This is a genomic window from Nostoc sp. (assembly GCF_036917275.1).
Lineage (GTDB): Bacteria > Cyanobacteriota > Cyanobacteriia > Cyanobacteriales > Nostocaceae > Nostoc.
The window spans coordinates 115,343-173,013 of record NZ_JBALDF010000059.1; the positions used below are offsets into that span (position 1 = coordinate 115,343).

The 57,671-nt window shown below is 42.0% G+C and carries 46 protein-coding genes; 18 read left to right on the top strand and 28 right to left on the bottom strand.

All coding sequences use genetic code 11. The annotated features are described in order from the left end of the window. Positions 1 to 84: 84 nt before the first annotated feature. From V7K35_RS22795 to V7K35_RS22815, 5 genes are all read right to left on the bottom strand, one after another. Positions 85 to 873, bottom strand: a complete 789-nt coding sequence (locus V7K35_RS22795) for an ABC transporter permease (protein ID WP_335081875.1) — start codon at positions 871 to 873, stop codon at positions 85 to 87. Positions 874 to 919: 46 nt separating this feature from the next. Then, entirely contained in the window at positions 920 to 1,900 is a 981-nt protein-coding gene (locus V7K35_RS22800) for an ABC transporter ATP-binding protein (protein WP_335081878.1), read from the bottom strand. Positions 1,901 to 2,489: 589 nt separating this feature from the next. Next, a complete protein-coding gene (locus V7K35_RS22805; RefSeq protein WP_335081880.1) occupies positions 2,490 to 4,136 on the bottom strand; it encodes an ABC1 kinase family protein in 1,647 nt (548 codons plus the stop codon). A gap of 31 nt (positions 4,137 to 4,167) precedes the next feature. Then, on the bottom strand, positions 4,168 to 4,464 hold the full coding sequence (yidD, locus tag V7K35_RS22810) for a membrane protein insertion efficiency factor YidD (RefSeq protein WP_335081882.1): 297 nt from the start codon (positions 4,462 to 4,464) through the stop codon (positions 4,168 to 4,170). A 78-nt stretch (positions 4,465 to 4,542) separates the two neighbouring features. Further along, positions 4,543 to 5,607: a mannose-1-phosphate guanylyltransferase gene (locus tag V7K35_RS22815; RefSeq protein ID WP_335081884.1), complete on the bottom strand. Its 1,065-nt coding sequence runs from the start codon at positions 5,605 to 5,607 to the stop codon at positions 4,543 to 4,545. A 115-nt stretch (positions 5,608 to 5,722) separates the two neighbouring features. On the opposite strand from V7K35_RS22815, the gene V7K35_RS22820 reads away from it, so the two are divergent. Together V7K35_RS22820 and V7K35_RS22825 are read left to right on the top strand one after the other, a co-directional pair. Next, positions 5,723 to 7,237 carry an LCP family protein gene (locus V7K35_RS22820; RefSeq protein WP_335081886.1) on the top strand — a complete coding sequence of 505 codons (1,515 nt, stop codon included), beginning with the start codon at positions 5,723 to 5,725 and terminating at the stop codon, positions 7,235 to 7,237. A gap of 49 nt (positions 7,238 to 7,286) precedes the next feature. After that, complete coding sequence (locus tag V7K35_RS22825; RefSeq protein ID WP_334973513.1) at positions 7,287 to 7,793, top strand: pentapeptide repeat-containing protein; 507 nt, start codon at positions 7,287 to 7,289, stop codon at positions 7,791 to 7,793. A gap of 106 nt (positions 7,794 to 7,899) precedes the next feature. Here V7K35_RS22825 and V7K35_RS22830 read toward each other — a convergent pair whose 3' ends face one another. Next, positions 7,900 to 8,145, bottom strand: a complete 246-nt coding sequence (locus V7K35_RS22830; RefSeq protein ID WP_335082036.1) for a sensor histidine kinase — start codon at positions 8,143 to 8,145, stop codon at positions 7,900 to 7,902. A 183-nt stretch (positions 8,146 to 8,328) separates the two neighbouring features. Here V7K35_RS22830 and murJ point away from each other — a divergent pair, with 183 nt between their 5' ends. The 3 genes from murJ (at position 8,329) to V7K35_RS22845 (ending at position 11,102) form a co-directional block, all read left to right on the top strand. After that, positions 8,329 to 9,933, top strand: coding sequence for a murein biosynthesis integral membrane protein MurJ (gene murJ / locus V7K35_RS22835; RefSeq protein WP_335081888.1), 1,605 nt, complete (start codon positions 8,329 to 8,331; stop codon positions 9,931 to 9,933). A 153-nt stretch (positions 9,934 to 10,086) separates the two neighbouring features. Next, positions 10,087 to 10,599 carry an outer membrane beta-barrel protein gene (locus V7K35_RS22840; protein ID WP_335081891.1) on the top strand — a complete coding sequence of 171 codons (513 nt, stop codon included), beginning with the start codon at positions 10,087 to 10,089 and terminating at the stop codon, positions 10,597 to 10,599. A 218-nt stretch (positions 10,600 to 10,817) separates the two neighbouring features. Next, complete coding sequence (locus V7K35_RS22845; protein WP_335081894.1) at positions 10,818 to 11,102, top strand: hypothetical protein; 285 nt, start codon at positions 10,818 to 10,820, stop codon at positions 11,100 to 11,102. Positions 11,103 to 11,677: 575 nt separating this feature from the next. Here the strand turns inward: V7K35_RS22845 and V7K35_RS22850 are convergent. From V7K35_RS22850 to V7K35_RS22865, 4 genes are all read right to left on the bottom strand, one after another. After that, positions 11,678 to 14,614, bottom strand: a complete 2,937-nt coding sequence (locus tag V7K35_RS22850) for a DUF3769 domain-containing protein (RefSeq protein ID WP_335081897.1) — start codon at positions 14,612 to 14,614, stop codon at positions 11,678 to 11,680. A 197-nt stretch (positions 14,615 to 14,811) separates the two neighbouring features. Next, positions 14,812 to 14,928: a photosystem II reaction center protein I gene (locus tag V7K35_RS22855; protein WP_273769737.1), complete on the bottom strand. Its 117-nt coding sequence runs from the start codon at positions 14,926 to 14,928 to the stop codon at positions 14,812 to 14,814. A gap of 539 nt (positions 14,929 to 15,467) precedes the next feature. Continuing rightward, complete coding sequence (locus V7K35_RS22860; RefSeq protein ID WP_335081900.1) at positions 15,468 to 16,169, bottom strand: acyltransferase; 702 nt, start codon at positions 16,167 to 16,169, stop codon at positions 15,468 to 15,470. 973 nt (positions 16,170 to 17,142) lie between these two features. Next, positions 17,143 to 17,307 carry a hypothetical protein gene (locus tag V7K35_RS22865; protein ID WP_179063512.1) on the bottom strand — a complete coding sequence of 55 codons (165 nt, stop codon included), beginning with the start codon at positions 17,305 to 17,307 and terminating at the stop codon, positions 17,143 to 17,145. A 559-nt stretch (positions 17,308 to 17,866) separates the two neighbouring features. Between V7K35_RS22865 and V7K35_RS22870 the strand changes: the two genes are divergently transcribed. Continuing rightward, on the top strand, positions 17,867 to 18,190 hold the full coding sequence (locus V7K35_RS22870; RefSeq protein WP_335081902.1) for a hypothetical protein: 324 nt from the start codon (positions 17,867 to 17,869) through the stop codon (positions 18,188 to 18,190). Between the two features lie 563 nt (positions 18,191 to 18,753). After that, positions 18,754 to 21,318, top strand: coding sequence for an alpha-glucan family phosphorylase (glgP, locus tag V7K35_RS22875; protein WP_335081905.1), 2,565 nt, complete (start codon positions 18,754 to 18,756; stop codon positions 21,316 to 21,318). A gap of 263 nt (positions 21,319 to 21,581) precedes the next feature. Here glgP and V7K35_RS22880 read toward each other — a convergent pair whose 3' ends face one another. Beyond that, positions 21,582 to 22,307 carry a DUF429 domain-containing protein gene (locus V7K35_RS22880; RefSeq protein WP_335082038.1) on the bottom strand — a complete coding sequence of 242 codons (726 nt, stop codon included), beginning with the start codon at positions 22,305 to 22,307 and terminating at the stop codon, positions 21,582 to 21,584. Positions 22,308 to 22,643: 336 nt separating this feature from the next. On the opposite strand from V7K35_RS22880, the gene V7K35_RS22885 reads away from it, so the two are divergent. Beyond that, the gene (locus V7K35_RS22885) at positions 22,644 to 23,903 is read left to right on the top strand and encodes a glycosyltransferase family 4 protein (protein WP_335081907.1); all 1,260 of its coding nucleotides are present in this window, start codon (positions 22,644 to 22,646) and stop codon (positions 23,901 to 23,903) included. Positions 23,904 to 24,015: 112 nt separating this feature from the next. After that, a complete protein-coding gene (locus V7K35_RS22890) occupies positions 24,016 to 24,882 on the top strand; it encodes a calcium-binding protein (RefSeq protein ID WP_335081909.1) in 867 nt (288 codons plus the stop codon). Between the two features lie 113 nt (positions 24,883 to 24,995). Here the strand turns inward: V7K35_RS22890 and V7K35_RS22895 are convergent, their stop codons facing one another. Both V7K35_RS22895 and V7K35_RS22900 read right to left on the bottom strand, forming a co-directional pair. Further along, positions 24,996 to 26,576: a B12-binding domain-containing radical SAM protein gene (locus V7K35_RS22895; RefSeq protein WP_335081911.1), complete on the bottom strand. Its 1,581-nt coding sequence runs from the start codon at positions 26,574 to 26,576 to the stop codon at positions 24,996 to 24,998. Positions 26,577 to 26,946: 370 nt separating this feature from the next. Then, positions 26,947 to 27,144 carry a hypothetical protein gene (locus tag V7K35_RS22900; RefSeq protein WP_335081914.1) on the bottom strand — a complete coding sequence of 66 codons (198 nt, stop codon included), beginning with the start codon at positions 27,142 to 27,144 and terminating at the stop codon, positions 26,947 to 26,949. Between the two features lie 233 nt (positions 27,145 to 27,377). Between V7K35_RS22900 and trpS the strand changes: the two genes are divergently transcribed. The 3 genes from trpS to V7K35_RS22915 all read left to right on the top strand — a co-directional run bounded on the left by trpS (position 27,378) and on the right by V7K35_RS22915 (position 30,615). Beyond that, complete coding sequence (gene trpS, locus V7K35_RS22905) at positions 27,378 to 28,388, top strand: tryptophan--tRNA ligase (protein WP_335081917.1); 1,011 nt, start codon at positions 27,378 to 27,380, stop codon at positions 28,386 to 28,388. Positions 28,389 to 28,445: 57 nt separating this feature from the next. Beyond that, on the top strand, positions 28,446 to 29,366 hold the full coding sequence (locus V7K35_RS22910; protein ID WP_335082040.1) for a methylenetetrahydrofolate reductase: 921 nt from the start codon (positions 28,446 to 28,448) through the stop codon (positions 29,364 to 29,366). Positions 29,367 to 29,706: 340 nt separating this feature from the next. Further along, positions 29,707 to 30,615, top strand: coding sequence for an Rpn family recombination-promoting nuclease/putative transposase (locus V7K35_RS22915; RefSeq protein WP_335081919.1), 909 nt, complete (start codon positions 29,707 to 29,709; stop codon positions 30,613 to 30,615). Positions 30,616 to 30,801: 186 nt separating this feature from the next. Here V7K35_RS22915 and V7K35_RS22920 read toward each other — a convergent pair whose 3' ends face one another. The 3 genes from V7K35_RS22920 to V7K35_RS22930 all read right to left on the bottom strand — a co-directional run bounded on the left by V7K35_RS22920 (position 30,802) and on the right by V7K35_RS22930 (position 32,815). Then, positions 30,802 to 31,047, bottom strand: a complete 246-nt coding sequence (locus V7K35_RS22920) for a hypothetical protein (RefSeq protein ID WP_298915376.1) — start codon at positions 31,045 to 31,047, stop codon at positions 30,802 to 30,804. Positions 31,048 to 31,256: 209 nt separating this feature from the next. Further along, positions 31,257 to 31,805: a phosphate-starvation-inducible PsiE family protein gene (locus tag V7K35_RS22925; RefSeq protein ID WP_335081921.1), complete on the bottom strand. Its 549-nt coding sequence runs from the start codon at positions 31,803 to 31,805 to the stop codon at positions 31,257 to 31,259. Between the two features lie 89 nt (positions 31,806 to 31,894). Then, positions 31,895 to 32,815 (bottom strand): tetratricopeptide repeat protein, encoded by a 921-nt coding sequence (locus V7K35_RS22930; protein WP_335081924.1) that lies wholly within the window; start codon positions 32,813 to 32,815, stop codon positions 31,895 to 31,897. A gap of 267 nt (positions 32,816 to 33,082) precedes the next feature. Here V7K35_RS22930 and V7K35_RS22935 point away from each other — a divergent pair, with 267 nt between their 5' ends. Next, positions 33,083 to 35,131: an elongation factor G gene (locus V7K35_RS22935; RefSeq protein ID WP_335081927.1), complete on the top strand. Its 2,049-nt coding sequence runs from the start codon at positions 33,083 to 33,085 to the stop codon at positions 35,129 to 35,131. Positions 35,132 to 35,394: 263 nt separating this feature from the next. Here the strand turns inward: V7K35_RS22935 and V7K35_RS22940 are convergent, their stop codons facing one another. The 3 genes from V7K35_RS22940 to V7K35_RS22950 form a co-directional block, all read right to left on the bottom strand. Then, a complete protein-coding gene (locus tag V7K35_RS22940; RefSeq protein ID WP_335081929.1) occupies positions 35,395 to 35,706 on the bottom strand; it encodes a hypothetical protein in 312 nt (103 codons plus the stop codon). Continuing rightward, positions 35,687 to 36,379 carry a Vgb family protein gene (locus tag V7K35_RS22945; RefSeq protein WP_335081931.1) on the bottom strand — a complete coding sequence of 231 codons (693 nt, stop codon included), beginning with the start codon at positions 36,377 to 36,379 and terminating at the stop codon, positions 35,687 to 35,689. The genes V7K35_RS22940 and V7K35_RS22945 overlap by 20 nt, the downstream gene beginning before the upstream one ends. A gap of 382 nt (positions 36,380 to 36,761) precedes the next feature. Further along, positions 36,762 to 37,451 (bottom strand): Crp/Fnr family transcriptional regulator, encoded by a 690-nt coding sequence (locus V7K35_RS22950; protein WP_335081934.1) that lies wholly within the window; start codon positions 37,449 to 37,451, stop codon positions 36,762 to 36,764. Positions 37,452 to 37,724: 273 nt separating this feature from the next. Between V7K35_RS22950 and V7K35_RS22955 the strand changes: the two genes are divergently transcribed. Then, a complete protein-coding gene (locus tag V7K35_RS22955) occupies positions 37,725 to 38,318 on the top strand; it encodes a chemotaxis protein CheB (protein WP_335081937.1) in 594 nt (197 codons plus the stop codon). A 71-nt stretch (positions 38,319 to 38,389) separates the two neighbouring features. On the opposite strand, the gene V7K35_RS22960 is transcribed toward V7K35_RS22955, so the two are convergent. Further along, positions 38,390 to 39,670, bottom strand: a complete 1,281-nt coding sequence (locus V7K35_RS22960; RefSeq protein WP_335081940.1) for a vWA domain-containing protein — start codon at positions 39,668 to 39,670, stop codon at positions 38,390 to 38,392. Next, a complete protein-coding gene (locus V7K35_RS22965) occupies positions 39,667 to 40,923 on the bottom strand; it encodes a vWA domain-containing protein (protein WP_335081942.1) in 1,257 nt (418 codons plus the stop codon). The genes V7K35_RS22960 and V7K35_RS22965 overlap by 4 nt, the downstream gene beginning before the upstream one ends. Positions 40,924 to 41,088: 165 nt before the next feature. Between V7K35_RS22965 and V7K35_RS22970 the strand changes: the two genes are divergently transcribed. Next, entirely contained in the window at positions 41,089 to 41,232 is a 144-nt protein-coding gene (locus V7K35_RS22970; protein WP_334969621.1) for a hypothetical protein, read from the top strand. 32 nt (positions 41,233 to 41,264) lie between these two features. Beyond that, complete coding sequence (rnhA, locus tag V7K35_RS22975; protein ID WP_335081944.1) at positions 41,265 to 42,173, top strand: ribonuclease HI; 909 nt, start codon at positions 41,265 to 41,267, stop codon at positions 42,171 to 42,173. 33 nt (positions 42,174 to 42,206) lie between these two features. Here the strand turns inward: rnhA and cruG are convergent, their stop codons facing one another. Both cruG and cruF read right to left on the bottom strand, forming a co-directional pair. After that, on the bottom strand, positions 42,207 to 43,442 hold the full coding sequence (gene cruG / locus V7K35_RS22980) for a 2'-O-glycosyltransferase CruG (RefSeq protein ID WP_335081946.1): 1,236 nt from the start codon (positions 43,440 to 43,442) through the stop codon (positions 42,207 to 42,209). A 376-nt stretch (positions 43,443 to 43,818) separates the two neighbouring features. After that, positions 43,819 to 44,727: a gamma-carotene 1'-hydroxylase CruF gene (gene cruF, locus V7K35_RS22985; protein ID WP_334796412.1), complete on the bottom strand. Its 909-nt coding sequence runs from the start codon at positions 44,725 to 44,727 to the stop codon at positions 43,819 to 43,821. A gap of 532 nt (positions 44,728 to 45,259) precedes the next feature. Between cruF and V7K35_RS22990 the strand changes: the two genes are divergently transcribed. Together V7K35_RS22990 and V7K35_RS22995 are read left to right on the top strand one after the other, a co-directional pair. Next, positions 45,260 to 46,345 carry a polyamine ABC transporter substrate-binding protein gene (locus V7K35_RS22990; RefSeq protein WP_335081948.1) on the top strand — a complete coding sequence of 362 codons (1,086 nt, stop codon included), beginning with the start codon at positions 45,260 to 45,262 and terminating at the stop codon, positions 46,343 to 46,345. Between the two features lie 28 nt (positions 46,346 to 46,373). Beyond that, positions 46,374 to 47,267 (top strand): ABC transporter permease, encoded by an 894-nt coding sequence (locus V7K35_RS22995; RefSeq protein ID WP_335081950.1) that lies wholly within the window; start codon positions 46,374 to 46,376, stop codon positions 47,265 to 47,267. 62 nt (positions 47,268 to 47,329) lie between these two features. Here V7K35_RS22995 and V7K35_RS23000 read toward each other — a convergent pair whose 3' ends face one another. From V7K35_RS23000 to V7K35_RS23020, 5 genes are all read right to left on the bottom strand, one after another. Further along, a complete protein-coding gene (locus tag V7K35_RS23000; RefSeq protein WP_335081952.1) occupies positions 47,330 to 50,956 on the bottom strand; it encodes a hybrid sensor histidine kinase/response regulator in 3,627 nt (1,208 codons plus the stop codon). Positions 50,957 to 51,238: 282 nt separating this feature from the next. Further along, on the bottom strand, positions 51,239 to 54,547 hold the full coding sequence (locus V7K35_RS23005; RefSeq protein WP_335081954.1) for a GAF domain-containing protein: 3,309 nt from the start codon (positions 54,545 to 54,547) through the stop codon (positions 51,239 to 51,241). Positions 54,548 to 54,673: 126 nt separating this feature from the next. Beyond that, positions 54,674 to 55,147, bottom strand: a complete 474-nt coding sequence (locus tag V7K35_RS23010; protein WP_335081956.1) for a chemotaxis protein CheW — start codon at positions 55,145 to 55,147, stop codon at positions 54,674 to 54,676. A gap of 129 nt (positions 55,148 to 55,276) precedes the next feature. Next, on the bottom strand, positions 55,277 to 55,639 hold the full coding sequence (locus V7K35_RS23015; protein ID WP_335081958.1) for a response regulator transcription factor: 363 nt from the start codon (positions 55,637 to 55,639) through the stop codon (positions 55,277 to 55,279). Positions 55,640 to 56,212: 573 nt separating this feature from the next. Then, positions 56,213 to 57,415: a response regulator gene (locus V7K35_RS23020; RefSeq protein ID WP_335081960.1), complete on the bottom strand. Its 1,203-nt coding sequence runs from the start codon at positions 57,413 to 57,415 to the stop codon at positions 56,213 to 56,215. Positions 57,416 to 57,671: the final 256 nt, after the last annotated feature.

The window sequence follows — 57,671 nt, forward strand, 5'->3', positions numbered from 1 at the left end:
AGGAAGGCGGAGCCTAAGAGTAGGCATTCCCAGTTTGAGACTGACAGGGTTAGTCCAGCAAATCGTGAGGTAGGATATATCAGTTCATGCTCCCATTCCAGAGTACCGCTTCAAACCCGCACGCCACAGCAAGCGATTCACACCCAAAAACAATAATATCCAACCTACCATTGACCCAAATCCTCGCCCTATATCTACGGGTAGCCCTACCAAAAGACTCGCAGGAAAATCAATCAAATAAGGAAAAGGTGTAAACATGACTATTCTTTGCACAGGTTCTGGAAAGACCTCTAAAGGTGCTATCAAACCAGATAAAAATAGATAAAATAACAACCAAAAATTTTCTAAAGCGCTAGCCCGCTCTGTCCAAAAGGCGAACATAGCAAAGCTGTACTGAATCGTAAACCGCAAAGCAAAAGCTAGCACCGCCGCCAATGTAAACAGCAAAAATCTACTCAAACTTGGTAACCAAAAACCTTGGGGATAAAGAATAAAAAATAATGCCACTAATAGAAAAGTAAACATTAGTCGAGTAAATCTTTCAGAAATATGCCTCGCAACATGATGCCATACTGGATCGAGTGGTTGTAGCAACTTGGGCGAAAGCTTGCCTTCCAATACCTCTGTTTCAAAGTCCCAAATTACCCAAACAGCAGTGAGTTGCCTAACAATGAAAACCGTGATGAAGTAACGGCCAAAATCCACAGGTGATAGCCCGAACTGTCCGCCTTGTGCCGCCTGTATCCAGATACCCATGAGGATAATCGGCAAAGAACCAGACAAAACCCAAAAGATTAGTTCTGCTCGATACTCAACCGAATAGGCGTAATATACTGACAGTAAAGTTAGAGCTTTTCTAATAATCTTTTTCATTTGTGGTGCATTCTCCTCTTAGCAACTCTATTCCTCGCAGCACTCACTACACGACACCTGCCTGAAAAACTCGTCCAATCACTTCTTCCACGGACGGTTCGGTAACTGTTAAATCAATTACCTCCAAATCCGCCAAAATCTGAGAAACAGTGCGGGTGAGCGCCTCTCTCGAAACCATAAAACGCACTGCTCGCCCTTCTAAGAGTTGCACATCACCATAGGTCATAAGTTTTTCTATCGGTAGAGGTTGGGCTAATTCTATATGGACTTCTCGGTACGGGGCAAAACGTTCCAGCAGTCCATCTAAACTACCGTCATACATCAGCTTCCCCTGATGAATCAACAGCACCCGTTGACACAAAGCTGTGATGTCAGCCATGTAATGACTCGTCAACAGCACTGTAGCCTGATAAAGCTGATTGTACTCGCGCAAGAACTCGCGCACTGCTGCTTGAGCATTTACATCCAATCCCAGCGTTGGTTCATCTAGGAATAATACGTGGGGACGGTGCAAAAGTGCTGCTAGCAATTCTGCTTTCATTCGCTCACCCAAAGATAGCTTCCGTACTGGTTGGGTAAGTTTACCTTCTAAGGAAAGCATCTCTGTTAATTCTCCCACCCGGCGCTGGAACTCTTTATCAGAGATGTTATATACAGCGGCGTTAATTTTTAAAGAATCCAGCGCTGGCAAGTCCCAAATTAGCTGCTGCTTTTGCCCCATTACCAAGGTGATTTTTTGCAAAAATGCTTCTTTACGATGAAACGGAATTTGTCCAGCTACTGAGATTGTACCGTTAGAGGGATGAATCAGCCCCGTGAGCATTTTCAGTGTGGTGGTTTTACCAGCTCCATTTGGGCCCAAAAACCCCACTATTTCACCAGGGGCAATTTCAAAGGAAACGTCTTGAACTGCTTTAATTGAACGGTAGGTACGGCGAAAAAGGTGAGTGATTGTACCTTTAATACCCGGACTTTTAACTGCCACTGGATAAGATTTACTCAAATTTTCAGCAATGATGATTGACATATTTTTTGTATTAGAACCACAGATGTACACAGAGAAAAGTCTGAGCGGCGGCTTCCACCAATCAGAACTTCAAGGTAAACACACATAAATCATTGGTGTTTAACAGTGTTTACAGCAGGAGTTAAGGGAACCGTTCACAGGGTGATCAAAAAAGTGCCCGATATAAAATCACACGGAAACAGGATGAAAACCAGTCTAGATTTGATTTTTTCGGGGTAATTTTGAGTAGGGAAAAGTCCTATACTGGGATGCCAATTGTCTTTTAGGCATTAAGGAAAGTGATTATCTCATACCAGAAATCACCCTTAAGCCTTGTTAAAAATAGCTTTAGACATTTAGGCAAATGTTTTACCCCCGTGAACGGTTACAAATTAGGAGTCATTCAATTTTAGATTTTAGATTTTTCTTTAAATCTAAAATCTAAAATTGGCACAATCGTAAGCAAAATAGGTTTTATACCTGGCTTTATAGTCTAGGCTCTGTACCTCATTCAGTTACAAACTGCTATATGTATCTGTGTTTCCAAATAGGAAAGCAAGAATTTTTGCCAGTGAGAGCGATCATGATTTCCTAGCACAGCATATAGGTTTTACCGTAAACGTCCCGATCGCAATGTACTAATAATTAACCACAAACCCAATAAACTAGCGACTGCAAACAGGGTGGTGCTTAAAAAAGATAGCTGAGTTGTCTGCGCTTTGGTGGAAATAATTGCCGCACCCATAATCAGCGAACCCACTAAAATACTAAAAGATAGTCGGTTAGCTGCATCGTCCATAGTGCGCCGCACGCCATCCAAACCCCGCAGCGATAGATTCCACTGTAAGGTTTCTGAGGTAACTCGGTCTAATAATAGTTCGATTTGGCGAGGAGATTGGAGAGACAGACTTTTAATATCTAAGGCTGTCCGTAATAGCGATCGCACTGGATTATCACCCAGTAATTGCCGACGAAACAAGTCTGTAATTAATGGTTTAACTTCATCAAAAAAGTTAAGCTCAGGGTTGAATGTCCGCGCCACACCCTCTAAATTCGCTAGAGTTTTGGCATACAAACCCATATTACTAGGTAATCTAATTTTATTGTTGCGGGCAACTTGTAAAACTTCATAAATTATCTGACTGAAGTTTATTTGCGTGAGACTGACGTTGTGATACTTTCGCAACATGCGATCGTAATCATTTTCTAACCGCGACAAAATTACTGGTTGAGCAGAATCTGATAGCTGCAAAGTTAACTGAGCGCACCTTTGAGCATCTAAATCAACGATCGCTAACAACATTTCTGTTAATATCTGCTGTGTGCGGGGATCAAGTCTTCCCACCATGCCACAGTCTAAGAGGGCAACACGACCATCTTTGAGATAAAACAAGTTTCCTGGATGGGGATCAGCGTGAAAAAAGCCATCAATATATAGTTGCTGAAAAAATACCCGAAATAACAAAGTAGTTATTTCTTTACGCTTTACATCTGGGTCTTTACCATTATTGTTGTTCTCCAAATCCGCTAACAAAAACGGCACCCCATCCAGCCATTCCATCACCAGTAATTTTTCTGTGGTCAATTCCCAGTTAATTTCCGCAACCACTATTTGCGTAGGATCGTACCAGCGACTTTTAGATAAGTTGCGCCGCAGTTGGTCTGTAAAACCCGCTTCCCGTGTAAAATCTAACTCGGCTTCTAATGCTTTGGTGAATTCTTCGGCGATAGATTTGATTTCGTAGGTTTGCCCAAACTCAGTCCGCGCCACTAAATCGGCAATACCTTGAATTAAAGCAATATCTTGAGCAATAGTAATATCAATTCCCGGACGTTGCACCTTAAGAGCGACTTCTCGACCGTCTATTAATGTGGCTCGATGTGTCTGGGCAATTGATCCCGCCGCTACGGGAATCGGGTTAACTACGCTGAAGGTTTCTGCTAGTGAAAGTTTTAATTCTTTACGGAGGATTATTTCTATCTCTGACCAAGGAACTGGCGGTACTTCGTCTTGTAAAGTTGATAGTTCCTCAATGTAGGCAGCGTTCAGTAAATCTGGACGCGTAGACATTAGCTGACCAAGTTTAACGTAAACTGGCCCCAAGTCTACCAGGATATTTTTTAAAACCGCAGGTGTAGGTAGCTGGGGTTCATCAGCTTTGCCACCAGTAAGTAACCTTCGCATATAGTCCCAGCCATTGCGAAGGAATACTTCCAGAATTTCTCGTTGACGGGGAACAGTTTGGGTGAGGAACATTTTTGTAAAGAACTGCAAAGACGCAGACGAGTTAAAGAGGTAAGCAGCAGGGGATGACAATACAACGGAAGTTGGCTCTAGCTTTGCTACTGGTTAAAGTTTTGCTAGCTGCGCCACAGTCTTGAAATCTTTTTATGGATGATTGTACGGCTTGGTCGAGCTTTTGTTCACTCAGAAGAGTTTTGACGTAATTAGAGCAGGAATCCCCGCCGTGTAATAAGCGATGGGAACAACTAAATCCTTTGAACGGAGAAATATATTTTTGATAGGCAGTAATAGACTCGATTGCCATTGTCTTGGCCAGAGGCTCAAAGCTAATAATGTCCATAACTGTCAGATAGAATAACAGACTGTCAAGTTATAATGGAAAAATAGACTTTTTCGCCTCTGCCAAGGGTTTTAACTTTTATAGCAGGTCAGTAAATCGGGAATCGCTTTGGAGAATTTTTAGGATCTGCTTGATTTCCTGGGTACGTTCTTTTTTGACAACGAGGGTGACATTGCGATCGCGCACAATCACCACATCCTCTAACCCAATAGTAACAACTACATCCTCTGGATTGGAGGCATAAATAATCGCCCCCTGCGTATCCAGTCCTACATGTGTACCGAGTTCTACATTGGGAGTCTCCTCTGTTTTGAGTAAGCGCTCGATCGCATTCCAATCTCCTAAATCATCCCAACCAAAATCAACTGGCAAAACGTATGCTAAAGTTGTCTTTTCCATTAACGCATAGTCTATACTCTTCTTAGGCAACTGGGGATAGATATCAGGACCATGTTGTTCTAAAGGTTCGATAATTTCTGGTGCATGGGTATGTAGTTCTTTGAGAACAACCCCTGCCCGAAAAACGAACATTCCACTATTCCAGCTAAAGCGTCCCGTAGATAAAAAAGTCTCGGCTGTTTCACGGTTGGGCTTTTCAGTAAAACGGTTGACGTGATAAGCTGGCAACTCATTAAATCTACCTATTTTTTCACCTTGTTCAATATAGCCGTAACCGATTGATGGAAAAGTAGGCTTGATCCCCAGTGTAACGATCGCTGCTGTGCTTGCTGCCAGTTGCGTAGCCGCGCTTAATGTGTGTGCAAACGCCTTTTGGTCAGCAATCCAGTGGTCAGCAGGGAAAAAGCCAATAACAGCGTCTTCTCCATAGCGCTGTTTGATTTCTAAACTTGTCCAAGCAACGGCTGCGGCAGTGTCTCTTCCTTCCGACTCGATCAGTAAGTTTTCAACTGGTAGATCAGGTAATTGTTGACGTACCCCTTCAGCTATCTGACTAGAAGTTATTACCCACAAGGAATGCCACCCGCCACCGAGTTCTATCAATCGATCGGCGGTTGCTTGTAATAGACTTCTAGAGCTACCATCAAGACTTAAAAATTGCTTGGGTCGGTCTTTGCGACTCAGGGGCCAAAAACGTTCACCTTTACCACCAGCAAGGATTACGGGGAACAATAAAGTATTCATGTTGTCATACACGCCTACCGAAGAACATTACAAGTTTACAGTGAGCTTTTCCACTGGCAATATTTGTAGCTTGGATTAACATACTTTTAGGGAGTGGTTGAGTGGGGAGATAATTGTGATAAAACAAGTCGAATGGTCGGAAAATCCGCTTGGATCTCAGCAAGTAGCATTTGAAACTGAGGTGCGATCGCAGCAAATTCAACGCCCGGAAAATCAGGTAACGCCTGCACCAGTAGCAGACACACAGGAGGAGATAGAACTAAACCAGCCAGCGAATCCGAACCGTAGCGTCGTCGAATCAGTGGGTGCAATTCCCAATCAGCTTTATGAGAGACTGGGCTTGACCATGCCTCGATGGCTGTTGTGGATCATGACGGTGGTCATTGGCATCATTTTATCTGGGTTACTGGTATCAACGTTAGCACTTTGGACTCCGTTGTGGAGCAATCTAGATCGAACAGATGAAGATTTAGGAACTACTGCTAAAGACGATATAAAAATACCACTACCAGGGGAGTTATGGAGCAAACTCTCCCAGTACCAGCTTTCACGACCGATGAATATTTTAATTATGGGGATTGAACCAGTCAACGGTACTGTTGATGGTTCACCAGAAAGTTTTGCTGGGAAAAGCGACACCATGCTGCTGGTACGGCTCAACCCTAGTGAAAAATCTGTACGGGTGCTTTCCATTCCCAGAGATACGATGATCGCCATCCCAGAAAAGGGAGAAAAGGGATTAACTAAGGTATCTGATGCCAATGCCAAAGGCGGCCCAGTCTTGGCAGCGCGGGTAGTTAGCCGTACCTTAAATAATGCCCCAATTGATCGTTACATCCGCATTTCTACCAGCGGCTTACGGCAGTTAGTCGATCAGTTAGGTGGAGTAGAGGTCTTTGTTCCCAAATCAATGGAGTATAAAGACTCTAGCAGTCGGCTGTCGATTAATTTAGTAAGTGGCTGGCAAACCATCAACGGCGAACAAGCAGAACAGTTTGCCCGGTTCCGCGACCCAGGTTTGGGAGATTTACCGAGAGTGCAGCGTCAGCAAGCACTAATAGCAGCCCTGCTGCAACGCCTTAATAATCCCACCGTCTTACCCAGGTTGCCTCAATTAACTCGCTTAATGCGAAAATATTTTGATACCAACCTGAAGATGGAAGAAATGATGGCGTTGGTGAATTTCGGACTCAACTTGGATCGGGATAATTTCCAAATGACCGTGTTGCCTGGTACGTTTAGCCGTTTTAGCAAAGACCCTGATAGCTATTGGCTGAACATGACTGGACAACAGAGCCTGTTGAATGATTATGTTGGGGTAAATGTACCTGGTCTAAAGCCAGATATGCGCCGGGTTCCTAACCTCAAAATTGCTATTCAAAATGCTTCCAATCAACCTCAGCTAACTGAAAAAGTTATTGCTTATCTCAAACAGAAAGGCTTTACTAATATTTACAAAGTGCCTGATTGGCCAGATACCCAACGTCAAACTCAGATTGTTGTCCAAAAAGGCAACCGACAAGTTGGAGTTGATTTGCAAAAAGTCTTAGGCTTGGGTCAAATCGAGGTGTCGGCGATTGGTGATTTAGAATCTGATCTCACAATCCGCATTGGTAAAGATTGGAAATAAGTTACTAGAGGCGCACAGCTAGCTTTGCGCCTCTACAAATAATAAAGTTATGAAAAAGATTTTACTTCGTTTTTTTGGTTTAATTGTAATTTTAATACTAGCATTTTTGTGGATAATACTTAGTCCAAAACCTGCTTTTGCTCAACTAAATACAATCAACTACAACAATATAAATTTAGAAAATCGTGACTTTTCTAATGCTGATTTGGCAGGTGTGACTTTTGTAGCAGCCGAAATGCGAGGGGCGAATTTCCAAGGAGCGAATTTAACCAACGCAATTCTCACTAAAGGAGTTTTATTAAAAGCAAATCTGGAAGGCGCGAACCTGAGCGGTGCTTTAGTCGATCGCGTGACTATGGATAGTGCTAACCTAAAAAATGCGATTTTTACAGAAGCAACTTTGACAAGCAGCCGCTTTTACGATGCCGAAATTACAGGCGCTGATTTTACAGACGCTTTGATTGACCGTTATCAAGTGTCGCTATTGTGTGAAAGAGCCGATGGAGTAAATTCAATTACGGGTGTGTTAACGCGAGACAGTTTGGGTTGTAAGTAAAGAATCTGTGCGTTGAGCATAAAAACATCGGAGAACAGAAGAAACCTCTACTTATCCTCGCTCCTTTACTTAAGATTGACCGAGAATTGTCAAAAACCAGTTACCTCTAATTACTGCTGGGAATTTCAATCAAAAACTCTGTTCCTTCTCCTGGTTTAGAGGAACATTTAATCTGACCATGATGTTTTTCAACTATTATTTGATAGCTGATAGATAATCCTAAGCGTGTATCTTTACCTGGTGCTTTGGTGATGAAGGGGTCAAACATGTGCGATCGCACCTCTTCTGGAATCCCATGACCATTATTAGCTATTCTAATTACAATCTGGTTATTAACGGCTTGCGTACTAATCTAGATAACTAAAGGTATTATTGGACACGGTTGAAAAAATTTCAAATACCTTTATCGCTCTGCCTTCACCCTTGGCGTAGGCATTTAAAATCACTAATTTGTGAAAATTTACCTGACAAACTGCGGGATTTCAGGTTAAATGTTTTAAAGTATGCACTCTGCAAGAGTTGTCGGGTATTATTCGTGACACAACAAGACCAAAAACCCTCTCGTTCTTTCGCTGGAATTGCTGGCATTGTTGCCACAGCTACATTAATTAGTAAAGTCTTCGGTTTAGTGCGGCAGCAAGCGATCGCTGCCGCTTTTGGTGTTGGTGCAGCTGCCACTGCCTATAGTTATGCCTATATTATCCCTGGCTTTCTATTAATATTACTAGGTGGCGTAAACGGTCCATTACACAGTGCAATTGTCAGCGTTTTAGCCAAGCGTCGGCGAGAAGAAGCGGCTCCCCTAGTGGAAACCGTGACAACGCTGGTAGGTGGATTGCTGTTGTTGGTAACAGTTGCTCAGATTTTCTTTGCGGATGCGATCATTGATTTTGTCGGTCAAGGTTTGCAAGAGACAACCAGAGCGATCGCAATTCAACAGATCCGCATTATGGCACCGATGGCTTTATTTGCCGGTTTAATTGGCATTGGCTTCGGTACTCTCAATACAGCCAATCAATATTGGTTACTCTCCATTAGTCCTTTATTATCCAGTATTACCGTTGTTGGCGGTCTTGGTATCTTGGCTATGGAACTGGGCAAGGACATTATTAAGCCGGAGTCCGCCTTAATCGGTGGAATGGTGTTAGCTTGGGGAACCTTGGCAGGAGCCATTCTCCAATGGTTAGTGCAGCTAATTGTCCAGTGGCGGTTAGGATTAGGCACATTACGCCTGCGGTTTGAGTTTAAATCTCCAGGCGTTCAAGAAGTAATTAAAATCATGACTCCGGCAACAATTTCCTCTGGAATGATGCCAATTAATGTCGCCACTGACCTTTATTTTGCCAGTCCTATCCCTGGTGCTGCGGCAGGATTTAACTATGCAAATCTATTAGTACAAACTCCTTTAGGGATTATTTCTAATATCATTTTGCTGCCCTTATTACCGATATTTGCCAAACTAGCCAGCCCAGAAAATTGGCCAGAGTTAAAATTACGCATTCGCCAAGGATTGCTACTGACTGCCTTCACCATGCTACCGTTAGGGGCGCTGATGGTGGCGCTATCTGTACCTATTGTGCAGGTGGTATATGAACGTGGTGCTTTCAAGCCAGAAGCTACACAGCTAGTTTCATCATTGTTAGTCGCTTATGGGATTGGGATGTTTGTCTATTTGGGACGTGATGTTTTGGTGCGAGTATTCTATGCTTTAGGCGATGGACAGACACCTTTTCGCATCAGTGTTTTTAACATCTTGCTCAACATCTTATTAGATTCGTTTTTCGTTAAACCTTTTGGCGCTCCCGGTTTGGTGTTGGCAACAGTGGGTGTAAATTGCAGTTCAATGTTAATGCTGTTATGGTTGCTCGATCGCAAACTTAATGGTTTACCTTGGCGTGAGTGGAGTTTGCCGATTTTGGGTTTGACTGCTGGTAGCGTAGTCGCTGGGGTAGCAAGCTATGGGACTTTGGTTGGTTCTCAGCAGTTGTTAGGTAAAACGGGTTTACTGATATTGCTGTTGCAGTTGTGTGTATCTGGCTTCGTGGGGATTGCGGTGTTTGCTGCGATCGCTTCATCAATGAAAATAGCAGAGGTGAATATTTTTATATCTCGTCTACGTCAGCGCTTTTTGAAGAAGTAACTGTTATTTTAAAATTTCAGTTGGTACACCCAAATGGGTGATTAATAATTCAGCCATTTGGGTGAGCCAAATGTGCGAGGTTACATTTTGTAAAAAAAGAGATTCTAGTACTAGAGAATATTGATTTTACTTAACTCTGGTGAGAAGAATTCTATGAAACTTACAAAATTAGCTACGTCTTTCCTTGCTGTTGCTTCCATTGTTTTCTCAGCGGGAATTGCTTCTGCTCAAACTGTTGGTACAAACGGCAATTACATCGGTGCTGGTGTTGCTGTTGGTGCAACCAGTGGCGGACAAGGAAACGATGAGGCACAAGTTGGGGGTAATATTCAAGGACGCTACGCCGTTCCCAAAACACCTCTTTCACTGCGGGGTTCTGTGCTGTATGGTGGTGATGCTGCCGCAATTATGCCTATACTAACTTACGATGCGCCCATCGCCAAAAATACTAACGTTTACTTCGGTGGTGGTTATTCTTTTGTAACTGACGAAGGTCAAAAAACCCCATTGGGCAATCAGAATGCACCTGTAGTCACCCTTGGTGTTGAATCAGAAGTTAGCAAGAATGTCATTGCCTACGGCGATACTAAATGGGGCATTGACGCCTACAGAAATAGTGATGCTGATGCTATCAGCTTTCAAGCTGGATTAGGCTATCGCTTCTAGTGATTACAAGCTAGAAAATGGCTTATTCGGAAACTAAAGCAATGATGTTTGCCAGCCGTAATAGTAATTCATTGGTCATATCTGGGTATTCATACTCAGGTATGATTTTTATTAATCATTTTTATTTATGATTTTGAGAAAAAATTATATTGGCTAGTATTCATCCTTTATCTTAAAGTGAAATGAGTAATCGTGAATACACGTATAAGATATTACTCATGGAAAAGATTAATCCCATTCCAGAAATACTGGGTGAAACAACTGACGTGGAATCTTGGCTAATTCGAGCGGGACTAAGATTTTCAGACTTAGGTAACGATGCTGCAAGTATAGCAATCCGTAAGCAATGGCGAGAGTACCAAGCCGCAGTTCAGAGATGCTGTGCAACTCTACACCAACCAGCGTCACGTGTTCAACTAAGCGGCGATTATGCCAACCTGAGAATACCTGGTAGTGCATTAACCAATTGTGCGATCGGCTGTCGAGTCGTGCCAAGTCCTTAGACTGGGCAAAAGTTAGAAAATCTGTAAATAGAGAGTATCCATTGTGGCTAGAGAATCAAGTGTCGGGTAGGGCAACTGATAACTATTTGACCGTGCCAATTTTAGATTAAAAATTATTTCGGTTCATGCCCCGCCCCGTTCATTTTGGATTTTACAGCTATTTTCAGGTAAATAGACCATGCGATAGGGGCACAGCAATGCTCATGCGTGTCAACTTAAAACCTCGTTTCCAGCCTCTGGCTGGAAATGCTCCTTCATTGTGGCTCTGCCGCTAGTGTTGAGGCAGAGCCTCTCATTAGGTATTCCCAGTCGGAGACTGGGAACGAGACAATCTCTAAAAGCTGTTTCTAGACTGGCTTTCACTTTAAGTTGACGCCAATGAGCATTGCTGTGCCCCTTCGATAGATGTGGTTTAAATACATGAAAACTGCTGTAAATTGAAGAATTGTTCAAATAAAAACACGGCGGCCTCTAGGTATTTTCTTCCAATCTAAAATCTAAAATTGATTGCCCCAAGCCAAAAAGTGGTTGGGGTAAATTCCATTATCCAAAATTTAAAATCCAAAATCGATTGACTAATAATCCTGTTGCACGCCGTTTACTACTGGCTTAATTTCCGAAAATGGATCAGTGCCGCCACCCCAGTTAAAATCACTAATTCGGATGCTGAAGCCACCTAACTCCAGCACTGGATTGTAACGGAAGGTGATGCCATAGGTGCGACGGCTATATTCCACAATGTAGTCGGTGCTAGCTTCTCTACCAGTATCCAAGTTAACAGATGTTTGAAAGCCTAAGCGAAAAGGTCCGTAGATTTGCTGTGATATCCCAGCGCTCAACACTTTGTTATCAACGGAGCGATCAAACAAAAAGGGTGATAATCCGTTATTTAAGCCTTGAGAATAACTAATATTAAAGGCGGTATAGTCTAAAAAAGGTCGAGAGAAATGACCAATTTGCCCTTGTAAGCCAATTGTAGCAGTTAGGGTGCTTTGGTTATCACTATTGGTGTAATAACTGGTAGTGCCCGTAAGAACACCGAACGCTTGCAAGTAAGGAACTACAGGGTTAGCTGTGTATCGTAATCCCTCAGTGGCAGTGGGTGGTAATGGTTTTCCCTGCCACAGCAACAGCCCTTTACTGAGGGCAGCGCTGGCTTGTAAACGACCTAGTGAGATGCGATCGTTTTCCCGCACTGGTTTTAGTAAGTCTTGGCGATCGGTGTTGGCATTGATATATCGAGCGCTTGCTTGATATGTGAGGTTGATACCACTTTTTCCTAAAGGAATCACAGGAGAGGTAATAATGCCGCCAATACTGCTCTGGACGGTTTGAAAGCCGAGAGTACCGTTGTAGAGACGATCGCGGTAGTTATATTGCAGACTCAAGATATGGGGAAGGGAAGTCCCTATTATTTGGCGCAATCCCAAATTCACTCGCAAATTATCTTCCACCTTGTTTAAGTCAAAACTGGTTAACTCCCCAGTCCCTTGAATTACAGTTCGTGGACTCAAAACAGAATTTATCTTTGTCTTCACAGCAAACAGTGCGCCTAAGTCACCCGTGCCTTCTTGCACAGCTCTCTCTACTAGCAACTGGGGCGTGATCGTCCAGCGAGTCTGGTCTGTATCGATCACTGAAAAACCACGCTCAATATATAAACCATCCCGATCTTTTCCATCAAAGCCGGGAGAGACTATTGCAGGTGTAACGTCCCGCTCCCGGCGGTCAATAGTCCGCTCATTCACCGGAATTGGTAAAGAGAGCTTTTGATCCAATACCAAACGCTGTCGCTGTGTCCTGATGCGGTCTACCAAGGGTGATTCTCGCGTCAGAGTTACTGTATCTGCGCGTAACTCTAATTCTGGCGGTGAAAAAGGATCATTGGTGATGCGGACATCTCTGGCTTGCCAGCCTTGCGGATAAAAGTCAATGTGTTCAGCTTCAAACCTGAGCCGCTTGACTACACCGCCTGTTTTTGGTGGCGGGATGTTGGTAGCGCCTGTCTGACCACCAATTGTCACATCAATTCCTCCAGGGCTGCTCACACCCGAAACGGGCTGATTGGCTAAAATGCGATCGCTGGGCGGACGTTTTGGGACTCCACCAGCACTTACATCGGTGGATAAGAAAGCAAAATCTGTTTGTGCTGAGGGTACGAAAATTTCTCCTCTACCATTTAGCAGTTCTCCACTATCTTGAACAAAGTTATAGGTAAAGCGTTGTCCACGCAGTACCTGATCACCCCGTGTTAAAGTTACGTTGCCTTCCCCGGCAGCGATCAAGTTGTCTAAATTGACTTGCAGGCGATCGGCATCCACCACCGCCCCATCAAATTGCACAACTACATTCCCAACAGCTGTAATAATTCGCCGTTGCTCGTCATACTCTTGCCGATCTGAAGTGACTTCCACAATTCTCGGTCTGGCTGGCGGCGTGCTGGCTGGCGCATTTGTTGGTTGACCTTGTAGCTTATTAGTAGTATCTACCTGTGGTGTAGGTGTTGGTATTTGAGCTTGTTGCTGGATTTGGGAATTGAATTCTACAGTGATGGGCGTTGAGAGTTGGTTTGTCGGACTGCGAGACTTAAATTTTATAAAATTTTGTACTGATTGAGAACTTGGTGCAAGATCAGCAGCAGATACAGAGATATTGTCTCTTTTTAGAGACTGTGGTGCAGTAATATCACTTTGCTGTTTTTGCTGGGTTAACTTCTCAGCTAAAATTTCCGCCTTGGATTCGACTAACTTGTTGCTGTTTGTGAGACTTGGGGCAATTTGAAGAGGACGCAAAGATTGAGCGACTTGGGGATTTGGGGAAACTCTATAGCTAAAACTATCAGAGTTCAAAAAAGTTTGTTTTTCTGCATCATTATAGTTTGGATCTGGCAATCGCTCACCGAGTTTTTGAGAAGGTTCACGTTTTGCGTCTCCCAATACCACTTGATTCAAGGTCGAGAACTCTCCGAAGTTGGCATGTTTGACCACAAGGCGCTTTGCATCAAGATTGGAAGCCTCCGCTCCAACTTTTCTTGGCAACGCAGTCCCTTCGATTTGCGTCTTTTGTTTGTGCAGCGACAACCTGAGGAGAAGTTCCGAGCGTCGGCGTCCGGCACTCAGACTTGGCTTTGTGTCTTCTTTATCTTGGCGATTAGAAGTTTTAACCTTCTGCGTGGGATCACCAACAACCAGCGACTGCCCCAAAAGTGCAGCACTTCCAGGTGCGGTGATCGGGGAAATTTCTAGTGGATGGGATACAGAGGGAGTTTTGACAACTAGCAAGTCATCCTGAGTTGAGTTGATCTCAGTTGGCAATGGCGGATTACTGTTGGTGTCACCCGCAATTGCCAACTGAATCAAATCCTTGGGCTGCTTGGATTTGTCTGTCTTTTCCTGCATTCCAGTCTCTACAACTGAAAGAAACTTTGTATAACTAGCAGATGGGGCGGGATTTACAGGTTGTAAAGATTCGAGGATCGGAGGCGGATCGGGTGGCAGAACTGGATGAAGCATATTTGAGCAAAATCGGGCTAACAAACAGCCAAATGACGGACGGAAGGATAAATATACATTATTGCCTTCCGACTGTCGCCTTCTGCTACCTGCAGTAAGCCACTTGGAGGAAGAAACTTACTAGGCGAAAGTTTAGTAAGTTTCCGCGGCGTTTAGTATCTTCCGCCTTCCAAAGTTCGCGGATGATTTATCGCCTTTTACTCTGAGTCCCGACGGCCGGGGTTCCGAGCTGGATCGTTCGACAAAAATCCGAAGACGAAGATAATTACGAAGAAGGCAACAACAATATAAACAGCGATTTTTAAAGTCAGCATAGAAATATCTCCAAGGGGTAAAACAAAGAAAGCTTTTCTTTCAGGATCTGCCATGCAGAAAAGATAGCTCCTTTATATTACCCAAATCTCGTCCCTTTTTTAGAGGACTCTGGGGACTTGGAGATCGGGGACTAGCAGTGCCTACCCTACAGTTATTGAGAATGGTGCAAGATGTCAGTTGTCTGACTTTTAGATGCCCTTAAAAAATAACTCAGAGACTGTTTACTGTTGTGACGTTAACTAACGGCAAAGGTTTCCCAAAAAAGTTAACAGGTTATAGCTTACAGGGGATAGTTAATATTCCCAATGCCCCATGACGCCACTTGCTTCTCCCTACAGCCCTTCTCAAGACAAGAGACGCTCTTGCGTTCGGGCATCCTACGGCAGGCGCTAGCCTCTGGCAATGTGAGAAAAGGAGGCACTCGCTCAGAGGGGTTTTCCCAAGTAGAGGAGCCAGCCGTGTGGGCGGGTCTGGCGACTTGAGCGGACTGGCGTCAAGTGGCGTGAGACGCGCAAGGGGGCAGTGGCTCCCCAATGCCCTATTTTTCGGCTTGAACTTTTGCTAGGTCTTTGTCAATTCGGTTTTTGATTACTCGTGCAGGTATGCCCACAGCAACGGAGAAAGGAGGAATATCTTTATTGACAACTGCTCCCGCACCAATAATACTGCCTTTACCGATAGTAACCCCATCTAATACCGTTACTCCATGCCCTAGCCAACAGTCATCCTCAATCACAATTCCCTTGCGAGTAACACCTTGGTATTTAATCGGCTCCATCGGATCAGCAAAATTATGATTATTGGCGTATATCCCTGAGTGGGCAGCAATCATGCAATGTTTGCCAATTTTAATGTCTCCTGGTCCTTCAATACACACGTTGGGAGCAATGAAGGTGTCTTCATCTATATATATACACGTATCTTCCAAAGACCCTATATCAACGTTACGCTCAATAGCAACTCTATTTCCTAGATGAATTCTATTATTTTTGTGTCCTCTAGCATCCATCCGTACACCCTTAAAAATATATACTCCACTGCCTATCTCAATACAATAAGTACCGTTAAATTCAACACCATTTTGAATGTAAACTGGGCTGCCTATTTGAGCAAAAATACTACGATATCCCAAATTACGCAACTTCGGACCCAGAATGAGTGTAGGAATATCCCCTAACACAGTAGTTACTAAAAGTTCTTGCACGCGCTGCAATTTTGAAACATATTGCTCGTTATGCATGGCTACATATCTCTTCAATCAATTGTTGTTGACAGTATTGAAAGTTGTTTTTGCTGTATCCTAATCTTCTACTAATACCAATAAATTTTGTATTTGTTAATACATCAGGTAAGTTGGCAGTATTACCGAAATTTACCCATATTTTTAAATGGTTTTCCAACATTTGGAAAACCAGAGTCTAGCTTTGACTATGTGAGCAATTCTTTAATTTAGGTGCGATAGAATTACTCAATTGATATACACAATTGATTTGGGTCTCTAGAAGCTTTTGTACCAGTCTATCAATTTTGGATTTTGGATTTTGGATTGACCCCAGCAAGATTGAGTGTGGGGCATGAACCAAAGTAATTTATAACACTCCGGCTCCTTTACCTCGGCAACTCTTGGAGACACTGCGCGTAGCTTCCCCGTAGGGGTACGCTCAAGGCAAGTCGCTCAGTGTTAAAGCCGAGCAAACTTGTACTGAGAATCTCGGCTTGCTTCTCTTCGAGAGGCTGCGCCAACGACTGCCCTCAACACAAGTCGCTCGATGGAGTCGGCGTCGAAGTAGTCGAGGCTTTAATTCTTCAATCCTTTAATCTAAAATCTAAAATTGGCACAGTCAAGGCACATAACAATTTTGCTTCTTTTTTACCAGTTCAATTAATCAAACAATATCAGTGCATTGCAGAGTCAAATATCAGACGATTAAATTATCTGATGGGTAAATTTGCTGGTTTAGATAGGCTACTGTTTTGGTTATCCGATAAATTTGAAAAGCTTGTTACGCAACTAGGGATGGAGTTGTTTGCCTTGAAGCTACTTTCTCTCAGGCAGTTTTAGTCTTTTTAAACAACTCAGTTCCACAAGCTATTTTGCAACAAAAAATACATTTAACTAGACTATATTTAAAGTTTAGATAAAATTTCTGCCTAGCATGACAATGTAATTATTGTTGGATTATTTTGGGTATTTTTGCCCAAATAAAACCCAATTAGGGTGGATTATCTCCCACATCAGCCATCACATTGAAATTAACCATCGGTGCAAACAAGTAAGCGCTTCCCCGACTGCTATGACGGCTTTCTTGCAACGAATTTCTAGAGTATGCTGCTCCAATCATGTTGCACACAGATGATTTACAGACTAACCAGTTCACGTTTGTAATTACATGAATGGTTTTTAATAACAATTGTTTTTAACGATAACACATTTTATTTTTAGTGGAACACTCTCAAGAAATAAGTTGATTTCCGGGTTGCTTACTGATGAGAATAATGGAAATAAATTAACTTTTTTACTAGAGCGTTCGCTACCTAAAATAATTTTATACACTTAGACTAAATCCATTGAAGATGGGAAGTTGAAAAATGCTGTAAGCGATTAATTGACATTTCTGTTCATATTTCTATCGTTGCTTGTCCAAGTTATTTTATGATTGGGCGTTCAACTCAGAATGATATCTACTATACTTATGACACCCTCTTCCTCGAAATGCTAAAAATATTCCTCTCGTCTATTACTTGTATCTAAAACATTTGTAAATCACCCATTCGGGTGATCCAAGCGGGTGATGCGTGCTTGGCACTACTCATTATAAATTTAATTTTATCGAGAGAATGCTAAAACATAGCTTAGTTTTCAGGAGAAGTCCACAGAACAACATCAAATTGCTCAAATTGAGGTATCGGTTTTAACTCACACACTTGGTTCAAATTATGGCTTTAATTAAAGAAATTGTCGAAGAAGCTCTAACTATCGGCTATCTGAGTGTTGTAGCTGAAGATCAACTGCGATCGCAACTTCAAAGTAATTATGACTCAGAAGACCTAGATGCCTGGATCATTTTACAGCGGGCTATTGTGGCGGGTGATGTCAAGCAAGAGTCGCGCCGAAAAAAAGCTTCCCTCTCTCCTAAAGCTAAAGACACTTCATCGAGTATCAAACTTGCTTATCAAATGGCAGCGGAGATTGCTTATGCAGCAGCTGTGGCTTTGTCAATGACAAAAAATACCAAAGATCAGCCTTCATTAGGCGCGTAAAATAACACGCTAAGAAGTTATTTTCCTGATTTAAGATCAAAAATTATACCAAGTAGTTAGCGTCGGCGTAGCCCGCCGCAGGCATCGCTTTTCCTGGTTAATTGCTTGGTAAAGTTTTCATGCGATTATTTATGAGGTTTACCTTCTGCTTTTTGCCCCCTGCCTTCTGACACTGCTTCTTCGCCAGCGCCATTTTATTAAAAAATAATTAAAAATTTAATTTTCCTGGATACAGCTATAGGGAATTTTTACCCTCAGCTAAGACCGTAGAATTGATCCCCAGAAGCAATACTAAAAAAAATATAAATTATTTATTCAAAACTAGATTTATTTTAAGTGATCCAGTGCCAGTAAATGATTAAATCTTAATATACCAAGTACATGGCTGAGGGTAAGGCATAGAATTAGAAACACCTTGGTGTAAACTTTAGCAACGAGGTAAAGAATAATTCTCAATGCTTAACAAAGTCATCGCTTTTTCACAAAATACAGTATAAAGAATTGGCAACATTGGTAAAGAGAGTAAACAATAACCATAGCTAAACTTGGAGTTTTGCCAACCTATGCAGCCAATTCGCACATTTAATGTATCTCCTTCACTACCACCGCGACTCGAACCACTACGGCGGCTGGCACAGAACTTGCACTGGGATTGGAACGTTGACACTAAAGATTTATTTCGTCGCTTAGACTCTGACTTGTGGGAGTCTAGCCATCATAACCCAGTGTTAATGTTGGGTACTATCTCTCAATCGCGGCTTCTGGAAGTTGTCGAAGATGAAGGCTTCCTAGCGCAAATGGATCGAGCTGATCGTCAGTTAGAAGATTATTTGCAAGAGCGTACCTGGTATCAGAAACAACGGGAGCATAAACCAAAAGAATGCTACGCCTATTTTTCGGCTGAATTTGGACTTGTAGATTGTTTACCCGTCTATTCTGGGGGCTTGGGGGTTCTAGCGGGAGATCACCTCAAATCTGCCAGTGACTTGGGTCTACCGCTTGTAGGTGTAGGTTTACTCTATCAGCAAGGCTACTTTGCTCAGTATCTCAATGCCGATGGCTGGCAGCAGGAACGCTATCTGAGCAATGATTTCTACAATATGCCCTTGCATCTAGAGCGCAATGCTGATGGTTCAGAACTGCGGATTGCGGTAGATTATCCAGGACGCAAGGTGTATGCTAGAGTTTGGCGCGTCCAGGTGGGAACGGTGCCCCTATATTTGATGGACACCAACATTGAACCCAACAATGTTTACGACCACGACATCACAGATCAGCTGTACGGTGGCGACATCGATATGCGTATCCACCAGGAAATTATGCTGGGGATCGGTGGTGTGCAAATGCTCAAAGCTTTGGGGCTGAAAGTCACTGCCTACCACATGAATGAAGGTCACGCCGCCTTCTCCGCCCTAGAACGCATCCGCTTGCTGATTCAGGAAGAGGGACTGAATTATGCCCAAGCTAAACAGGTGGTGTCTTCCAGCAATATCTTTACCACCCACACGCCAGTACCAGCGGGGATTGACTTGTTCGCTCCCGAAAAAATGTTGTACTACCTGGGGTACTATGCAGAGATATTTGAGTTGCCCAAAGAGCAATTTTTAGGACTGGGGCGCGAGAATACAGGCGATTTATCTGGGCCTTTCAGTATGGCGGTGCTGGCGCTGAAGATGGCCACATTTTCTAACGGTGTTGCACAACTGCATGGTGTGGTGTCGCGGCAAATGTTCCAGGGTTTGTGGAAGAATGTGCCTGTAGAGGAAGTGCCGATCGCAGCCATTACTAATGGTGTCCATGCTCGAAGTTGTGTGGCGAAATCTACTCAAGAATTGTACGATCGCTACCTGGGGCCAAATTGGTCATCAGCACCACCAGATAGTCCATTGTGGGAGCGGATGGACGCTATACCCGATGAGGAGTTGTGGCGCAATCACGAACGCTGCCGTTTAGATATGATTTTGTATGTGCGGGATCATTTGGTTAAGCATTTGAGCGATCGCGGCGCTTCTGCTTCCGAAATTATCCAAGCCCAAGAAGTTTTAGATCCTTACGCTTTCACCATTGGCTTTGCTCGTCGCTTTGCCACCTATAAACGCGCTACCCTCTGGATGCGTGATTTGGATCGCATTAAGCGGCTTCTGCTGGCTAACAAAGACCGGAAAGTGCAATTTGTGATTGCTGGTAAGGCACATCCCAAGGATATTCCAGGTAAAGAACTCATCCGCGATATCAATCACTTTATCCGCGAACAAGATTTAGAAAAACAGGTAGTGTTTGTTCCCAATTACGACATTCACATCTCTCGGTTGATGGTTGCAGGTTGCGATATCTGGTTAAACACACCACGTCGTCCACGGGAAGCTTCTGGTACTAGCGGGATGAAAGCGGCAATGAATGGATTGCCGAATTTAAGTGTACTAGATGGCTGGTGGGATGAAGCTGATTACGTCCGCACAGGCTGGGCAATTGGACATGGAGAGAATTACGACGATCCCAACTACCAAGATGAAGTAGAAGCAAATGCTCTCTACGAGTTGTTAGAGAAGGAAGTCGTACCGCTATTTTATGAACATCGGGATACTGATGGCTTACCGCGTCCGTGGGTTGCGAAAATGAAGGATGCAATTCGGTTGAATTGTCCATTCTTTAATACAGCGCGGATGGTAGGAGAGTATGCCGGGCGAGCTTATTTCCCAGCTAGCGATCGCTATCATACCCTGAGTGTTGATAACTATGCCCCAGCTAAAGAACTAGCCGCTTGGAAGGAAAAACTGGGTGAACACTGGTTCAACATCAAAATCAAAGATGTTGATGTATCGGCAGTTTCGGACATTGAGGTTAACCAAACGGTTACAGTCAAAGCCAAGGTTGACTTGGCAACTTTGACGAATAATGATGTGCAGGTGGAGTTATATCAAGGTGCGATCGATCCCAACGGTGAGATTGTCAACGCTGTGTCAGTGGTAATGGATTACGAAGGTGAGGATGGACAGCAATTGGGTATTTACACGGGTAATATTACTTATACCGCTTCTGGTTTGCAAGGCTTGTCTTTGCGTGTATTGCCGAAAAATAAAAATCTGGCTAATGCTTATGAACCAAGGTTGATTGCTTGGGCAGAGTAAGAGTAGTGAGTAATTCTTAAATACTCAAGATTAGGCGTTGCTGATTTAAGTTTAGCAACGCCTTTTATTGTGCAATAAAGAAGTGATCGGTACAAACCTTGGAATCGGGTGAATTTTTGAGAAGTTTACAAAGAAACGCTTTGCTTAATGCAAGTCGTTTTGGTAAGCGATCGCGATTCTTGTACAATATAAGATATTGCGATCGCGTCGCAATATCTAAATCACAAGCAAGGACTCTAAAGCAGCATATGCAAAGCCTTTGCTCAAATTCTTTGAGGGATGACAATGTAGCCGGTAGTGCGATCGCCTAATACGAGATTACGTTCTTCTCCCCAATACCACCAATAAGCAGCAACATAAGCGCAAATTAAGCTATCTAGTTTATCTTCAGTTGCTTTGAGTGCTACACCTGTGATCGGAATTTCCACAAAAAACGAATCGTACAGAAGCACGGGAGGAGAAAGAGAGGGGAGAATATTGAGAAGATAATTTTGGAGTTTAATTAGTTCTAGACGGCGCTCATTGAGGCGTCCTTTTTTATATTTAAGGATACGTTCTAAGTTAAATAGATTAACAATTGCTGGGTGGGGAAAGACTTCTATTTGATATCTGCCAAGTTTTTGCGGTTCAATGGTGGGGGCGTGTGCAAAACCGCGTGATTCTAATCCTAAACCAAAGTTGATGGTGCGCTCTGCGAAGGGTAGATTTTGATTAGCTGGGTAGCATCCCGCATGATATTTACCAAAGTATTTGTGGCTGAGTTTGTCGGGGAGGCGACTCCCGTTAGCGTTGGGTATGAGAGTAGGTGCATCTACGGCGATGATAGCTGGTTCATCTGGTTTTACACTCTGATCAATCCAGATAAGGATGTCTGCAATGGCATCTTTGCGGTCTAGATCGAGCAATTGTAGTTGTCCATCTACCCATTCTAAACAGCACAATCCGCTTGGTTGCGATCGCCAGCCTAAATCAATGCCAATAAATTTCATGGTCATAACACGAATTTGCGAATATTTTCGTATTTCTGGACAACCATTTACCTAAATTTACTTGCTAAAAATCGTGGTAAATAATCTTATAATCTTAAGCAGCTTGTCTTAATTTATTTTATCTCCCATTGAAGAAGAATTCAGAAGTCAGAATTCAGGAGTCAGAATCAATCAGTCAGGGATTCAGACCGCGCAGGAATTGAAGACCACCAAATTGAAAATTTGGTGGGGGTGCAAAAACGCCGATTATTCATCCGCCAGTCATACAGAAAACATTGCTGAATTCTGACTCTTGACTCCTGAATTCTGTTCGATAAATTAATCAAGATTATTCCAATGAAAATTTTATTTTTACATCCCAATTTTCCCTCGCAATTTCGCAACCTGGCGACAGTTTTAGGTAAAAATCCTAATTACAAAGTCGTCTTTGGGACAAATCGTCGTGAAGGAGAAATACCTGGCGTTTATAAAGCTATTTACACTCCTTCTCGTGAAGCTGCTCCCCAAACCCACCACTACGTTCGCAACCTGGAAAATGCTGTTCTCACTGCTCAGGCTATCTATCGCGTGGCAGAAAACTTAAAAGCTCAGGGTTTCGTTCCAGATATAGTTTATGGTCATTCTGGTTGGGGACCAACTTTATTTATGAAAGATGTTTTCCCCAAAGCCGAATTATTGTGTTATTTCGAGTGGTTTTACCACGCTCATGGTTCGGATGCAGATTTCGATCCCAATGAACCACTGAATGCTGATGATGAATGCCGCATCCGCGTGAAAAATACGCCGATTTTGACTGATTTATATAGTTGCGATCGCGGCCTTTCTCCAACGAATTGGCAGCGACAGCAGTTTCCTAAAGAGTATCATAGCAAACTAACTGTAATTCATGATGGTATTGATACCAATTTTTTTGTTCCTAAACCAGGCGCAAAGTTAGTTTTATCAAGAATAAATCTTGATCTTTCCCATGTGGAAGAGTTGGTAACTTATGTGGGACGCGGGATGGAACCTTATAGAGGTTTTCCGCAGTTTATGGAAGCAGCAGCGCTAATTCAGCAGCGAAGACCGAAATGTCATGTGGTAGTTGTAGGAGAAGATAGGGTTGCTTATGGGAAGAATCTCCCCGATGGTCAGACTTATAAACAATTAATGTTGGAAAAATTATCTTTGGATTTATCGAGGCTCCACTTTACAGATAGGCTTCCTTACAATGAGTATCTTCAGGTTTTGCAAGCTTCTTCTGCTCATATTTATTTAACCCGTCCTTTTGTTCTATCCTGGTCAATGTTAGAAGTAATGGCAGCAGGATGTTTACTAGTAGCTTCTAAGACTCAGCCAGTATTGGAAGTCGTACAGGATGGGGTGAATGGACTGCTGGTAGATTTCTTTTCTCCCCAGAATATTGCTAATCGCGTTGAAGAGGCGCTGAATCATCCCCAGGAGATGCAAGCGATTCGTGCGAATGCGCGAGAGACAATTCTGAAGCATTACGATTTAGCGAAACTGTTACCACAGCATTTGCAATGGATGTTCGCTAGTAATAGTTCTGATAGTTTGAAAAAGCGCCCAAGTTCTAAAGGATTTGGCAGAAATTAGATGAGTAGTTAGGGTTGAGTTTCACGAAGTTTAATTGGGGTAAACTGAAGTTTTTTGATTGGGAAAAACTAATGAAACTAGGATATTTACAAAGAATAAATTAATAGCCTCAATGCGAATTATTTTTACCATTGCCCATTTTTTCAAACCTAGCGGTGAGGGTCGTCATGCTTCCCAACGCAAAGACCCACAACCCCGCTTGCAGGCATTAACTAAAAGCCTTACCGCCTTACACCAATTATTTGGCAACTCTCAACGGATCATTGATATTGCTCAACGACTTGCTTTCCCTGCTAACCAACCCCAGTCGCACGAACTAGATATTGTTATTTGTACAACCAAAGATAATCATCTTCTGAATCAGCTTCCTTTACCATCCCATTTATATAGACATCATTCTAGTAATATAGAACCTCTGCTTTTGGGATTTGAATGCCAAGCTGTTTTACAAAGTTGTCTCGGTCAGTATGATTATTACTGCTTTATTGAAGATGACCTAATTATTTATGACCCTTGGTTTTTTATAAAATTAAACTGGTTTAGGCAACAAGCGGGTGATTTAAATTTGCTCCAGCCAAATCGTTATGAAGTCTCCCCTTACGGTTTGGTTCAGAAAGCTTACATTGATGGGGATTTGGCTTTCCGAGTAACTGCTCCCTTTCAAAATGTGCAGGAGCAACAGGAACTCAAGGGTACAATTATGAATGTGCCAATTACCTTTCGTCGTGCCCTCAATCCTCATGCAGGATGCTACTTTTTGAATGCAAATCAGATGGCTCATTGGGCTAATCAAAGTTATTTTCTCGACCGCGATATTAGCTTTGTTGGGCCTCTAGAAAGTGCTGCCACGTTGGGAATTATGAAGACATTTCGGGTTTACAAAACCTCACCGGAGCAAGCGAGTTTTTTGGAGATTCAGCACTTTGGAACCGGATTTCTGGGGCTAATTGGGGGACAGGTGGGTTTGGCAGAGAGGTAAATCGAATTTAAGAGTTTGGTTTTTATGAACAAGATTAATGCGATCGCTATCCATAAAAACACATTAGCGATCGCTTAATAATCAACTAATAAGTGAAAACTAATATAGCAATCTTAAATTGTGACTAATGGTTTTTCAACGGGGGTAGGCGTGACTAGCGGATCAAATCCTAACTGCTCAGTAATCCGCTCTCTAGCTAAAAGACGGTATTCCCAAAAATGTTCGCCAGCAGCACATAAACCTAAATACATATTTACGAATTGGGGCTTGGTACGGAGGATAGTCCAAAGCTGTTGCCAAAATTGACCCCGAATTTCCCGCCGTTGCCAGCCTTGACGCCAGAGCAAGTGTGCAAGTAGTCGCAGTCCTTTGCCAGGAGGAAAATACATTGTCTGTTGTAGTTGGGGATTAGGTGTAATCTTGAGGCATTGTTCAAAACAACGTCGGAGATAATTTTTGGGTTCGTACATTCTCCAAATTGCCTCTAAATATTCTTTAGCAACTTCAGCCATCGGACGCGTAGGAACAAAATTCATTAAAGAATTCTGATCCCCCAGCTCCAAAATTCCAAATTCTTCTAATAATCGCTCCTCTTTTTTTAGTCTTTCCCAGAGGGCAGTATTAGGAAGGGCTTGCAGTATACCTAGCATTGGTTGAGGAATGCCTGTTTCTTCGACAAAAGCTTGAATTCGCTCCCCAGCGCCAGTTTTTTCTCCATCAAAACCAATGATAAATCCTGCATAGATGAGTAACCCGGCTTGATTGATGGTACGACAGGCTTCTAAGAGGGGATTGCGGGTATTTTGAAACTTGCGAGTGGCTTGCAGGCTGTCTTGATCGGGTGTTTCAATACCCAAAAAGACTGCGTAGAAACCAGCTTTAGCCATTAATTCTAATAGCTCAATATCTTCTGCCAGATTCACAGAAGCTTCAGTCATGAAGGTGAAGGGATAATTGCGTTCCTGCATCCACGGGATTAATTCTTGTAAGAGGCGTTTCACATTGCGTTTATTGCCTATGAAGTTATCATCCACTACGAACAGAGATCCGCGCCAGCCTAAATCATAGAGGGTTTGGAGTTCTGCTAGGGTTTGACTGGGTTCTTTGGTACGTGGTTTGCGGCCGTAAAGATTGATGATGTCACAGAATTCGCATTCAAAAGGACAACCGCGAGAAAACTGGATCGCCATCATTAAGTAATCATCTCGTTTGAGTAAATCAAAGCGAGGTATCGGGCTTTTGCTCACATCTGGTTTTTCAAGGGCGCGAAAGGTTCCTTGTTCTTCACCTTTGGCGATCGCATCTAAAAATTGCGGAACTGTAATCTCCCCTTCATCTAAAATCAAATAGTTAGCTCCTGCTTTATGGGCAGGTTCTGGTACTGAGGTTGGATAAGGGCCACCCACAGCAACTTTTTTCCCCATTTGCGCTGCTTTCTGAATTTGGGCGAGAAAGTCTTCTTTCTGTGCAAGCATGGCAGAAAGAATCACGATGTCGCACCATTGCCAATCAGCATCCGTTTCTTGGTTAACATTGCGGTCATAAAACCGAACTTCCCAGTCTGTTGGTAGCATAGCAGCAACAGTCAGAATCCCTAGCGGTGGAATAACTGCCTTAAGTCCCGCTATTTTCATGAATTCGTCGTAAGACCAAAACGTTTTGGGAAAACGCGGGTAAAGTAAGAGTACTTTCATTACTGTAGTCCTCTAATTAAATTTTGCTTGGAAGATTTTTTACTTTTGATAAATCTGTGTTTTGGATAGTGATTGCAGAGATGATGCTACAATCATCCCACGACCCCTATTCTTTCTCTATCTGTCTTTAAATAGACATTTGCATTGGCAAAGGTGATTTTTTACTTAGTTAGCAGGTTTACTGCCGTTGTAATAAAATCTAATGGCGGATTTGTGGAGCGAACAACTGCCATATCTTTTGTAGGGGTTGCAGAGAAAGCGGCATGATTATAACAAGTTCCAAAATTCCCCCCTGCAACGCCAGCATCCCTTGCCTCAAGAGCTTGCCCCAATTCATCCTCTGTTTTGTAAGCCCATTTGTATTGCCGTGCTATGTAAAAGCAACCTCTTGCAATGCCAATGCATCGACTGACAATGCGATTGTTTCGACTGACAATGCCAATGCATCGGCTGACAATGCCATTGTTTCGACTAACAATGCCAATGCATCGACTAACAATGCCAATGCATCGGCTGACAATGCCATTGTTTCGACTAACAATGCCAATGCATCGACTAACAATGCCATTGTTTCGACCTGCAAAAGTTAACCTACCCTTTATGAAAGCTTTTGTATAACAGCTAAAATATATAATCGCGCAACGGCGAGTTGACCTAGAAAATGTCAAAATTAAAAGAGTTTTGCGTAGGCGCATACTCCTGCGGAGAAGCAAGCTAGCAAGAGCGTCTCCAAGAGTTGCGACTTGTCACCAGACATCGCCATTTTACTAGCGCGGATTTGAGATAACTAAGTTGAAATTTATGGGCAAGCAACGTGTTCTTTCTGGAGTTCAACCAACGGGCAATTACCATTTAGGCAACTACTTGGGAGCCATTCGCAACTGGGTAGAAGGTCAGAGCGAATACGAGAATTACCTTTTTGTAGCTGATTTGCACGCGATTACAGTGCCACACGACCCAAAACAGTTGGCAGCTGATACCTACACCCTCGCTGCGCTCTATCTAGCTTGTGGTCTTGATTTAAATCACTCCACCATCTTTGTCCAATCCCACGTTTCGGCCCACAGTGAACTCACCTGGTTGCTCAACTGCATTACACCTCTAAACTGGCTGCAAGACATGATCCAGTTCAAGGAAAAGGCTGTTAAACAAGGAGAAAATGTGAGTGCAGGCTTATTGGATTACCCTGTGCTAATGGCGGCTGATATTTTGCTTTACCAAGCTGATAAAGTGCCAGTGGGTGAAGACCAAAAGCAGCACTTGGAATTGACACGGGATATTGCAGCTCGGTTAAATCACCAATTTGGTAAACTAGATCAACCAGTTCTGAAGTTACCAGACCCTTTGATTCGCAAGGAAGGGGCAAGGGTAATGAGTTTAGCAGATGGTACACGCAAAATGTCGAAGTCTGATCCTTCGGAGTTAAGCCGAATCAGTTTGCTAGATCCACCAGAGCAAATTCAATACAAGATTAAGCGTTGTAAAACCGATCCGATTCGTGGGTTGACTTTCGACGATCCAGCGCGTCCAGAGTGTAATAACTTGTTAACGCTCTATACATTGCTTTCTGGTAAGAGAAAGGAAGATGTAGTAGTTGAGTGTCAGGATATGGGCTGGGGGCAATTTAAGCCATTATTGACAGACACGATAATTGAGTCCCTGAAGCCAATCCAAGAAAAATATCAGTCAATAACGGCAGATAAAGGCTATTTGGAGTCTGTGTTGCGGGATGGAGGGGAAAAAGCTAGAGCGATCGCAAATCAAACTTTATCACAAGTAAAAACTGCTTTAGGCTACTCTCTTCCTTTATAGGTTTTCCCTTCAGGTGTGATTTGCTATACCATTTAATAAATGGAAGTTCTTAATTTTATGCATTACACCCATAGCCGCACAGCCTTCAAGAGAGCTGTACAAGCAGGTGAATTTCTAGTTACCGCCGAGGTAGCACCTCCGAAAGGGGGAGATCCAACGCACATGATTCAAATGGCGGCGACTCTTAAGGGAAGGGTTCATGCTGTCAATGTTACTGATGGTAGCCGTGCAATGTTACGGATGTCTTCGTTAATGGCGTCGGTAATTTTGTCACAAAACGGCATAGAGCCAATTTGTCAAGTTGCTTGCCGCGATCGCAATCGCATTGGTTTACAAGCTGATTTAATGGGCGCTCATGCTTTGGGCATACGTAACATTTTAGCTTTGACTGGTGACCCTGTAAAAGCAGGCGATCATGCAGATGCCAAATCAGTATTTGATTTGGAAGCTGTGCGACTGCTGCAACTAATTCGGAAGATGAATCAAGGCGTTGATTGCAACGAGAAACCTTTGACTGATGGAGCGCTAGATTTATTTGTTGGTGCAGCAGTAGATCCGCAATGTAAGAGTTGGTCGGGTTTGCAAAGTCGATTTGAACGCAAAATCGAAGCAGGAGCGCAGTATTTCCAAAGTCAATTGATTACCGATTTTGACATGCTAGAAAAGTTTATGGACACCATTGCCGCTGGCTATAAAAAACCGATATTGGCAGGAATTTTTCTGTTGAAGTCAGCAAAAAATGCCCAGTTTATTAATAGATGTGTTCCGGGTGTAAATATTCCCCAACATATTATTGATAGATTGGCAAAAGCCAAAGACCCTTTTGAGGAAGGGATAAAAATTGCCGCCGAGCAAGTGCAAATAGCGCGGCAATTATGTCAGGGTGTGCATATGATGGCGGTGAAACGGGAAGATGCGATCGCCTCAATTTTGGATTTGGCTGGGGTTGCTCCAGTTAATCAGTTGGTATCCAAGTAAAGAAGATAACACATTTTTTATTAAAGCAGATGGTTGCTCCCATCTGCTTTTTTTTTACACTGAATCAGACACTTGACTTTTCACGGTATTTAGGAAACTTCTCTCTAAATCTCTCTCCTAAAAGAAGGAGCCACTGCGCCCTTGCGTGCCGGCTTGTTCGCTCTTAGCGTTCCTGCTCTTTAGCACGTGGCGTTAGAAACTTTGAATCTCCCTTCCCGCGTCGGGAAGGGGCTTAGGTTTTTCGTAAGCTTTTCCACATGATTTTAATTGTTAGAATCAGACATGTATACACTATTTTTGATAAACTTTCAATATCCAATTTTCGCTTGACTAAATCCAGGTGCAAACTGACAAAATATTTTATAGTTTATTTCAGGCTTTTCCTAGCATATTTTTTACAATAATTGGCGACCCGACTGTCAATGTCAACGCCTATGAATTTGTTTCAGTGGAACTAAAAGAAACTGCTTTTAGGATTGATGGGGTATTCATCCCCAAAAATCAAACCACAAATCAACCACTGTACTTTGTAGAAGTCCAGTTTCAATTAGACTCAACTTTTTATAGACGCTTCTTTGCCGAAATCTTTCTTTACTTACGTCAAAACGAATCAGTAAATTTTTGGCGTGCTGTTGTTATTTATCCTCAACGAAGTTTAGATCCCACTGATCGGTTACCGTATGAGTTGCTGCTAAACAGTTCACAAGTACAACGCATTTATCTAGATGAATTAGATCCGGGGGAGAACTCACTTCAAGTTGCGATCGTTAAATTAATTATTGAAAGAGAAGAGACAGCCGTTGACAAAGGTAGAGAATTGATTTTACAAGCAAGACAACAACTGACAGATGAAGTAACTAGAAAGCAAATTGTAGAATTAATAGAGACTATCCTGTTGTACAAATTTACTCGGTTAAGCCGAGAGGAGTTAGCAGAAATGTTAGGTATAGACGACGAATTCAAAAAGACAAGGATGTATCAATCAATCAAGCAAGATGGCTTGGAGGAAGGTCGGCAGGAAGGTCGGCAGGAAGGTCGGCAGGAAGGTCGGCAGGAAGGTCGGCAGGAAGGTCGGCAGGAAGGTCGGCAGGAAGGTCGGCAGGAAGGTCAGCAGGAAGGTCGGCAGGAAGCTAAATTAGAAGCTATTCCTCGATTGTTGGCATTGGGGTTGAGTGTGGAACAAGTGGCGGTGGCTCTCGATTTGACAGTGGTGCAAGTACAGCAAGCAGCCCAGAATCAGTCTGGCTGATAGTGGGCGCTGCTTGAGTATTGCGCTTTATCTTTGGAAACACTCTGCTATATATTGCTTAAGCAAAGCGTGCAAGATATCAATAAAATTTTTGCCTGAAGTGCGATCGCCTCTTTTATATTTACTTTCACTATAATGAGAAGCGATGTCTACGACGGGCTACGCCTACGCAGTTAAACACCTGGGTTACATCTTACCGTGTTGCAGCACTTCTTGTAGATGTCGGCGAACCTCTTGTGCGTGTTCAATATCAGATTGGCGCAATTTTTGGAACAACTCTACACAAGGCTGAGAACCTACTTGCTCTGCATCTTTGATGTAAATATCATAAGCTTTAACGGCTTCAGCCTTGTTGTGCAACACGGTGATAAAATCGTACTCTAAGTTGCTAATTGGTTCTTGAGACTGTCCGTTACCTGTATTTGTAGTCATTGCTTAACCCTCTTTTAGAATTTCTAATTAACTTTATACTCACCCTTCAAGAGCAATTCATCTCCCAAAAAGAGTATAGTTCAATACGTCGGAAGTACCTTATGAGGGTAAGTTAGGTACTAATACTTTTGGCTAACAGCCGTCAAAAAAACCGATATGGTTTCAACTCTTTTTCCCTTGCTCTCCCCACTCCCTAATTTCATAGAAGTTTATCCCAGAGGTTGATTTTCATCACATTGACGTGAATACTGTAATTCCAACTCATTTTGCCGTTCCCTATCTCCTCTATACACAATCGGGCACAACTTAGTATTAGCGCTCATACAATCCATGTGTGGCGTCTTAGCACAGACCACAAGTAGCCCACCCAGAACAAACAACAAACCACAAATTGCAGCTGTATTAACCCAAGAAATTTCTAGCGCTCCTTGGACTACTACTTCTCGCAGTAGAGATACAATTGTTACCTCAACTGCCACTCCTACAGAGATACTATGTTCTTGCAAGTAGACCATTAACAGTCGAAATAACTCGACTAAAATCAACACAAATAGGATTTTTGCAGTCACATGTTTATAATCCAACTGCTGCGTAATGGCGACAAATAACCCCCACAATTGCATCAGCATGACGGCAAACAAAGCCAAACACAAGACAATCACAATTAAGTCTTGAAAGGCTTCCATGTTGCGAACAATTGAGTGCCGATCAAGCCAGCGATCGCTAAATAAAAATCGACTTTTCTGGCGCTTTTGCATGTACGTTTCATTCCAATCGGGACAAGTTAAGACAACACCAGCCACTCAACCCAATAGTTTTATGTTATGCAATATTAAGCTTTTGCGCCTCAGCGAGGTTGGTAATTTAAATTTTGTACCTGTTGTAACAATTGTTCGGTATTTTTTGCCCACTGGGGATTACCCTGAGCATTGTATAAATCTCTGGCAAATTTGAATACTTGTACTGCATCTCCATATTGCTGTAACTGCATAAAAACTAACCCTGCACCATAATAAGCGTTGGGATAGTTAGAGTTAGCTACGGCTGATTTTCTAAAAGCCTCTAATGACTCTTGGAATTTACGTTGCTGAAACCAAATTGAACCGAGATTGTAGTAAGCTTCTGGATACTTCGGATTAATTTTTACTGCTTGACGAAAGGCATCTTTGGCTTGATCGAGTTTACCTTCTTGGAGATAACACATCCCCATATGATAAGGTGGTTCTGGTGCATTTTTGCTATATTCTATGGCTTTTTTAAAAGATGTGATCGCTCGCTCACAATCTCGTTGCTGTTCTCGTACCAACCCCAAGTTATAGTGGGCAAATCCTAGTTTGGGATCAAGTTCTAACGCGCGTTGCAAGTAATCGTTAGCTAACTTGAAATTATTACCTTCTAACAACGCACCACCTAAATTAGCAAAAGCTGGAGCAAATTTGGGATCAGCTTGCGTCGCTCGATAAAATGCATCCGCAGAGGGTTGTAATTGTCCCGTTTGTCGGAATGCTAGCCCTAAATTATAGTGCGCTGGTGCTAATGTTGGATCTAATTGGGCTGCTTGTTTAAAGGCTGCGATCGCATCTTGTACCCTTCCCGCCTGAATTGCCTGTAAACCTTGGTTTAACCAGTCTATGGCAGTTTTACCATGAGATTGTGCCAGCTTTGAGGGGACAGGAGGAGATAGAGAAAGAGAAGGTGAAGGAATGCTAACAACCAGTATCAAACTTACTAACCCTGCTATGCGATATTTAGATAATGATAATCCCATTGATTTCCTAACTTGCAACACTTTCAGTTAAATTTACTTCATAAGAAGTTTTTTACAAAAATTTTTAATTTGCTATGAAAGTTTGTGATAGTTAATTTTTCTTAAGCTAAATCTTACGACAGGCTACAATTTTTTGAAGTTTCGATTAAAAGAAGGATAATAACAAATTAAAGAAGGGGTAATTTTGACTCCAGAGAACAATTTTTTATCCCTGATATATACAGCAGAATAATGCGGTTAGGAAAGACTTACCGCAAGGGGGGTTTTATGAACGAAAAAGTAAAATCGGGTTCGCGGAATGTTGCAATCGTCGGGCCTTATTTAAGTGGAAAAACCACTTTCCTAGAAAGCTTGTTATTTGTCACAGGGGCAATTTCCCGCAAAGGGAGTGTTAAGGACAGCAATACAGTGGGAGATAGTGCTGCCGAGTCGCGCGATCGCCACATGAGTGTAGAAGTCAGCGCTGCTAGCACTGAGTATAGCGGCATTCGCTTCACTTTTATAGACTGTCCGGGAAGTGTAGAATTTGCCCAAGAAACATACAATGCTTTAATCGGAGTGGATGCGGCAATTGTAGTTTGCGAACCCATCCGCGAACGAGTCCTTACCCTTGCCCCTCTATTTAAATTCCTAGACGATTGGGAAATTCCCCACCTCGTCTTCGTTAACAAAATGGATCGGGCAAATATTCACGTTTTAGAAACATTACACGCCCTGAAAGCAGTATCTAGCCGTCCCCTGGTAGCGCATCAATATCCGATCATGAACGGGGAACAACTCACTGGCTTTATTGATATGGTGAGTGAACAGGCATATCAATATCATCCAGGCGCACCTGCTGATCCTATTCCCTTTCCCGAAAGCTTAAAAGAAAAAGAACATATAGCACGAGCAGAAATGCTCGAAGCATTAGCAAATTTTGACGACCATTTACTCGAAGAACTTTTAGAAGACATCGAACCACCCCAAGAGGAAATCCTCAAAGATTTAAAAATGGAATTAGGGGCAGATTTGGTAGTGCCCGTTTTCTTCGGTGTGGCAGAACAAGATTATGGTGTTAGACCTCTATTAGAAGCCTTGTTAAAGGAAGCCCCCGAACCAGAAACCACAGCAGAACGTCGCTTAAAAAACTTAAAAGGTGATACACCTCTAGCGCAGGTATTAAAAACTTACTACACTCCTCAAGGTGGCAAACTCTCTCTGGTGCGTGTTTGGCGGGGCAAATTAACTGATGGTATTGTCCTCAATGGGATTCGGACTGGTGGAATTTACCGCCTCATGGGACAACAACAGCAGTTTGTTAACCAAGTTAGTGCTGGTGAAATTGTTGCATTGAGCCGTTTAGAGGGAATCAAGACAGGCGATACCATCTCTATAGAACAGCAGTCGGCAATAGAATTACCCAAAGCTGTACAGTTGGAACCAGTGTATGCTCTCGCTATCACACCAGAAAAGCGCAACGATGAAGTTAAACTTAGTGGTGCCATTACCAAGTTATTGGAAGAAGACTGCTCACTTGCTTGGGAACAACACGGCGATACTCACGAAGTAATTTTGTGGGGTCAAGGCGAGATTCATTTGCAAGTCACTTTAGACAGACTGCGCCGCAAATATAATCTGCCAATGACAACCCACTTACCGCAAGTGCCTTACAAAGAAACCATCCGCAAAACAGTGGCTTCAGTTCATGGGCGCTACAAGCACCAAAGCGGTGGTCACGGACAGTTTGGTGACGTTTTTCTCGATATCAAGCCCCTAGCACGCGGCGAAGGATTTAATTTCAATGAAACCATTGTCGGCGGCGTGATTCCTAAACAGTACATTCCTGGGGTGGAAATGGGCGTGCGGGAATTTCTAACGCATGGGCCTTTGGGTTTCCCAATAGTGGATTTGTCCGTAACTCTGACTAATGGTTCGTATCACAACGTTGATAGTTCCGAACAAGCTTTTAAGCAAGCTGCCCGATTGGCAATGCAAACGGGGATACCCCAAGCGGAACCTACGCTGTTAGAACCAATTCTGCGGGTGGACGTTACCACACCTAGCGAATTTACCTCCAAAGTGCTGCAACTGTTGAGTGGTAGACGGGGGCAAATTTTAGGCTATGAGGGTAAAAACGATTGGCAAGGCTGGGATAATGTCTCTGCATACTTGCCACAAGCAGAGATGCAAAACTTTATTGTAGAGCTGCGATCGCTCACTCTCGGCGTTGGTTCCTTCCACTGGGAATATGACCATCTTCAGGAAGTACCGGAAAAACTTGCTGAACGTGTGATTCACAGCAACGGCAATAGTGGTAACAGCAACAGCAAGTAATTTTGGATTAATGTAAAGTTGCGTAGGCTTTGCCCGCCGTAGGCATCGCTCCAAGGCTCAGATTCCTGACTTCTCTAATAAGTCGGGAATCTTTAATATTAGTATCAAGTAAAACTCTACCGTTCATAAAGTAATACGGTTCAGTTAAGGCTCAAACTCTTTGTCAAAGTCAATTTTTCTAACGAACCACAGAGGTACAGAGGACATACATAGAATGAAAAATACTTATGATATACCCGTTTCTCAAAAGTCGATACTAATTATCAATTACATCGTTTTTGAAAAGAACCCATTACTTTACCTACACTTAAGGTAGCTGCAAATGCTAATAAAGCTAACCCAGTTCTAGATTCGGGAACTGCAATTGCATCTTTAGTGAAATACAAAAATCTTGGTTTTCCCAAACCCCCACTACCTGCGGGAACGAATGTATCGATAAATGCTCCTGTTTTACCGTTATAGCGCAAGACATTATTAGTCAATATGCTACTCACATACAGGTTCCCATCAGAACCAAAAGTTTGTTTCACAGGTCCAGAAAGACCACCGCTATTACTAGTAACAAAAAAAATCAATAAATTCTCCTGTCTTGCCGTTATAGCGTGCAATATCGTTAGTCTTAAAGTCAGCAACGTAGAGATTGCTGTCTGGGCCAAAAGTTAAGCTTCCTGGTACAGATCCTGGTTTGCTTCGAGCAAAGTTATCAATGAAAGCTCCTGTCTTACCGTCATAACGCTTGATGCTGCCAGTGATAGCACTGTTGAGATATATATTGTGATCTGGTCCAAAAGTCAAACTAAATGGTGCAGCAGGATCTATTTTGTCAGATGAGATGAAAGTGTCAATAAAAGCTCCAGTTTTGCCGTCATAACGCAGAACGGTATTAGTAATAAGGTTTGTCCCAGCGACATAAAGGTTGCCATCCGGTCCAAAAGCCAAATCTTGAGGAAGTTTTAATCCACCACTATTTTTAGGAACAAAACTATCAATGAAATCCCCACTTTGTCCGTTGTACCGTTCTATACTACCACCTGCAAGATTGCTGAGATAATAATTATTATCTGAACCAACAGCAAAACCCACTGTTAGGTTTAATCCACCACTTCCCGGAGGTATGAATGTATCAATAAATTTTCCGGTTTCTTCATCGTATTGCAAAACTGAGTTGTTATTTCTGCTACCCACTAGAAGTGCTGCGTTAGCTTGTGGAGCTACGCACCATAACAATGCGAAGCTTAGTAATGGCATACTTAATTTGAAAATCTTCAAGAGCTTCATATTGGTAGTATCTGAATAAATTATTGTTCATATTACCATCTTTTAAATATAGGACTAGTACCGCAAGGCGGAAGTCAAAAGTCAAAAGTCAAAAGTCACTCATGTTTTAATTTTGGGCTTTCTAGCTGTAATAAAGGGGTGATTCAATGATTTTTGTAAGAGGTCTATTGAACTACCTAATTGCTATAAGTTGGCTTTTCAGTGGTGATCAGTTGATCAGCTTTAATTTGCAAAGCAGCCGCCACATAAAGTGCATCCATCGCAGCTAAAGCGTAAGTACAGTTAAGAAAAATTGAATAGACTCAAACCCCCTTACCTCCTGCCTCATCCAACGATAAATATTTGCACCGACTTACTTACCGTTAAACAAACGCTTAAACTCCGCGTTGACGACTTGGTAACACTCGCAGGTGATATCTTCTAGACCTAAGCGGTCAAGGATAGTTATTTGCCCGCGAGTATAGTCAATTAGCCCCGCCCTCTGAAGAATAGAGGCATTGAGGCTAACAGTGGAGCGATTCACACCTAGCATTATGCCGAGAAATTCTTGAGTCAGTGAAAAAGTGTCTGTCTCTACTCGGTCGAGAGTCATCAGTAGCCAACGGCACATTCGCTGTTCTATTGAGTGCAGGCGGTTACACGCAGCTGATTGGGCAATTTGATTAAACAGGGCTTGCGTGTATCGTTGTAGTAGATTGTACAACTGACTATCTGCGGTGACATGAGTTTTAAATGCATCTACTTCCATCCTTACGCCAGAGCCAGGGACTTGCATAAAACACTCGCCCGGAATCCTATCGGCTCCCAGAAATACTGGAAGACCGACCATTCCTTCATTGCCCACGGTAGCCACTTCGATTGCCGAACCGTCCGTCATCACTGTGAGGATAGAGGCTACGCCATAATTGACAAAATAGACGTGCTCAATGGGTTGGTTACGTAAATAAAGTTCTTGCCTGAACTCTAGAGAGACATGCTCCATATAGGGAGCAAGACGAGAGTATTCCTCAGAGGGTAGGGCAGCTAAAAGTTGGTTTTTCATAAGTGCAAAATGCTTGAAACATAGATAGCAAAAGGCTGTTTAAACCAGTCTTATCTGTATTAAATAAGCGCTAGTAATCAAGAACCTCTGACAAAAGATTTATTTTTATGTGAAAAAATCTTTTATGTTGCTAAAACAACATATGATGATTATATGTTAGTTATATAACATAGCAGTATGACTTGTGAAGCTGCTTCAAAAGCAATTAGACAATTGCTACTGAGCGCTAAACCTTACCCCCCCCCCATGAGGTTACAAAAATCACATGCCATTATGTCACACTTCCCCAATATTGCTTACAATATAGTGGCGATCGGAGCTTCTGCGGGCGGGCAAAAGCCAATCATCCAAATATTATCGGCTTTACCAGCAGATTTCCCAGCGGCGATTATTATAGTTCAGCACATGAGTCCTTTCTACCCTAGTCGTCTGGCACATATCCTCAGACGCAACACAATGTTGCCCGTAGAGCAGGCATCAGGGCAAATAATGCGTCCAGGGACAGTTTACACTTATCTTCAAGATCGGCACCTAATAGTCGATGCTAACGGTAGTCTGTGTCTATTGGAATCGCCAAAAATGAACTTTGTTCGTCCCTCAGTGGATAAACTATTCATGTCGGTAGGACTTAATTACGGAATTCGGGGGATTGCTGTTGTCCTAAGTGGGTGTGGCAGAGATGGTGCTTTAGGAGTGATAGCAATGAAAAAGTATGGCGGCACGACAATTGTTCAAGATGAAACTACTTCGGAGTACTTCGATATGCCTTTGGCTGCTATTGACACCGGGAAAGTAGATTTTGTTCTGACTCCAGAGATGATTGCCAATAGGTTGTCCAGACTGGTAATGACGGAATCAGTAGCATAAAGAGGAATTTTAATTAAATGCTGCACTAGTGCGAAACTTTCATCCCGTTAATTAGCAACGCTGAATTTTTACTATTCCTGTAAAACGGTCTTTGATACAATCCTAGTTTTCTTGAGGTCTGCTTCAGAAAGTTCTTCCCCAGCTTGCAGGCGAGTGGCAGAAGTTTGCAACACTGTTGCTGCACCTTTATCTCCGATTTGTAAAGCGGTTTTGGCAGCTGTTTGCAACATCGTGGCTGCACCAGTGCGATCGCCTTGTTGCAATTTCGCCTCGGCTAACTGGGTTTGACGATACTTCGCTAATGCTAAAATAGATTGTTGCATTTGCGGATTAGATGCCGGTTGATACGCTCGCACTACATCTGCATACACTGGCATCAAGGGCGTAAGTAAGCCTTGTTCGTTAACCAATGGGTCATCATAACGGATTTGCAGATGCGCGATCGCTTGTTTACCTTCTGGCAATTGTCCCAGATAAATGTTAGCCAAAACTACCCGTTCTACATTTTGCATCAAATCTCCCAAACGCACAGCAAAGCTACCATCAGCTTCCGGTTCTATTGGTAACTCGATTGTGTCTGGGGCAACTTGGGCAATGGGTTTCAATTCTGCTAATCGGACATTAGGCATTAGAGATAACAGCAAGTAGGCATTAGTTAACCCAATCGACTGAATCCGCCCAAACAGTCGGCTAAACTGATCCACAGCTTGTTCAGGACGTTCAATATGGGCTAAAGTCCCACCACCGACATCAGCAATTTTTTCCAGCAAATCCTGATTCCAGCTATTGCCAAATCCGAAAGTGTTGATAGTTAGGTTCAGCTTGGCAGCCTTTTGCGCCAGTTGAAGACAGCGCTTATTGTCATCTCGCCCGATATCCCACTTCCAAATCCGCAAACCGCTTTCACCATGCCCATCTGTTAAGAGAAACGCCTGGGAAACAGCGCCTCTTGTGCCCTTCATCAGTTCTGTAATTCCCAGTTCCAAACCGTCAGCGATTACAGTACCGCCGCTAGCACTGAGTTTGCTTTTTATTTCAGATTTGATGCTTTCGGGGTCTTGGATCTCTTGGTTGGGGATAATGACTTCCGCAGAACCAGAAAAAGCCACAACTGAGATGCGATCGCCTACTTTCAACCGATCTATTAATCTTTCCACTGCCTGGATCACCGTTTTAATTGGTTGTCCATGCATGGAACCACTTCTATCCAAAATCAAGCAGAGGTTAAGGGGCAGATTTTGGTCAAACTCACCAGCGATCGCAAAAATCGTCATTCCCAGTTGACGTTGGCTACTTGTTTGAGCCACATCAACATTATTGTCATTTAATGCCGATAGCAATTTAACTTTCATTCCACAGGAGTATCTTGCAAAACTGTTTTGGAGACTATCCTAGTTTTCTTGCGATCGCTTTCGGATAAATCTCCACCAGATTGTAGCTGGGTGGCAGAAGTTTGCAACACCGTCGCTGCACCAGTATCTCCCATTTGTAGGGCAGTTTTAGCAGCCGTTTGTAGCATCGTCGCTGCACCAGTGCGATCGCCTTGTTGTAATTTCGTCTCGGCTAGCTGGGTTTGGCGATACTTAGCTAATGCTAAAATAGATTGTTGCACCTGGGGATTCGGGTCTGCTTGGTAATTTTTGACTACACTGGCATAAACTGAGAGATTTGGTGTAACTAAACCTACTTTGTTGGCGGCTGGATCATCATAGCGGACTTGCACATTAGCGATCGCTTGTTCACCTGTTGGCAATTGTCCCAAATAAATATTAGCTAAAATCATCCGTTCCGCATCTTTCATTAAATCTCCCAATCGTACAGCGAAACGTCCATCAGTTTCTTGTTGCAGTGGTAACTCAATTGTGTCTGGGGAAACTTGGGCAACAGGTTTGAGTTCCGCTAGCCGGACATTGGGCATCAAGGAGAATAGCAGATAAGCATTAGTCAATCCCACTGTTTGAATGCGGCTAAACAGGCGATTAAACTCATCCACTACCTGTTCGGGTTTTTGAATATAAGATAAAGTCCCCAAACCAGCATCAGCAATTTTTTCTAAAATATCTTGGTTCCAGTTGTCACCAAATCCCAAGGTGTTCAAAGTTAAATTATAGCTAGCAGCCAATTGGGCGAATTTTAAACAGCGATTGTTATCACCATGTTCATTTTCCCCATCGGTTAATAGGAAGGCTTGAGAAACAGTATCTTTTTTGCCCTTCGCCAACTCCTCAATCCCCAAGCGCAATCCTTCATCAATCGCAGTTCCACCATCAGCAGATAAGCGGTTAATTTGATTTTTGATTTTCTCTGGATCTTCGACACTTTGACTAGGTACTAAGACTTTGGCGCGGTGATCGAAAACTACAACACTGAGGCGATCGCCAGGATTAAGTCTATCTACCAGACGATTTGCTGCTTTTTTGACCGTTTCTAGCGATCGCCCATTCATGGAACCACTATGATCGAGAATTAAGCATAAATTCAGTGGCACATTGCGGTCTTGATTTTCTGCCTTCGCCGAAATCGAAATTCCCAACTGACGTTGACTATTCAGTTGATTCGCGTCCAAATTACCATCATTCAAGGCAGGTTGCAAACTAACCTTCATAACTCAAAGTCCTTATTCAGGATATACATATTAATAAATAACTTCAAAGCACCACTTTAACTCTACCGAAAGCCTATCCAACACAAATACATTCATATAATCAGAATATCTTAGCTTAAGCTTAATTGGGCAGAAGCCCACGTCTGTCACTTCGGGCAGCCTGGGATGAATGACCGGACAAAAACGAGACGCACCTTAACCAATATCAACCGTTCTTTGATCAGCTATGCATTACTGGGAAGTTTATTAACAATTATAAAACACTTTAATGATCAGGGTTTTGAAGAAAAAGCAGAGGTTGAGACTTGACAAATATTAGTAAATGTTCGATATCCTAAACCATGTCCACCCAACTCACAATCCAAAGCATATACACCGATGGTGCTTGCACCGGGAACCCTGGCCCTGGCGGTTGGGGAGTAGTTGTCTATTTCAGCGATGGCTCAATCCACGAAATGGGCGATGCATCTGCTCACACCACTAATAATAAAATGGAAATGCAAGCTGCGATCGCAGCCCTACAATTCCTGCAAACATCTCAACAAGCCCAAGCCATCACCCTTCATACTGATAGCGAATACCTGATTAACTGCGTTACCAAGTGGGTGAAAGGCTGGAAAAATAAAGGCTGGAAAAAGTCAGATGGTAAACCCGTCCAAAACCAAGACCTTTTGGAAACTCTCGATCAACTTAATACCCAACAGGTAAAATGGCAACACGTCAGGGGACATTCTGGTAACATAGGTAACGAACGTTGTGATGCGATCGCTCGCACCTATGCGAGTGGCAAAATCCCTTCGCTACAACAATTAACTCCGACAAATTTTTATAAATCTTTACCTTCTACAAATGAACTAAATGTAGCAAAAGTAGCTGATTTTGAGAAAAACTCTAGAGTAATTAACCAAAGTAGACAACAAGTCAGTACTTCTGCACCAGAAATAACTCTTATGGAACCATCAACTGGGCCAATTGCGGCCGCAACCGAAGAGAAACCGCCAGAAATGAGGGTTTCGCAACTCCGCAGCTTGGTCGAAACTCTGCGTATTGCTGATGAAATCTCTGAAAAAGGCTACTTAATCACTAGTTCTGAGTTAGCAGACTTGATGGATGTCCACGCCAGCGCTGTTACCAGTCGGGGAGATCAATGGCGCTGGCGAAACTGGATAGTGTCACGGGTACGTCGTGAAGGAAATCAAATTCTTTGGGAACTGGAACGCGGGGATCAAGTAGGAAGTGAAGAGGAGTAAGGAGTAAGGAGTTGAAAATTCATAATTTATAACTCATAATTCAGCACTGTATTTGCGTCCTCGCCACTCGCGCGGGGTATGGAACGCAGATAAGAAGATTCGCAACACAGCTAAAGGATCAGCCAAAGGGGAAAGCCAGAATAACCAGCTGCCTTTGGCGCTTTTACGATCGTAGGAAGGGGCGATCGCAATTAGCATAGCAAAGCGAATCACCACCAAGAATAAATTCAGTCCCACCAGGAGGAGTAGGGGAGTGGGTAAAGACGCGATTAATGGCGTATGTAGCAAGTATCCGAGTGGGGGAGAAATCAACAAAAAAGTGAGGAGAATTAAAAGGGGTAGACCCTGAACAGATGTGAGTAGCCATAAATCTCCCCACAACTGCGATCGAGTTGTTGCATCTTTAAGATCCAGACTCCGCCCCCATTCCTTCCACGTCTCCATCGCCCCTTCATACATCCGTACCTTTAGCACCTTTGCACCATCTAAAAAGCCCACTTTATACCCTTGAGCAGCAATCTTTCGTGCCAAAGTGACATCATCACAAAAAGAAGCACTCGCACTGCTATAGCCACCCACAGCAGCTAAAACCGAGCGGCGACACAAAAAGCACTGCCCATTTGCCATCACCCGTTCTGGCTGGTCTGTATTGATCCCAGCGGGGTCAAATCGGTAAAGCAAAGTCATTAATAAAGCCGGTTGTAGCCAGCACTCTCCGGGATATTTGAGGATAAACTGGGGTGAAAGGGAAACCAGATCATAGCCTTGTGCTTCGGCCGTCTTCACCAAACCAGCAACCAAACCAGGATGCGGTTGGATATCAGCATCCAGCCCTAGAAACCACTGACTAGCCTCAGAGCTATATAGAAAACCGTTATGCAACGCCCAAGGACGCCCCACCCAACCAGAGGGTAAGGGGTCATCTGTGATCACCCGAAAGCGCGGATCTTTCTGCTGTCTCGCTTTTACCAAGTCGGGGGTGCCATCACCAGACTTGCTGTCTACAACAATAATTTCCCGAATTTCGTAGCTTTGTTGACTTAAACCAGCCAACAGAGGGCTAATGCGAAGCGCCTCGTTCAGCGTGGGAACAACGACACTAACCCTACCCAAAAGCTCCGGCGTTGGCTGTTGCGGTTCTATTGGGGGAAGGCGTCTTGGCCCCTTTAGCAGGCGCGAAAACAGAATCGCCGTTGCTGGTACTTGGATAAGTAGCAATAAAAGGGAGATGGCGCTTTCTACTATTAAAGCGTTGTCTACTGTTGTCAAAATACTTAACAATTAAAATTGCGATTATACAAAATAAATGGGCATGGGGGAACCACTGTGGTCTTCTCCCATTCGTGAGAGGCTGGCGCCTGCCGTAGGATGCCCGAACGCAAGAGCGTCTCCTGTCTTGAGAAGGGCTGTAAAAGTCTCCCCAAGTGGAGGAGCCAGCCGTGTGGTGAGGCAGTCCCGTCTTCTCCCTTGGCGTTAGCCTCTCACGAATGGGAGAAGGGGAGACGCCAAGGGCGATGGGGATTTCGCCCAGGAGGAACTGCCGAAAGGGTCTCCCGACTTGAGCGGACTGGCGTCAAGTGGCGTTATTGTGCATTGGGCATGGATTATTCCTTTTGTCCCCACTCCCCACTCCCCAATCTCTAGGCTATTTCAAGGCAACTTCAACCTTTGCTACTGATACTTCCTTGCTTGCTGATTCAACAGCAACTGGAATGGGTGTGGTTGAACTCCTTAACCACAGCGCCACGGCGGGAGCCACACCAAGCAATAAGCCGAGCAATACAGGGATGGAGAACCCAGCAGCCAAACTTAGTCCGGCGGCGAAGGCAAAGTTAGTTAAATAAACGACTAAGGGGAGATTGAGTTGCGATCGCTCCAATTTAATCGATGAATTTCTCCACAACAATCCTGCCACACTCATAAACAGGGCGCTAGTGCCAAACCAACCTGCATAATTCTGGTAAGGTGTCCCAAAGAAAGCTCCTGGTTGTTCCCAATACCAGAAGGGCAGAGAAGATTGACTCATAGCTGGCTCAAGGGCAAAATCCCAGCAAGTGAAGAGCAAAGCACCAACGGCTATAGCAGCAATATGGCGTCCCCAACTGGGTTTTTGAGCCACTTTCAAACCAGCTCTAGCAATTAAATAAGACGACAGCCCAACATAGAACCAAGATAAAGGAATTGTGAAAGGAACTAGCCCAGCAATCTTATAACCCAAGCCACTCAAGTAGCTATAATCACCAAATGGAAAACCTGTACTGGTTCCCAGTAGTTCACTTCCCAAAGAGATAAACATAGCCGGCAGCATAAATGCTAGCCAAGTTCCTAATCCCAACGTCCGGTAGGCATAAATAGAGACAGCTATTGTCCCCAAGATGATATCAACTACACCACCGCCAGCCATACTTAACTGTATGGCAGTTTCGCCAACCTGCGATAAGTTTAAAATTATTTCAGCATTAGGTACGACCAGTAGCATCCCTACCAATCCAAAGGCTTTTGACACGATATGACCAATGAGGCATACGCGCTCAACGATAACAAGTTGTCTCATAATAATTCCTTAACAAGATGTGACACGCGGCTACTCGGCTGCTAACAGTTTACAAATGTTTAACAACATATTTAACTACTTTGTGCCGCAATTCTCTACAAACTTGTTTGGCTTTCTTGGGAAGAGCATAACAGCCTATTGATTGAAGCTATAAGAAATATGGTCATAGACTTATTAGTTTAAGCCATATAGTCAAAATCTACATAATTTTCTCTGCAAAAACTTCTGGTTTGTTGTCCCACTGATACCCGTATGTTGGAAAACTCCTTTCATCCAGGGATCTCTTTGAGGGAGGATAACCATCATAAATTAACCAAGTCCAAAAGTAAAATAAAGTCTTTAGCTAACTCCGACAGAAGCCCCACATCTTACCCGTTCGCAGAGCGTTACATTCGCGTAGTGAGCAACCATAGGAAAAGGAAAGGGTGCGTTTGATAAGTGTGAAGAATGATACATTTACCCCAGGAAATCACCCCAAGGGCTATGAGGTATACCGTAATCTAGAAGTTGTCGATGAATAACTTCTAACTTAATGACTAACAGACGGCAATTTGTAAAAGGGGTGGCAACGCTTTCTAGCTTATCTTTAGCTAGTTGTGGCTGGAGGCTGGGTGAAGTCCGTGCTAATTCTAATACTTCTAGTCAACGTGACCAACTTTATATCTTTACCTGGACGCAATATACTGACAACCAATTATTGAAAACCTTTAGCACCCAAACTGGCATGAAAGTGCTAGCGGATGTGTATGATTCCAATGATGTCATGCTGGCTAAGTTGCAAGCTGGAGGTGGTGGGACTTACAGCATCATCTATCCATCTGATTATATGGTGCAGAAGATGGTAAAGAAAGGTTTGTTAACAGAAATAAATCATGATAACTTAATCGGTTTAGAGAATTTATTTCCCCGGTTTCAGAATCCTAGTTATGACCCCAATAACCGATATAGTATCCCTTTTAACTGGGGGACAACAGGTTTTCTTTACAATTCCGAACAAATAAAAGATACACCACAAGACTGGGATTACCTTTGGCAAAACCAAAAGCAACTTAATCAGCGGATGACCTTGCTCAATGATGTTCGAGAAGTTATGGGTGCGACGTTACGGATGCTAGGTTATTCTTACAACTCAAAAAATGAACAACAAATCAAACAAGCTTATGAAAAGTTGAAGGTGCTAAAACCTGCGATCGCACGTTTTGACACCGACGCTTGGCAAAATCAAATTTTAGCAGGAGATTTACTATTGGCAATGTGCTATTCAGCAGATGCGGTAAAAATTTCTCAAGAAAATCCTAAACTAAAATATGTGATTCCTCGCAGCGGTTCTTCATTATGGACAGACACTATTGTTATTCCCAAAGCAGCCCCCAATTTAGCTGGAGCTTATGCTTGGATTAACATGATCCTGCAACCAGAATTAGCAGCCAAAATCAGTCAACGTTTGAGTATTTCTACGCCTAATAGTGCTGGATTTGAGCAATTGCCAAAAACAATCCAAAACAATGCTAATTTATTTCCATCAGAGTCGTTTTTAGCAAATTGTGAACGTGTTACCCCTGTAGGAGAATTTGAAGAGGTTTACGATCGCTATTGGACTCAATTAACTAGCAGTTAAAAGAGTTAGGAGTTAGGAGTTAGAAGTGATGAATTTTGAAAAAAATGATATTTCTCAAATAAAAGGATTGCATCGCCTGCGAGAAAACTGGCTTCAACCTTTGGTATTACTTGCACCATCTGGGATTTGGTTATTACTTTTATTGGTGCTGCCAACTTTGATAATTTTCGAGTTAAGTTTGGTTGCAGACATCCGGCCGGGAGATTTGGTCAATCCCAACGGATTCAAAAACTACATCCGAATATTTGATCCGCTTTATGTGCAAGTAATTGGGCGATCGCTATTTTTTGCGTTTGGTACTACAATAATTTGTTTAATTTTGGGTTTCCCTGTCGCCTATTGGATTGCTCAGATAGCGCCACAGCGTTGGCGAAATTTGCTGCTATTAGGCTTTATATTACCTTTGTGGACTTCCTCGTTACTTCGCTCCTATGCTTGGATTACAATTCTTCGTCCAACTGGTTTATTGAACAGTTTACTCAGCAATTTTGGCTTGCATACTTTGGAATTACTTAACCAAAGTCAAGCTGTATTTATTGGCATGAGTTACAGCTTGTTACCCTATATGGTTTTAATTTTATATGCTTCTCTCGAAAAGCTAGACAAGCGGTTGTTAGAAGCAGCGGCTGATTTAGGTGCAAATCCGGTGGAAACTTTTTTTCAAGTAACCGTACCGCAAATTTTGCCTGGAATTGCGGCTGCTTCTATGCTTGTATTCATCACAGGCTTGGGGGATTTTGTCGATCCAGAATTACTTGGTGGTGCTTCTAGTATGACGGCGGCGCGGTTAGTTTATAACCAGTTTCTTGGAGCAACGCAAAATTGGGGATTTGGTTCAGCCTTGAGCATGACGTTAATTTTGCTTGTTAGTATTGCGATCGCGCTTTTGATTAAGTTTGGCGAACCTGCACCCAAACGCTAAACTTTTCGTCACTGACTTATAATAAGGGCATCAAACGCCATCGATACAACGCTTATGGTTTCTCAATGATTTGTCACCATGAGTAAATGGTTAAAATCATCTGTATTACTGGTCATTAAACCCTTAATTGTAGAGAGAAACTCATGCTCTAAATAAGGCTTAGTTAAGTAAGCCTTTGCACCCAATTCTTGGGCAAGCTGACGATGTTTTTCAGCGCTGCGAGAAGTGAGAATCACTACAGGTATTTTTGCTAAATTAGGAGATTGACGGAAATTGCTCAATAACTCAAAACCATTCATTCGTGGCATTTCTAAATCAGAGACGACAACTTGAATTTCAGGATGTAACTGTAACTTTTCTAAAGCTTCTACACCATTTTGGGCTTGTATAACTTGATAGCCAGATTTTTGCAGAGTCAGAGAGAGAGTTTGGCGGAGACTAATTGCGTCATCTACTACTAAAACAACTTTTGGTGATTTATTATCTGGCTCTTGAGAATAGCTGGGTTGAGTTTCTATACTTGTTGTGGAAGTAGATGCAGCAAGTAATGGTGTAGATGAAAAAGAATGTCCTGATATCGGTAAGGCTTTTTTATTTGACGAAGAAGCTATTGGTAGCGCTCTGATATCAAGTGTTGTTTGTTGGTCACTAGACTTTACCAGCAATGAAGCATCAATCACTAAGATGAGATTACCATTGGCTAAACTACTACAACCATAAATATATTTTGGCGGTGCGATCGCATTTCCTAAAGGTCTGATTACTAGTTCTTGTTCACCGATTATTTGGTCAACTTCTAAAGCAAATGTTCCCTGATTTCGTCGTAATAAAAGCACCGGATTTTTCGCTATGTTTGCGTCAGGAGTATTTGATGTGTTGTATGGAGTAGCACTATTTAGGAATGAACCATTATAATCTATCAACTTTGAAAGTTGACGGAGGCTGACCATAGTCTCATCATTGTCTGTGTTCCAATGTAAGACTTTTTTTCCTTCAATTTCTTTAATCTGCTGATCCGAGGGAATCAATATTTTTTCGATACTGTCCAAAGTAAGGGCATAAACAATACCTTTGGCTTGAACTAACATTAATTTTTCTGTAGTCATAGAAAAAGGAATTTTGAGGATGAATATTGTTCCTTGGTCGGGTATAAATTGAACTGAAATTGAGCCATTGAGTGCGTGCATCTGAGTCCGCACAATATCTAAACCCATACCACGCCCAGAAATTTCACTAAGTTTATTAGCTGTAGAAAATCCAGGTGAAAATATCAAATCTAAAAGTTCAGGTTCAGCCAGATTAGAAGCATAAGTTCTAGTTTTTTCTTCAGTTTGTATGGCATAAAATTCACTAGCTTTTCTGCGAATTCTGTCTAAATTCAATCCCTGACCATCATCCCGAACTTCGATAACAGTTTGGCTACCCTGATGATAGGCACAGATTTCGATTAAACCTTGTTCTGGTTTACCAAATTCTCGGCGAACTTGCGGGGCTTCAATCCCGTGGTCAAAAGCATTACGCACTAAGTGTAACAAAGGATCATAAAGCTTTTCGGCGATCGCTTTATCTACTAGTACTTCAGTACCAGTAAGTTTCAATTCTACAAGTTTGGCATGAACATTCCCCAACTTATTTACCATGTGGGGGAAGCGATTCAGGATATTACCCAAAGGCGACATTCGTGCTTCTACTAAGCTATCTATAATATTAAGAGTTAAATTCTCTTGTTTGTCACTAATTTGAGCAGCTTGCGTCACGAGCAAGTCAAGAGACTCTGTGGTTTCTTGTAGTTGCAGTGTCTCTTCTATTGCTTCATGCAATGTCATATGAAATTCTGTATACACATCCATTTCTAAAGAGTCAAACTTCACTGCAAAACTTTGCGTTTGTTGTGAGGTAATATTTTGTATTTGTAATGGTAAATCACGTAATTCATTTAAAGTCGTTTGGTGTCTAGTTAGTTGCTGTATTAATTGCTCAATTATTTCTTTGACTTGTTCATCTTGTAAACTCCGCCGTTTTTGGGAAATTAGCAATTCTCCTGCTAAATAATTAAGGTGTTGCAGTCTCTCTGTATCTACTCGAATAAATGAAGGTTGGCGAAAATTTTTAGTTTGAAGATACTGTGATTTATCTTCTGTTTCTTTGTTTATTTGTGTAGCTAAATCAGGAATGAGTTCAATAGCTGTTTCAGAAACATCTATAACTACCTGCTCTGTGACAGTTAATGAATCAAGCTTTTCAGAAGAATCATCAGTCTGGATCGTCACGATTTCAGCAGCAAGGTTTTGGCTAGCTTCTTCTCCCCATATTGCTTCTAGTAGGTTCTCAGTTGTTTGAGAAGATTGAGATTTAGATATTTCTTTAATAACTAGCAGTATTTGTAATTTGGGACTATCAAGCCAATTTTTCTCTTTACTAGTAACAGGAGGATATTTTTTATATTGTTGTGCTAATGTATTAATTCGATTTTGTACTATTTTAATTACTGAAATGTAGCTATCAGCTTTATTAACAGAATATTGAAATTTAACTACTGCAAATAAGATGATTAAAATGATCCCATATCTATAAATAGAAAGGCTTTTACTATCTTCTCCATCTTTGACAAAATCAAGAAAACTTTTCAGCCAGTTTTCGATATACTTAAGTAGACTTTTTCTTTCTAATGTAGGAACCAGTAAAGTTAAACTTAGTTCTGATTCTGGGATTTCCATCTGGTGATTAAACCAGCCAAAAATGTAGCGAATTACTTTTAAATAAAACTTGGCAGTTGTTGGCTTTACAGATTCGTTTTTATTGTTGTCAGATGTAGTGAGAAACTGGTAAAATTGTTCTTCACTGAGAATCAATGCGCCAGCAGATGAATTATTTTGCAATTCTCTAGATAACTCATTATTTGTCACTGTCGTTAGTTTTCGCAAAGCTGGAGAAGTTTCTCCACCAGATGTGCGATCGCCTTCTAATACGAATTGTTGTGCTTGTTGTAAATCTGCAAGGGCAATTTCTGCAATTTGCTGCACCTGAGCGGGGTTTGCTTGCAGCGCTGAGAGAATTGTTTGGGAAATTTCTCCCAATCCAGGTAAATTTAGAGATTCTGCTAAACCGAGAAACACCTCAGCTTGAGAGTGTAAGAACTCGATAAAATCGTCATTATTTGGTGGATTGTTAACAGCTTGAGCAATACTGTTTAGACGTTGCTCTACTCCTACTTCAAAAACGGACTGCACAATATCAAACCCCAATTCCTCAGAAGTGGGGATATGAGACTCAGCACCAAATGCATCACCCAGTTTTTCTTGCAACTGTGCGAACACTGAACTTGCTCGATGAAGCAGTTCTTCGTCATTAACAGTACTACCTATTAATTCGGTATTTAATGCTATGCTAAGACATTCGTAAGCTTGTAGTAAAAGTGTTTGTAATTCGGCATCAATCACCACTTTTGGGTTATATAAAGCCTTAAATACATCTTCTAAAAAATGGGCTATCATCTTAATTACTTCTAGCCCTACATTAGCAGCGCCACCTTTAATTGTATGAGTAGCTCGCATTAAGTTGTGAATTTTGGCAGTGCTATAACCTTCGGATAAGCTAAATAGTTCTTGTTCAATAATTTGTACTAATTCTGGGGCTTCAGCCAAAAAGTAGATGTATCCTTGCTCACGAATTTCCTTATCTGTAATCATATTTTAAATTTGGGATTTTGCATTTGTTGCGTAAAGTAGGAGCGCGCACTTCCGCATTGGTGTCAACTTAAGGTAAAAGCTTGACTAGAAAAAACTTTTAGAGATTATCTCGAAAAGAAGTCTCTGACTGGGAATGGCTAATGGGAGGCTCCGCCTTAAAACTTGCGGCAGAACTACAATTAAAGAGCATTTCCAGCCAGAGGCTAGAAACTTAAAGGGGTTTGTCCTTAAGTTGACACCAATGCGACTTCCGGCGCTCCTACTTTACACAAAATCTAAAATTCATTTGACTTTAAACTTACTAGCAGTTGTGAATAGCTCTTGCGCCATCCCTGATAAATCTTGGAATACTGTAGCAATTTCTTGAGATTCAGCAAAAGTTTTATTAGCAATTTCTGCTACATCTTGCATTGATTTAGTTACTGTTACAGATTGCGTCATTTGTTTTTGAGTTGCTGCGGTAATTCGCTCGATTAGCTGACTAATTTCGGCAGTTGCAGAAACGATCGCATTCAAGTTTTGGCGAGTATTACTGACAAGATTTGTACCTTCTACTACCTGCTGAATACCAGTTTCCATCGCTACTGCGACTTCCCCAGTTTCTGCTTGAATATCTTGGACTAATTTTTCTATTTCAATAGTTGCTGCTGCTGACTGGCGAGATAAAGAACGGACTTCATCAGCTACAACTGCAAAGCCTTTGCCATATTCACCGGCACGAGTAGCTTCAATGGCTGCATTCAGAGCCAGTACGTTTGTCTGTGTGGCAAAATTACCAATCAAATTCACCACTTTGGAGATTTTTTGCGAAGATTCACTGAGGCGTTTAATCTTTTTGCTGGTTTGAGCAACGGTTTCACGAATTCCTTGGATTGCTTTTACAGTTAAGTTCATCGCAGTATCACCAGACTCTACAGTTTGATTGGCTTGTTGCACTGCTAGTTGTACTAACTCGGCATTCGCCACCACAGCTTGAGTAGAATCCACCATCTGTTGAATTTCGCCTAATGCTGCGGTAATTTCCTCAGATTGTTGTTGCGCCAGATTCGTCAGTCCTGCTAATGAAGCGTCACTTTTGCTAGAAGTTTGGGCAACTTGTTGAGCAGCCCCTTGTACCTGAAGAACTATTTGCCGTAGTGCTTGCAGAGTATTATTGTAAGCATCAGCGATCGTGCCTAGTTCGTCTTCTGTAATTGGTGCGCGGACTGTTAAGTCGCCGTTGAGGGCGGGTCTAAGGGCTGTTAAAAGTTGAACAGATCGTTGTTGTAGTAACTCCTTGGCTGCCTTTTCTCGTGCTGCTGCTTCTGCTAATTTTGCTGACTGCGCTTGTACTTGCTGCAAATATTCAGTATGTTGTAATGCCAGTCCTAACTGGCTGCCAATGCGTGCTAACAAAGTTACTTCCGATTCTTCCCAATCACGAGTTTCCGAATTTTGATAAGCTGCCAGCAAGCCCCACAATTGTTCCCCAGCAAATACAGGAACAATTACATAAGCTTTGACTTCAAATTGTTCTAAAATTTCAATGTGGCAAGGAGAATGACCTACTTGATAGATGTCATTTACAACAAAGTTTTCCCCTTGGACATATCGACCTCCCTGAGTTTCTTGTAAGTGGGTATCTTCCCAGACGGTTTTGATATCGGGGCCTACCAGTTTTATCCAAGTATGACCTGCTGACTCCGCTACAAATTCGCCACTCCAGTCAGGATTGAAACGATAGACGGCGACGCGATCGCATCGCAGTAATTGCCTTACTTCTTGAGTGGTTGTTTTGAAGACTTCTTCTACATCTAAAGATTGCCGGATGCGGTTACTGATCTTGGTGACAGCTTTCTCTTGTTCCGCTATCTGAGCTAGTTTCTCAGATTTAACCCGAACTAATTCCAAATAATCTATCTGTGATTTAGCTAGGCTAAATTGCAAACTAGTCTGAACCAAAAAGTTAACTTCCCAGCTTTGCCATTCACGGCTGCTAGAATTTTGATACGCTGCTAGCAAGCCCCACAATTTATCCCTAAAGAATATAGGAACAATTATGTAAGCTTTGGCTTCAAACTGCTCTAAAATCTCAATGTGGCAGGGAGCAAGCTCTACTTGATAGATGTCATTAACGATAAAGTTTTCACCTCTGACATACCTACCTCCCTTAGTTTCTTGCAAGTAGGTATCGTCCAAAACGGTTTTAATATCAGGGCCTACCAGTTTTGACCAACCATTACTCACAGACTCAGCCACAAATTCGCCACCCCAGTCAGGGTTAAAGCGATAGACAGCAACGCGATCACATCGCAGTGATTGACGCACTTCTTGAGTGGTTATTTTGAAGACACTATCTACATCTAAAGATTGTCGGATGCGATTGACTATCTTAGTGAAAACTTTCTCTTGTTCAACTATTTGAGCTAGTTGCTCAGATTTCGTCTGCATTTGTTCTAGATATTCACCTTGTGAGATAGCTACACCAAATTGCAAGCCAATCTGAGCCAAAAAGGTTTCTTCCCAAGGTTGCCAATCACGAGGCCCAGAATTTTGGTAAGCTGCCAGCAAACCCCATAATTTTTCTCCAGAAAATATCGGCGCAATGATGTAAGCCTTCATTTCATACTGCTCTAAAATGTCAATGTGACATTGAGCATGGCCCATTTGATAAATGTCATTGACTACAAAGCTTTCACCCTTGGCATAACGTCCTCCTTGAGTGTCTTGTAAGTGGCTATCTTCCCAAACCATGTAAAAATCGGGGCCTACCATTTTTATCCAGCCATTACCTACTGACTCAGCTACAAATTCGCCACTCCAATCAGGTTTGAAGCGATAGACGCCGACGCGATCGCATTTAAGTAATTGACGTACTTCTTGAGTGGTTGTTTGAAAAAGCTTATCAACATTTGATACCCGCAGAATTTTGTCAATAACTTTAGCTACCGATTTTTTTGCTAGTAGCCGCTGTTGCTGTTCTTTTTGGAATTCAAAGCTCTGCAATTTGTAGGTCAGTTCTGTTGTAATTTGAGATAGTAGGCTAATTTCTACCTCTTGCCACTGACGTGTTGAGTAGCAATTATTTACTACCAGTAAGCCCCACACTTTACCTCCTACTAAAATCGGTAAACTCAAACTAGCTTTAATTTGAAATTTCTCTAGCAGTTGCTTTTGATATGGGGTAAGTTGAATCTGATTGATATCGTCAATAACTACAGATTCTATATAATCTTGATTGGTATACAAGCCAAAAATAATTCCTGGAATATTTTCACCTAAAGTTGGTGTCCAACCTAGTGTTCTAGATTCTGCTAAAACATTACCTGATTCTAGAGAAGTAAATTGATAAATTAAGGCGCGATCGCATCCAATCTTTTCTCTAATTTGCGCCACAGTGATTTTAAGTAATGTATCAAGGTCTGGCGCTTGGCGCATATGAGTTGTAATGTCTTGCAACTGTCGCCGCCAAATCTTAAATTCCTGAGCGATCGCATTTAATAAAGATATTTCATTGCTAGCAAGATTTGCTATATTAACGTTACCATTCGGATTTTCTAATTCCGAGATTAGATGCTCATTTTCATGCCTATTGTTATACAAGAATGTCATTTGATTAACCTCAAAATTTGTTATGGCTAATAAGTGGATATTTGGCAGGTAGTAATGAAATAGAATCTGGTTATTAAGAAATAGTAAGTTTTAAAATACTATGCCTAATCACCCGTTATTAAACGTTCAATTATGAATCGCCCACATGGGAGCTTGGATAATGGTTATGGCATCCAAATTAAAAATTATCTCTTCAGAATTATTAATAAAATATCCCTGTAAAAAAGGTGATATTTTAGGATAAAATAATTCGGTAGTTGGGGGTTTCATTTGCTGAGTATCCAGCCATTCAATATCTATAAGCTGTCGCACCAATAATCCCAAATACTTACCCTTACTTTCCAAAACAATCGCCATCATTCTTGAAAGTAAATTTGATCCTTGCGAAATTGGAGGATAACCTAACATTGCCTCTAAATCCACTAACCAAAGCATCTCACCGCGCCAGTTATAAATACCAAAGACGCTACTGGGCATCTGAGGAACGCCACATATTTCTGGTAATGATACTTGCAAAACTTCTGTGATGTGTTGTAACGAAATTACGGCTGTATCCCTTAGTCCCAAATTAAAACTTAAAAACTTTTCCTGGGTTTCCAAAGTTATTGATCCTTTGTCTTTAATTATTTATCTTTATGCCCTATTTGCAGTTATTATTTTAGCTTGCGGAGGTTCTATCTTCAAAATAGTGACTTATAGTAGTTGTTTATTTATAAGAGGAGGCTTTTCCTAATTAATTAATCGCTTTAAAATCCCCACTAGTTCTTCTCGATCAATCGGTTTTGCTAGATAACCATCAGCGCCCAACATATTACCCCATATTTTATCTACATTACTATTTTTTGTAGAACAAAAAACTACAGGGATTTTGCTAGTGTTGGGATTATTTTTCAATTCTCGGCAAATTTCAAAACCACTTTTACCCGGTAAAATTACGTCGAGAAATATTATGTCTGGCTTATTTTTATCTATTTTCTCTTGAGCTTCTTCACTACTTATGGCGCTAATCACAGAATAACCTGCCTGTTGCAAGTAACGGCTGATTATTTCCATATCAGTTAAGCCATCTTCAACTACTAAAACAGTATTCATGGCAATTACTAGTTAAATTTCATCAAAATGTAAACAAATTAGACATACAAATCCTAAATGATTCTTGAACAAAGACATGGAAAGGACTAGAAACTAGCCCCTAACCTCTTTCACCTAACTAATATTTCATAACTCAAATAGGACTGCCATAAATACAAAAACTTGTATTTGTCTAATTTTGATTCAATCTTGATATATCAACCTCAGAAAAAGTACGTAATCAACATAACTTAATATACATTAAATACTAAATAGTTTTATTTCTACTTAAATTGAAAAGTAGATCAATTATAAAATAATTTTGTTTAGGGCTATTATTAATAGCTTCATATTCAGTAATGAAGTTTTAAAGTTAATCCAATTATCTGATGAGGAATTGCTAAAAAAAATTCCTAATAGACCATTTATTAAGCAATTATTAAACTTACAGTGTGCGTTAAAGTGGAGCGTAACGTATCAAAAATACATACTGTATATCGGCATTTTTATTTATTTTTTTACTTCCAGTATCAACGTAGCATAGTCACACAATCTACACTTAACATTTTGTTTATAAATAGCTTTTAATTCCCTCTAATTACAAATTTCTAAATTAGCTTTACTTTTATCCGTAGGGACACTCGGTGTGGGTAAATATTTACGTATTATACTCATTACCTTATCAGCCGCTACAGGTTTAGTGAGAAAATCTGTAGAACCAACTACTTTGGCACGAACTCTATCCAAAAAACCATCACTGCCTGTTAATATAATGATTGGTGTGTTGGCAAAGGTAGATATTCGTCGCAACTGAGTGCAAATTTCATAACCACTGGCAACTGGCATAATCAAATCCAAGAAAATCAGGTCTGGTTTATCCTGAATAAGGGTTGGTAGAGCTTGTACAGCATCTTGAATCTTCACAAACCTCAATCCATTGGAAGTGATAATATCCTCTAGCATTTTACATACTTGAGGGCTATCATCGACGCAAGCCACTAGTGGAGCAGTCCGCTTCTTTGGTTGTGTGGTGGGAGAGTTATTGTTGACTTCAGCAACTCCTAAGGGCAAGTCAGGTACTTCCACCAATTCAATGATTCCTTTAAGGATATAGGGAAGCAACGAACGAGTGAGTGGCAGTACACTCTGCTTCATTTTCACAGCTAAATCTCGCAGAGTAAATTTGCCGTTGATTAAATTGACAAAGTTTTTGTAGACAGATGGACTTACCATCTGCTGAAGTTGTTCTGGTCGCCGCAGGACTGGTGCCAAGTCAGGAGAAAAATTTGCTAAACCAGCTTCTGACCAAATTTTCCACGAGTCTTGCATCTGCTTTACAGATATTTCTGCACTCGTGAAGCTCATTGGAGTTTCTAAGATAAATTCTTGGCTACGATTGCAACTTATAGAAGCAAAATTTCCTTCCAGAGCTAGGTCAAATAATAATTCTACTATCGTCTTTTCAACAATAGACTGAATCTGTTCTCTCTGAATTTTCTGTTTTTTATAAAAGATTTCTATAAGGCGGTAATCCCAGTAATCTATTGATATGTCTTGCAAATGCAACTGCAATTTATCAACATCAATCTGAGGACAATTTTGGATCATATGTCTACGCCAGCGTCGGAAGGGATGAGTTCCCCCTGTTGCCCAAACTATGCGTCCCAGCCGATAATAAAAAGTCCATTGGCTGCCCTTTGAACTTTTAATATTTAACTTGCCATTGTATTGCAGTTGAGTACAAGTTTTAAATTCATTAAGTAGGTCATTTGAAAGAATAAATTCCGAGTGGGTCATACTTTGTTCCTTATATTAAAAAGCCAACTGTTGAAAAACCCACACTAGCTATATATTGGTTAGTAGACATATTAGAAAACGTAAATGTGGTATATAGCCGCCTAAATCAACTTTATCAAAAGCAAGGTAAATGGCAAAATAGCAAAAATATTGCTAGAAAATAATTCATTTAGCACAGAGTTGTTTTTTATTGACAGAATTAACTTTTCTGCTAATATTTCATCACTTAAGTAGGTTGCTATAGTCTACAAAGATG

Bases quoted from the DNA above. Each gene is read 5' to 3' on its own strand.
- V7K35_RS22795 (WP_335081875.1), bottom strand. From the start codon at position 873: ATGAAAAAGATTATTAGAAAAGCTCTAACTTTACTGTCAGTATATTAC.
- V7K35_RS22800 (WP_335081878.1), bottom strand. From the start codon at position 1,900: ATGTCAATCATCATTGCTGAAAATTTGAGTAAATCTTATCCAGTGGCA.
- V7K35_RS22805 (WP_335081880.1), bottom strand. From the start codon at position 4,136: ATGTTCCTCACCCAAACTGTTCCCCGTCAACGAGAAATTCTGGAAGTA.
- yidD (WP_335081882.1), bottom strand. From the start codon at position 4,464: ATGGACATTATTAGCTTTGAGCCTCTGGCCAAGACAATGGCAATCGAG.
- V7K35_RS22815 (WP_335081884.1), bottom strand. From the start codon at position 5,607: ATGAATACTTTATTGTTCCCCGTAATCCTTGCTGGTGGTAAAGGTGAA.
- V7K35_RS22825 (WP_334973513.1), top strand. From the start codon at position 7,287: ATGAAAAAGATTTTACTTCGTTTTTTTGGTTTAATTGTAATTTTAATA.
- V7K35_RS22840 (WP_335081891.1), top strand. From the start codon at position 10,087: ATGAAACTTACAAAATTAGCTACGTCTTTCCTTGCTGTTGCTTCCATT.
- V7K35_RS22845 (WP_335081894.1), top strand. From the start codon at position 10,818: ATGGAAAAGATTAATCCCATTCCAGAAATACTGGGTGAAACAACTGAC.
- V7K35_RS22850 (WP_335081897.1), bottom strand. From the start codon at position 14,614: ATGCTTCATCCAGTTCTGCCACCCGATCCGCCTCCGATCCTCGAATCT.
- V7K35_RS22855 (WP_273769737.1), bottom strand. From the start codon at position 14,928: ATGCTGACTTTAAAAATCGCTGTTTATATTGTTGTTGCCTTCTTCGTA.
- V7K35_RS22860 (WP_335081900.1), bottom strand. From the start codon at position 16,169: ATGCATAACGAGCAATATGTTTCAAAATTGCAGCGCGTGCAAGAACTT.
- V7K35_RS22870 (WP_335081902.1), top strand. From the start codon at position 17,867: ATGGCTTTAATTAAAGAAATTGTCGAAGAAGCTCTAACTATCGGCTAT.
- glgP (WP_335081905.1), top strand. From the start codon at position 18,754: ATGCAGCCAATTCGCACATTTAATGTATCTCCTTCACTACCACCGCGA.
- V7K35_RS22880 (WP_335082038.1), bottom strand. From the start codon at position 22,307: ATGAAATTTATTGGCATTGATTTAGGCTGGCGATCGCAACCAAGCGGA.
- V7K35_RS22885 (WP_335081907.1), top strand. From the start codon at position 22,644: ATGAAAATTTTATTTTTACATCCCAATTTTCCCTCGCAATTTCGCAAC.
- V7K35_RS22890 (WP_335081909.1), top strand. From the start codon at position 24,016: ATGCGAATTATTTTTACCATTGCCCATTTTTTCAAACCTAGCGGTGAG.
- V7K35_RS22895 (WP_335081911.1), bottom strand. From the start codon at position 26,576: ATGAAAGTACTCTTACTTTACCCGCGTTTTCCCAAAACGTTTTGGTCT.
- V7K35_RS22900 (WP_335081914.1), bottom strand. From the start codon at position 27,144: ATGGCATTGTTAGTCGATGCATTGGCATTGTTAGTCGAAACAATGGCA.
- trpS (WP_335081917.1), top strand. From the start codon at position 27,378: ATGGGCAAGCAACGTGTTCTTTCTGGAGTTCAACCAACGGGCAATTAC.
- V7K35_RS22910 (WP_335082040.1), top strand. From the start codon at position 28,446: ATGCATTACACCCATAGCCGCACAGCCTTCAAGAGAGCTGTACAAGCA.
- V7K35_RS22920 (WP_298915376.1), bottom strand. From the start codon at position 31,047: ATGACTACAAATACAGGTAACGGACAGTCTCAAGAACCAATTAGCAAC.
- V7K35_RS22925 (WP_335081921.1), bottom strand. From the start codon at position 31,805: ATGCAAAAGCGCCAGAAAAGTCGATTTTTATTTAGCGATCGCTGGCTT.
- V7K35_RS22930 (WP_335081924.1), bottom strand. From the start codon at position 32,815: ATGGGATTATCATTATCTAAATATCGCATAGCAGGGTTAGTAAGTTTG.
- V7K35_RS22935 (WP_335081927.1), top strand. From the start codon at position 33,083: ATGAACGAAAAAGTAAAATCGGGTTCGCGGAATGTTGCAATCGTCGGG.
- V7K35_RS22945 (WP_335081931.1), bottom strand. From the start codon at position 36,379: ATGCCATTACTAAGCTTCGCATTGTTATGGTGCGTAGCTCCACAAGCT.
- V7K35_RS22950 (WP_335081934.1), bottom strand. From the start codon at position 37,451: ATGAAAAACCAACTTTTAGCTGCCCTACCCTCTGAGGAATACTCTCGT.
- V7K35_RS22955 (WP_335081937.1), top strand. From the start codon at position 37,725: ATGTCACACTTCCCCAATATTGCTTACAATATAGTGGCGATCGGAGCT.
- V7K35_RS22960 (WP_335081940.1), bottom strand. From the start codon at position 39,670: ATGAAAGTTAAATTGCTATCGGCATTAAATGACAATAATGTTGATGTG.
- V7K35_RS22965 (WP_335081942.1), bottom strand. From the start codon at position 40,923: ATGAAGGTTAGTTTGCAACCTGCCTTGAATGATGGTAATTTGGACGCG.
- V7K35_RS22970 (WP_334969621.1), top strand. From the start codon at position 41,089: ATGAATGACCGGACAAAAACGAGACGCACCTTAACCAATATCAACCGT.
- rnhA (WP_335081944.1), top strand. From the start codon at position 41,265: ATGTCCACCCAACTCACAATCCAAAGCATATACACCGATGGTGCTTGC.
- cruF (WP_334796412.1), bottom strand. From the start codon at position 44,727: ATGAGACAACTTGTTATCGTTGAGCGCGTATGCCTCATTGGTCATATC.
- V7K35_RS22990 (WP_335081948.1), top strand. From the start codon at position 45,260: ATGACTAACAGACGGCAATTTGTAAAAGGGGTGGCAACGCTTTCTAGC.
- V7K35_RS22995 (WP_335081950.1), top strand. From the start codon at position 46,374: ATGAATTTTGAAAAAAATGATATTTCTCAAATAAAAGGATTGCATCGC.
- V7K35_RS23000 (WP_335081952.1), bottom strand. From the start codon at position 50,956: ATGATTACAGATAAGGAAATTCGTGAGCAAGGATACATCTACTTTTTG.
- V7K35_RS23005 (WP_335081954.1), bottom strand. From the start codon at position 54,547: ATGACATTCTTGTATAACAATAGGCATGAAAATGAGCATCTAATCTCG.
- V7K35_RS23015 (WP_335081958.1), bottom strand. From the start codon at position 55,639: ATGAATACTGTTTTAGTAGTTGAAGATGGCTTAACTGATATGGAAATA.
- V7K35_RS23020 (WP_335081960.1), bottom strand. From the start codon at position 57,415: ATGACCCACTCGGAATTTATTCTTTCAAATGACCTACTTAATGAATTT.